At 39.9% G+C, this 57,671-nt stretch carries 37 protein-coding genes (1 of these 37 running past the window's edge); 19 read left to right on the top strand and 18 right to left on the bottom strand.

Going from position 1 to position 57,671, the window contains the following annotated elements; genetic code table 11:
• The 4 genes from ACE1ET_RS11600 to upp form a co-directional block, all read left to right on the top strand.
• Positions 1-578, top strand: partial view of a lactate utilization protein B gene (locus ACE1ET_RS11600; protein WP_375728575.1) — the final stretch only. The gene continues 802 nt to the left of window position 1, outside the view; 578 of the gene's 1,380 nt are visible here — the last part of the coding sequence; its start codon lies off the left edge, out of view; the stop codon is at positions 576-578.
• 117 nt (positions 579-695) lie between these two features.
• Positions 696-1,727: an L-threonine 3-dehydrogenase gene (gene tdh, locus ACE1ET_RS11595; protein ID WP_473774476.1), complete on the top strand. Its 1,032-nt coding sequence runs from the start codon at positions 696-698 to the stop codon at positions 1,725-1,727.
• 14 nt (positions 1,728-1,741) lie between these two features.
• The gene (gene kbl, locus ACE1ET_RS11590; protein WP_375728574.1) at positions 1,742-2,932 is read left to right on the top strand and encodes a glycine C-acetyltransferase; all 1,191 of its coding nucleotides are present in this window, start codon (positions 1,742-1,744) and stop codon (positions 2,930-2,932) included.
• A gap of 129 nt (positions 2,933-3,061) precedes the next feature.
• Positions 3,062-3,715, top strand: a complete 654-nt coding sequence (upp, locus tag ACE1ET_RS11585; RefSeq protein WP_375728573.1) for a uracil phosphoribosyltransferase — start codon at positions 3,062-3,064, stop codon at positions 3,713-3,715.
• Positions 3,716-3,736: 21 nt separating this feature from the next.
• On the opposite strand, the gene ACE1ET_RS11580 is transcribed toward upp, so the two are convergent.
• Positions 3,737-4,360, bottom strand: coding sequence for an archaeosortase/exosortase family protein (locus ACE1ET_RS11580; RefSeq protein ID WP_375728572.1), 624 nt, complete (start codon positions 4,358-4,360; stop codon positions 3,737-3,739).
• A complete protein-coding gene (tsaD, locus tag ACE1ET_RS11575; RefSeq protein WP_375728571.1) occupies positions 4,360-5,382 on the bottom strand; it encodes a tRNA (adenosine(37)-N6)-threonylcarbamoyltransferase complex transferase subunit TsaD in 1,023 nt (340 codons plus the stop codon). The genes ACE1ET_RS11580 and tsaD overlap by 1 nt, the downstream gene beginning before the upstream one ends.
• Before the next feature lie 130 nt (positions 5,383-5,512).
• On the opposite strand from tsaD, the gene ACE1ET_RS11570 reads away from it, so the two are divergent.
• Together ACE1ET_RS11570 and sucD are read left to right on the top strand one after the other, a co-directional pair.
• Positions 5,513-9,889 carry a translocation/assembly module TamB domain-containing protein gene (locus ACE1ET_RS11570; protein WP_375728570.1) on the top strand — a complete coding sequence of 1,459 codons (4,377 nt, stop codon included), beginning with the start codon at positions 5,513-5,515 and terminating at the stop codon, positions 9,887-9,889.
• A gap of 100 nt (positions 9,890-9,989) precedes the next feature.
• On the top strand, positions 9,990-10,865 hold the full coding sequence (gene sucD, locus ACE1ET_RS11565) for a succinate--CoA ligase subunit alpha (protein WP_375728569.1): 876 nt from the start codon (positions 9,990-9,992) through the stop codon (positions 10,863-10,865).
• A gap of 67 nt (positions 10,866-10,932) precedes the next feature.
• Here the strand turns inward: sucD and yedF are convergent, their stop codons facing one another.
• The 6 genes from yedF to ilvD form a co-directional block, all read right to left on the bottom strand.
• Complete coding sequence (gene yedF / locus ACE1ET_RS11560; protein WP_375728568.1) at positions 10,933-11,280, bottom strand: sulfurtransferase-like selenium metabolism protein YedF; 348 nt, start codon at positions 11,278-11,280, stop codon at positions 10,933-10,935.
• A gap of 122 nt (positions 11,281-11,402) precedes the next feature.
• Complete coding sequence (locus tag ACE1ET_RS11555; RefSeq protein ID WP_375728567.1) at positions 11,403-12,209, bottom strand: DUF2971 domain-containing protein; 807 nt, start codon at positions 12,207-12,209, stop codon at positions 11,403-11,405.
• Positions 12,210-12,502: 293 nt separating this feature from the next.
• Positions 12,503-13,978, bottom strand: a complete 1,476-nt coding sequence (gene ilvC / locus ACE1ET_RS11550) for a ketol-acid reductoisomerase (RefSeq protein ID WP_375728566.1) — start codon at positions 13,976-13,978, stop codon at positions 12,503-12,505.
• A 300-nt stretch (positions 13,979-14,278) separates the two neighbouring features.
• Positions 14,279-14,824 (bottom strand): acetolactate synthase small subunit, encoded by a 546-nt coding sequence (ilvN, locus tag ACE1ET_RS11545; protein WP_375728565.1) that lies wholly within the window; start codon positions 14,822-14,824, stop codon positions 14,279-14,281.
• Between the two features lie 27 nt (positions 14,825-14,851).
• A complete protein-coding gene (ilvB, locus tag ACE1ET_RS11540; protein WP_375728564.1) occupies positions 14,852-16,558 on the bottom strand; it encodes a biosynthetic-type acetolactate synthase large subunit in 1,707 nt (568 codons plus the stop codon).
• A gap of 11 nt (positions 16,559-16,569) precedes the next feature.
• Complete coding sequence (gene ilvD, locus ACE1ET_RS11535) at positions 16,570-18,399, bottom strand: dihydroxy-acid dehydratase (RefSeq protein WP_375728563.1); 1,830 nt, start codon at positions 18,397-18,399, stop codon at positions 16,570-16,572.
• Positions 18,400-18,898: 499 nt separating this feature from the next.
• On the opposite strand from ilvD, the gene ACE1ET_RS11530 reads away from it, so the two are divergent.
• Together ACE1ET_RS11530 and ACE1ET_RS11525 are read left to right on the top strand one after the other, a co-directional pair.
• Complete coding sequence (locus ACE1ET_RS11530; RefSeq protein ID WP_375728562.1) at positions 18,899-20,125, top strand: cation:proton antiporter domain-containing protein; 1,227 nt, start codon at positions 18,899-18,901, stop codon at positions 20,123-20,125.
• Positions 20,126-20,180: 55 nt separating this feature from the next.
• Complete coding sequence (locus ACE1ET_RS11525) at positions 20,181-22,454, top strand: trypsin-like peptidase domain-containing protein (protein WP_375728561.1); 2,274 nt, start codon at positions 20,181-20,183, stop codon at positions 22,452-22,454.
• Positions 22,455-22,502: 48 nt separating this feature from the next.
• Here ACE1ET_RS11525 and ACE1ET_RS11520 read toward each other — a convergent pair whose 3' ends face one another.
• From ACE1ET_RS11520 to ACE1ET_RS11480, 9 genes are all read right to left on the bottom strand, one after another.
• A complete protein-coding gene (locus tag ACE1ET_RS11520) occupies positions 22,503-23,735 on the bottom strand; it encodes a nucleoside recognition domain-containing protein (RefSeq protein ID WP_375728560.1) in 1,233 nt (410 codons plus the stop codon).
• A gap of 107 nt (positions 23,736-23,842) precedes the next feature.
• Complete coding sequence (locus ACE1ET_RS11515) at positions 23,843-25,030, bottom strand: DUF4861 family protein (RefSeq protein ID WP_375728559.1); 1,188 nt, start codon at positions 25,028-25,030, stop codon at positions 23,843-23,845.
• An 18-nt stretch (positions 25,031-25,048) separates the two neighbouring features.
• Positions 25,049-25,720 carry a bifunctional 4-hydroxy-2-oxoglutarate aldolase/2-dehydro-3-deoxy-phosphogluconate aldolase gene (locus tag ACE1ET_RS11510; RefSeq protein WP_375728558.1) on the bottom strand — a complete coding sequence of 224 codons (672 nt, stop codon included), beginning with the start codon at positions 25,718-25,720 and terminating at the stop codon, positions 25,049-25,051.
• Between the two features lie 106 nt (positions 25,721-25,826).
• The gene (locus ACE1ET_RS11505) at positions 25,827-26,186 is read right to left on the bottom strand and encodes a four helix bundle protein (protein WP_375728557.1); all 360 of its coding nucleotides are present in this window, start codon (positions 26,184-26,186) and stop codon (positions 25,827-25,829) included.
• Positions 26,187-26,308: 122 nt separating this feature from the next.
• Positions 26,309-27,406 (bottom strand): sugar kinase, encoded by a 1,098-nt coding sequence (locus ACE1ET_RS11500; protein WP_375728556.1) that lies wholly within the window; start codon positions 27,404-27,406, stop codon positions 26,309-26,311.
• A 111-nt stretch (positions 27,407-27,517) separates the two neighbouring features.
• Entirely contained in the window at positions 27,518-28,315 is a 798-nt protein-coding gene (locus ACE1ET_RS11495) for a gluconate 5-dehydrogenase (RefSeq protein WP_375728555.1), read from the bottom strand.
• A gap of 22 nt (positions 28,316-28,337) precedes the next feature.
• The gene (gene kduI, locus ACE1ET_RS11490) at positions 28,338-29,183 is read right to left on the bottom strand and encodes a 5-dehydro-4-deoxy-D-glucuronate isomerase (RefSeq protein WP_375728554.1); all 846 of its coding nucleotides are present in this window, start codon (positions 29,181-29,183) and stop codon (positions 28,338-28,340) included.
• Between the two features lie 20 nt (positions 29,184-29,203).
• Positions 29,204-30,559: an MFS transporter gene (locus ACE1ET_RS11485; RefSeq protein ID WP_375728553.1), complete on the bottom strand. Its 1,356-nt coding sequence runs from the start codon at positions 30,557-30,559 to the stop codon at positions 29,204-29,206.
• A 41-nt stretch (positions 30,560-30,600) separates the two neighbouring features.
• Positions 30,601-31,782 (bottom strand): LacI family DNA-binding transcriptional regulator, encoded by a 1,182-nt coding sequence (locus ACE1ET_RS11480; RefSeq protein ID WP_375728552.1) that lies wholly within the window; start codon positions 31,780-31,782, stop codon positions 30,601-30,603.
• A 118-nt stretch (positions 31,783-31,900) separates the two neighbouring features.
• Between ACE1ET_RS11480 and ACE1ET_RS11475 the strand changes: the two genes are divergently transcribed.
• The 4 genes from ACE1ET_RS11475 to ACE1ET_RS11460 all read left to right on the top strand — a co-directional run bounded on the left by ACE1ET_RS11475 (position 31,901) and on the right by ACE1ET_RS11460 (position 38,626).
• Positions 31,901-35,179: a TonB-dependent receptor gene (locus ACE1ET_RS11475; RefSeq protein WP_375728551.1), complete on the top strand. Its 3,279-nt coding sequence runs from the start codon at positions 31,901-31,903 to the stop codon at positions 35,177-35,179.
• Positions 35,180-35,255: 76 nt separating this feature from the next.
• Positions 35,256-36,461: an alkaline phosphatase family protein gene (locus ACE1ET_RS11470; RefSeq protein WP_375728550.1), complete on the top strand. Its 1,206-nt coding sequence runs from the start codon at positions 35,256-35,258 to the stop codon at positions 36,459-36,461.
• Positions 36,462-36,616: 155 nt separating this feature from the next.
• Complete coding sequence (locus ACE1ET_RS11465; RefSeq protein WP_375728549.1) at positions 36,617-37,306, top strand: DUF5020 family protein; 690 nt, start codon at positions 36,617-36,619, stop codon at positions 37,304-37,306.
• 18 nt (positions 37,307-37,324) lie between these two features.
• Complete coding sequence (locus tag ACE1ET_RS11460) at positions 37,325-38,626, top strand: NCS2 family permease (RefSeq protein WP_375728548.1); 1,302 nt, start codon at positions 37,325-37,327, stop codon at positions 38,624-38,626.
• 122 nt (positions 38,627-38,748) lie between these two features.
• On the opposite strand, the gene ACE1ET_RS11455 is transcribed toward ACE1ET_RS11460, so the two are convergent.
• The gene (locus ACE1ET_RS11455) at positions 38,749-39,660 is read right to left on the bottom strand and encodes a glycoside hydrolase family 16 protein (RefSeq protein ID WP_375728547.1); all 912 of its coding nucleotides are present in this window, start codon (positions 39,658-39,660) and stop codon (positions 38,749-38,751) included.
• A gap of 416 nt (positions 39,661-40,076) precedes the next feature.
• Here ACE1ET_RS11455 and lacZ point away from each other — a divergent pair, with 416 nt between their 5' ends.
• From lacZ to ACE1ET_RS11420, 7 genes are all read left to right on the top strand, one after another.
• Positions 40,077-43,205, top strand: coding sequence for a beta-galactosidase, LacZ type (gene lacZ / locus ACE1ET_RS11450; protein ID WP_375728546.1), 3,129 nt, complete (start codon positions 40,077-40,079; stop codon positions 43,203-43,205).
• A gap of 199 nt (positions 43,206-43,404) precedes the next feature.
• Positions 43,405-47,532: a hybrid sensor histidine kinase/response regulator transcription factor gene (locus ACE1ET_RS11445; protein ID WP_375728545.1), complete on the top strand. Its 4,128-nt coding sequence runs from the start codon at positions 43,405-43,407 to the stop codon at positions 47,530-47,532.
• 202 nt (positions 47,533-47,734) lie between these two features.
• Positions 47,735-48,922 carry a glycoside hydrolase family 43 protein gene (locus tag ACE1ET_RS11440; RefSeq protein WP_375728544.1) on the top strand — a complete coding sequence of 396 codons (1,188 nt, stop codon included), beginning with the start codon at positions 47,735-47,737 and terminating at the stop codon, positions 48,920-48,922.
• A 21-nt stretch (positions 48,923-48,943) separates the two neighbouring features.
• The gene (locus ACE1ET_RS11435; protein ID WP_375728543.1) at positions 48,944-50,095 is read left to right on the top strand and encodes a glycoside hydrolase family 88/105 protein; all 1,152 of its coding nucleotides are present in this window, start codon (positions 48,944-48,946) and stop codon (positions 50,093-50,095) included.
• Positions 50,096-50,134: 39 nt separating this feature from the next.
• Entirely contained in the window at positions 50,135-52,189 is a 2,055-nt protein-coding gene (locus ACE1ET_RS11430) for a glycoside hydrolase family 88 protein (RefSeq protein WP_375728542.1), read from the top strand.
• 82 nt (positions 52,190-52,271) lie between these two features.
• On the top strand, positions 52,272-53,018 hold the full coding sequence (gene truA, locus ACE1ET_RS11425; protein ID WP_375728541.1) for a tRNA pseudouridine(38-40) synthase TruA: 747 nt from the start codon (positions 52,272-52,274) through the stop codon (positions 53,016-53,018).
• Positions 53,019-53,385: 367 nt separating this feature from the next.
• Positions 53,386-57,671, top strand: a 4,286-nt coding sequence (locus ACE1ET_RS11420) for a LamG-like jellyroll fold domain-containing protein (RefSeq protein WP_375728540.1), incomplete at its 3' end; no start/stop codon positions are given.

The raw sequence follows: 57,671 nt of genomic DNA, 5'->3' as shown, positions 1-57,671 counted from the left end.
ACAATTCTATCTTTTCGGGGCCTGCCAAATCTGATGAAGGTGTAGGACCAAAACGTATGGTGATAATTCTGCTGGATAACGGTAGAACGAATATTTTTGAATCCGATGAGCAGAAGGAGGCGCTGGCCTGCATCCGATGTGGTGCCTGTCTGAATGCCTGTCCGGTTTATCGTCTGGTAGGTGGCTATACCTACGATACAACTTACACCGGCCCTATCGGGTCCATTATTTCACCTTTCCTGAATGGTTTTGAGGGTGACAAACATTTAAGCCATGCCTGCTCCCTGTGCGAAAAATGCGGTGAGGTTTGTCCTGTTAAAATTCCGTTGCCCAAATTATTATTATCCAACCGTCGCGATGGAGTTGAAAAAGGTTATGTGGAGACTGGCGAAAAAATAGCTATGAGCGGTTTAAGAATGGTGTTGAAAGACCGCAAAAAAATGGACATGCTGAATGGTTCGTTGAAAAATGCAGGAGGCAAGATGGTTGGTCAACCACTTTGGGGGCCACGACGTGACATGCCTGACTTTTCACAACAATCATTTTCTAAACAGTGGAAGAAAAAGATAAAGGATTAATGGCACCTGTGAAATATTCTTAAATCACTTTGTCTGTTTAATTGATTCATGACAAATCCCATTGTTTCTTTTTTTGAATTCATAGAAATTTAAGTTTGGTTTAAAACTTGGATTTTTATGGCAAAAATGAAGGCTATTGTTAAAGCCAGACCTGAAAGGGGACTGTGGATGGAAGATGTTTCGCTTCCTGAAGTCGGGCATAACGATGTATTGATAAAAATAAAAAAGACTGCTGTTTGTGGTACAGATCTACATATTTACCGCTGGGATGAGTGGGCACAGAAAACCATTAAGCCGCCATTGGTCATTGGCCACGAATATGTAGGGACTGTGGCAGCCATGGGTTCAGAAGTAATCGGTTTGCGAATCGGGGACAGAGTAACAGGCGAAGGGCATATTGCCTGTGGCATTTGCAGAAACTGCCGCAGAGGTCGCCAGCATATTTGTGAGAAAACCATTGGGATTGGTGTAAATACCAATGGTGCATTTGCAGAATACGTCGTAGTGCCGTCCTCCAATGTGCTGAAAATTAATAAAGTGATTCCGGATGAAATTGTGAGCATTATGGACCCGCTGGGCAATGCCACACATACTACACTGAGTTTTCCGATTATTGGTGAAGATGTATTGGTAACCGGTGCCGGTTTGATCGGTAGCATGTGTATTGCCATTGCACGTTTTGCCGGTGCGCGTTATGTGGTTGCCACGGAAACCAATCCTTACCGGATTGAGCTGGCCAAACAGATGGGTGCTAACAAAGTGATAAATCCGCTGAAAGAAAGCCTTGACGATGTAGTTAAAGAGTTTCAGATCAGAGGATTTGATATCGGACTGGAATGTTCCGGATCACCCGATGCCTTTAATGACATGGTGGCACATATGTACAACAGTGGTAAGATATCAATGCTGGGGATTCCACCCTCGCACACGTATGTTGACTGGGACAAAATTATATTCAAAGGTATTACCATTAAAGGTATCTATGGCCGGGAAATGTTTGAAACGTGGTATCATATGGAACAAATGCTGATGTCAGGTCTGGATATTTCACCCATGATTACTCACCGCCTGAAAGCTGATGAATTTGAAAAAGCCTTTGAAATAATGGATGAGGGAAACTGCGGTAAAGTAATTCTGGATTGGGAATAATAAAATTATAAGCTATGTACGAAGATTTCAAAACACATTTACAGGAACAGTTAGACGAAATTACAGAAGCAGGTTTATCTAAGAATGAACGTATAATTACATCGCCGCAGGGTGCTGTAATCCGAACTTTGGACGGGAAGGAAGTTCTGAATTTTTGTGCGAATAACTACCTTGGCTTGTCAAATAATAAAAGGTTAATTAAAGCTGCAAAGCTGGCACTGGATTCGCATGGTTATGGCATGTCTTCGGTTCGGTTTATATGCGGAACCACCGACCTGCATAAGGAACTGGAGCAAAAAATAGCACGGTTCTTTGGTACGGAAGATACAATTTTGTATGCAGCTTGTTTTGATGCCAACGGTGGTGTATTTGAACCGTTATTGACGGAGGACGATGCTATTATTTCCGATAGTCTCAATCATGCTTCTATTATAGATGGTGTGCGGCTTTGTAAAGCTGCCCGTTACCGCTACAATAATGCCGATATGGCTGACCTGGAAAAACAGTTGAAAGAAGCTCAGGCTGACAGATTCAGGATTGTAGTAACTGATGGCGTGTTTAGTATGGACGGAAATGTGTGCCCGCTGGATAAAATTGTAGACCTGGCCAATAAATACGATGCCATGGTTATGGTGGATGAATCGCATTCGGCAGGTGTTGTAGGAGATACAGGACGAGGTGTAACGGAATTGTATAACCTGAAGGGCAAAGTTGAAATTATAACCGGAACACTGGGCAAAGCTTTTGGCGGGGCTATTGGTGGTTTTACAACCGGGAAAAAGGAAATTATTGAAATGCTACGGCAGAAATCCAGACCTTATCTTTTTTCTAATTCGTTGCCACCAATGGTTGTGGCAGCAGGAATTGAGATGTTTGATATGATGGAGGAAACCAATGCATTACAGGATAAGTTACATGACAATACAACGTATTTCATGGAAAAAATGAAGGGTGCAGGTTTCGATATTAAACCAACTGCTTCCGCTATTTGTGCGGTTATGTTGTACGACGCCAAACTTTCATCGGAATTTGCAGATAAATTACTGGATGAAGGAATATATGTGATAGGCTTTTCTTATCCAGTGGTTCCTAAAGGTCAGGCGAGGATTCGCGTGCAGTTGTCCGCAGCTCATGAAAAAGAGCATCTGGATAAAGCAATTAAGGCCTTCGTGAAAATTGGCAAACAATTAAGTGTAATTTCATAATAGTTTTCATTTTAGTCACCGGGTGATTACACGCAAATTCAGAATATTCACCCGGTGACTATATTTAAAATTCTATTTTCAACTCATCGATTTTTTTGCCATCTTTGGGAGGTTTTTAAACAACAGGAAATGCATTTACACGACTTATCAAAAGAAAATTCAATCTTAAATAATTTTATTGCCCAGATCAGGGATGTGTCAGTTCAGAAAGATCCTTTAAGGTTCAGACGAAATATTGAAAGAATTGGTGAACTGATGGCCTTTGAGATCAGTAAAACAATGGATTTTGAAGAAAGCGACGTGAATACGCCGTTAGGTGTGGCACGAATTCCAATGGTTCAGGATAAGATTGTTATTGGAACGATTTTGCGTGCCGGACTACCTTTGCATCAGGGCTTTTTAAGTTATTTTGATTATGCTGAAAATGCTTTCGTATCTGCATACCGAAAATACAAGGATAAGCTGAGTTTTGAAATTGCCATCGAATATATTTCTTCTCCTGACATAACCGGAAAGACACTGATTGTTACTGACCCGATGCTGGCAACTGGTTCATCGCTCGAGCTGGCTTATAATGCATTAAAGACAAAGGGCGAGCCCAAAATACTGCATTTAGCGTGTATCATTGGAAGTCAGGATGGGGTAGACTATATTCAGAAACACCTGCCGTTTGATAATGTGCATTTATGGATTGCAGCTATCGATCCGGAGCTGAATGATAAATCGTATATCGTTCCAGGACTTGGTGATGCCGGCGATCTGGCTTACGGAACAAAATTGTAAATCAGACACAAGACGCAAGTATCAGGAAGCAGGATTGTCCTCCTTTCTCAAAGGAGGTGTCACGTTGAGTCGTGACGGAGGATTTTTCGTAATTCTTTCCACCCAAAGCCACCAAAACAGGAAGAGCCCGCCATAAATGATAACCCTGAAAATGACTTTATGAGTGAAGTCAAACCACTCGATATGGAAACGGGTGACGAGGGTAAGTATCACCAGCCTGAAAACATTAAGAACATACATTCCAAGAATAGAGAGAGGAATGTACCATAGTTTCTTCAACCAGCTTCCGGATGCAAACAGGATCACAAAAACCATCATCAGGTATTGTTTTACACCTGAACATGCCCACACAATCGAAATTCCGGGAGAATTATCAAAATACAATTGCTGGTTATACCTGAAGGTTTCAATCCCTAAAATGTTGTTGATAATATACTGAGTAACAGATGTGAAATGATTCGAAATATAAATAAACGGTTTGGAGACATTCAGTGTAAGAAACGTTATAAAACTGTCGTCATCGGATGCGGAAAATGATACTTTCCATATAATATGAACCAGTATAACAATCAACATAAACCTTAGGATTTCCCTGTAAGGTTTCAGCAGGGCTCTGAACCTGTCGATATGTTGCTTTACACGCATTAATCAATCGTTGTCCTTGAAAACGGGGCAACATCGTACGATGTGAATTCACCGTTCAGATATTTGTAATAACCTGTTATGGCTACCATGGCCGCATTATCTGTTGTATAAGCAAATTTTGGAATAAACAGGTTCCATCCGGCTTTATCTGCCGTTTTTTGTAACGCTGCTCTTAAACCCGAATTAGCCGAAACACCTCCGGCTACAGCAATCTCTTTAACGTTATAATCCATAGCAGCTTTTTTAAGTTTTGCCAAAAGAATATCAATAATGGTTTTTTGAAGCGATGCACACAGATCTTCTATATTATGCTCTATAAAATCCGGATCTTCTTTTATCTGATCCCTTAAAAAGTACAGGAACGAAGTTTTCAGTCCGCTAAAGCTGTAATCGTATCCTTTTATTCTTGGTTTGTTGAATTCAAATTTTTCAGGATCACCTTCTTTCGCAAGTTTGTCAATTACCGGGCCACCTGGATAAGGCAGTCCCATGACTTTAGCGCACTTGTCGAAAGCTTCACCGGCAGCATCATCAATGGTTTGCCCAATGATTTCCATTTTGTAGTGGTTATGAACCAGGATGATCTGCGAATTACCACCGGATACCAGAAGGCAGATAAACGGGAATTTCGGTGCGTTCTCGTCATTATCATCTTCCTTAATAAAGTGAGCCAGCACATGTGCCTGAAGATGGTTGATTTCCATCATGGGAACGTTCAGGCTGCGGGCAAACCCTTTGGCAAAAGATGTGCCTACGAGTAATGAACCTAAAAGGCCGGGGCCACGCGTAAAGGCAATAGCCGTGATATCTTCTTTATGAATGTCAGCTTTTTTTATGGCGCTGTCAACCACCGGAATTATGTTCTGTTGATGTGCTCTGCTGGCAAGTTCAGGAACCACACCTCCATATTGTTCGTGTACCTTCTGATTGGCGATTTCATTCGAAAGGATAACACCGTCCCTGATAACCGCTGCTGATGTGTCATCGCATGAAGATTCAATGCCTAATATAATTGTACTCATTTTTTACGTTATTTAAAGAAATGCACGCTTTTTGTTACCTTAATTGTGCACTTATTTTTTATATTTTTGTATTCGAACAAAAAATGGCTTCAAAGGTATTAAAAATCTCTGGAAAATAGCGGTTATAGTCATGGTTCTGCTGATTGGTATTCCCCTGACAGCATATTTTATGATTAAGCAACATGGTGTGCAAACTATGCTGGTACACAGGATTTTGGGCGATATATCGGAACAGACAGGAAGTGAAATTACCGTTGGAAAGGTTAAGTTCAGCTTCTTCCACGACCTCTCGCTTGAAGATGTCTTTGTTGCCGATCAGAAAAAAGATACGTTGTTTTATGCCCATTTGTTGCAGGCTAATTTCGATTCTCTGAACGTTTTTGATAAAAAGGTTCATATTTCTTCACTTAAATTAAATGAAACAACATGTAGGGTTAAACAGTTTACGAAAGATGATTTTAATTTTTCGTTTTTAATTGACTCTCTTTTTACACAGGATACTTTGCGGAAAGAGAAATGGGATTTTAGGTTGAAGACCCTTGATGTTGAAAATGGTGATCTGGCATTTTACGGGCAACAGGATTACAGGATCAGGGATACAAAATTGCGTGTTGACCTTTTGAATGTCTCTAAAGACTCTATAAACCTTTTGGTGAAAGATCTTGAATTTATTGATACGGCTGGTGTGGTGCTAAACGATTTTAGTACAAAATTCATACTAACCCCCAATAAACTCAGTCTTTCCGGTCTAAAATTGCAGACTGATCATTCGAAAGCGGATGTTGTGACCGCTGAGATAAAAGGAGATAGCGTTCTGCATCATATTATTGATCCTAAAACGGCTGTTACCTTTGATGTGAACGAACTGAGAATTGCATCATCTGATATGCGACGGTTTATTAAAAAGTATCCGGACATTTCTGAAAAGATAAATTTCAGTGGAAAGATAAACGGTTCGTTGGGTGACATCAGGGGGAATGACCTGCTATTGTCTGCCGGTGGAGCCTTTGACTTGCTTTTCAATATTAGTATAACAGGTCTTCCTGATTTTCACAATTCATTCATCTTTGCCGATTTTAACCGCATGTTTATTTCTCCCAAAAATGTTATCCCGGAACTGGAGAAGCATTTGAAAAGGGAGATGCCGTTTAAGAATGAGTTGATAAAATTCGGGCGGCTACTTTATACAGGTTCACTAACCGGTTTCCCCGGAGATTTTGTCGCATTTGGGGAACTGAATTCTGAACTGGGCTCAATTCACGCCGATGTAGCTTTAAAGGATAATGTGAAGCAGGAAAAAATTGAGATAACCGGTAATGTAAATACCGAAGGATTTAATGTTGGAAAACTTCTTGATAAAGAAGATGAGCTTGGTTTTGCAAGCATGAATGTGGAACTTGAGGCCGATGATCCTTACGACGATTATATGTCGATGTTTATAAACGGCGAGATTTCTTCACTGGAGTTTCATGGGTATACCTATTCAAATATCTTCCTGCGCGGTGTATTCGGGAACAAGCATTTTAACGGGGGAGTAAACATTAACGATCCGAATATATCCATGCTTTTTACAGGTAGGATAGATTTCTCGGACGTCATGCCTATCTTTGACTTTGAAGCCGATATTCGTAAAATAGCTCCTTATCAGCTTAAATTGTCCCAAAAATTTAAAAACGGCATCTTAAATACACAGCTAAAAACAAAACTTAAAGGTGACGCACTGGAAAATCTGGAAGGCTATATTGGATTGTATGATCTGAAATACTCCAACAAAAATGGCGATATTACTACTTCGAATGCGACAGTCTTTTTTAACAGGGAATTTGACCACTCATCAATTCAAATCAATTCAGACTGGTTAAACGGACAGATTTCCGGACAATATAAATTTGGTGAGCTTAAAAATTCGTTTGCTGAAATCGTTCACCCATTTCTGCCAACATTGGCTTCTTCCATAAGTGATAAAAAGCAAGTCACAGAGAACCAATTTGATTTTTCATTTACGGTTTCAAGTATTGAAAATATTGCTAATGTTTTTGAACTGCCTTTTTCTATCTCTTCTTCAGGAAATCTGAATGGTCGTATAAATGATGTTGACAATAATTTGAATTTGTCCCTTTCATTTGATAAGGCACGGTTTAAAAAATTCAGCATTGATACTTTGAATTTCGACCTCAAACAAAACAACAATCAGGATATAGAAGCGGTGCTTTCCATGGATAAACTGGACATGAATAATAAATTTCTGGAAAACATACGGTATACGATGATGTCGAAGGGTGACAGCATTGAGAATTCCGTAGTTTGGAAAAATAACAGCAGTACGGTTTATGAAGGAGATCTTAATACCGGGTTTAAGTTAAAGCGCACAGAGGATGACCTTTTACAGTCTACGTTTAATATCCGTCCCTCGCATATGACAATCAGTGATTCACTTTGGACGATTTCGCCCGCCACAGTAGTTATTGATACTACAGGTGCTGATTTTGCTTCGGTTTTTATCAGTAACAACGACCGGTTCCTGGCAGCCAACGGAAAACTCTCAAAGCTTAAATCAGATACCTTTAGCCTTGATGTGGAAGGTTTTGAGCTGGAATATTTTTCACAGTTTTTAAACGCTGAGAATCTGTTGCTACAGGGACGGATAACAGGTCAGTCGTATATCAATGCTGGTTTCGGGACCCCGGTAATAAATTCGGATTTCAGGATAACAGATTTTGTGCTGAATAATATTTATGCCGGCGATATGGACGTAAAGAGCGACTGGGATGAGGTAAACCGGAAGATGAATATCTATGGTGAAAATGTCATCAGTAAAGATCAGCAGTTGGATATTAACGGGGCCTATTTCCCCGCAGATGACTCACTTTATTTAGCAGGAGATATGGAAAACCTGCCGGTTAAATACATACAACCATACCTGGAAACCATCATGCAAAATATGCAGGGATTGGGTTCAGGAAAAATAGCTTTGGAAGGAAATGTTAAACACCTGAAACTGGTAGGGGATGTATACCTTGAAAACGGATCATTTGACGTTGGTTACCTTAATACGCGGTATTTTCTGTCGGATTCCGTTCATTTTGTGGAGGATGCTATTGAGTTCAGGAACATAAAAGTTTATGATGTTTATGGTCATAGTGGAACGTTCAATGGTGAACTTAAGCACAAAACCTTTAAGGATATGTCGTTCGATATGTTCCTTGACTTTAACAATATGCTCGCATTAAATACAACGTCCAAGGATAATGATATTTATTATGGAACCGTTTATGGAACAGGCGTTATGGCAATTTATGGCGAGGGATCGAAAGTGCATATGGATATCAATGCAAGGACTGAAAGCAATTCAGAAATCTTTTTACCATTGACATCGACAGAAGTGGCAGCAGAAAGCGGATTTGTACGGTTTGTTTCTCAAAAAGAGAGTTCTCAACAGGTTGAAAAAGAAGAGGAGAATCTGGATTTGTCAGGATTCTCTTTCAATATGGAAGTGGAAGCAACACCGGATGCAAAGGTGGAACTTATCTTTGATTCCAGAATCGGAGATATTATAAAAGGACAGGGGAGTGGGACGTTGGACTTTAGTTACGATACCAAGTCCGACTTTAAAATGTACGGAGACTATACAGTGACCAGTGGTGAATATCTGTTTACGGCTCAGAATGTCATTAATAAACGATTTGATATTGAACCGGGTGGTGTCATCAAATGGAGTGGTGATCCGTATAATGCGACATTGAACCTCGATGCCTATTACAGAACAAAAGCTTCCCTGTATGATTTATTACAAAGCGGAGCGGTGGATGATGTTAACAGAAGTTTGCGGGTTCCGGTAAATTGTCATATGATGCTGACTGATAATCTTATGAACCCGACGATTAAGTTTGATGTGGTTCTTCCAACGGCAGATCAGGTGACGCAGCAAAGTGTTGCTAACGTTCTGAGTAATGAGAATGAAGTCCAGCGGCAGGTGATTTATCTTTTAATGTTTAACCGTTTTTATTCAATTGAAGGAAATGGCAACTATGGCGCTTCCAACCAGGCTGCGGTAGTTACAGCCAGTGAGTTTGCATCGAATCAGTTAAGTAACATGCTGTCACAGCTAAGCGACGATTTTGACCTGGGAGTTAATTACAGGCCTGCCGATGCTGCATCGTTAACAAAGCAGGAGGTAGAGATGATGTTCAGTACTAAAATGTTTAACGATAAATTGTCGATTAACGGAAACTTTGGTTACCGGGAAACACAGACATCTGCATCGAATTTTGTGGGAGATTTTGATGTGGATTACCGCCTGAACCCCAAAGGTAATTTTAAACTTAAAGCGTATTCCCATACCAATGATAACATCATTTACGAAAACTCTCCAACAACACAGGGATTTGGTTTTGTTTATAAGGAAGAATTCAATAGCTTTGGTGAATTGGTTCAGCATTACAAGAGCCTTCTGAAGAAGAAAGAAGAAAATAACGCCAATACAAATGAAGATACCAGCCGTAAATAATGTCTTGTCACACAACATTTTTACAGCCGTTTTAAACATTTTGCAAAGGCATCTTGTTCTGTAACGTAAACACAATACTTAACCTTAGTTCAAAAAAAAGATGGCAATACTTCTCACTAAAGAATCAAAAGTACTTGTTCAGGGATTCACAGGAAAAGAGGGATCCTTTCATGCCGGTCAAATGATTGAATACGGCACAAATGTGGTAGGTGGTGTAACTCCTGGTAAGGGAGGCACATTGCATATGGACCTGCCTGTTTTTAATACAGTTTCTGAAGCAGTAAAAGCAACAGGGGCTGATGTTTCCGTAATTTTTGTTCCGCCGCCATTTGCTGCCGATGCCATTATGGAAGCTGCTGAGGCCGGAATTAAAACAATTGTAGCCATTACGGAAGGCATTCCGACTCAGGATATGGTTAAGGTTCAGGAATATCTGAAAGAAACTCAAGCCCGTCTGGTTGGTCCGAATTGTCCGGGAATTATTACACCGGGAGCCGGTAAAGTTGGTATTATGCCTGGCTTTATTCATACACCGGGTAAAATTGGTATCGTGTCACGTTCTGGCACATTAACATATGAAGCCGTTTATCAGACAGGGCAGGTTGGTTTAGGCCAGTCATCGTGTATCGGTATAGGTGGTGACCCTATTATAGGATCTTCCACCAAAGATATCGTGGAAATGTTTATGAATGACCCGGAAACGGAGGGTATTATACTTATTGGTGAAATAGGTGGTAGCATGGAGGTTGAGGCTGCCGAATGGATTAAGGAAAACGGAACCAAACCGGTTGTTGGGTTTATTGCAGGTCAGACTGCTCCAAAAGGAAAACGTATGGGACATGCGGGTGCCATTGTGGGTGGTAAAGCCGATACGGCAGAAGCCAAAATGAAAATTATGGCAGATTGTGGCATTCATGTGGTAAAATCACCATCTGACATTGGCCGTACCATGCTGAAAGCATTAGGAAAAAATTAGTATTATTCCGATATAACAAGCGAGGGTTTCATTCAAAACGAAACCCTCGCTTTGTTTTATAAGGATTTTACAGCGTAATAACCTTATCAGCTATTTTTTGCAGCTCAATAATATCCATCATCGTTCCTGCAATGCCAACTTCAATTTTGTCCATTAAGTCATAATGCTTCAGACAGGTTTTACAGGCCATCAGCTTTACCCCTTTTTGTTCCAATGCTTTGGCAACGTCAGTAACAGGAGAACCTTTACAAATTAACTTTACGCCGCTATTGTAAAATACAATAAAACGGGGCAATTCATCTTCTTCATTAATCAACTTAAAATAGTTGGTAATAAGTTGCAGACCCAAGGCTTCATCGCCTGATCCCATGCCATCGTGTGATATCTGAATCAATGTATTTTTAAAGTTTTTCATGTGTGTGAATTTAACAAAATGTTGAGTAAATGTTTGAGGGGCAGCAGTAGAATCTTAGCCACTTGTAAAAAAAGATTTTGCTTTTATATTTATTTTTTTAACTCTATTGTTGTGTAACAATCTTATTTGCAGGGTTTTATGGTTTTTTCACTTAGTAAAAAATTATTTTCGTTGATTATCATTCTTTTGATAGTGATATTATTAAAATCTAAATTGCTTTTCCTTATTTTCTCAATCGCCTCCTCAATTTTTTTATCAGGAACATTACAGCCAAAAATTATTTCTTTAACATATTTACTTTCGTAATTGATGTACTCATGTTCCGATTTTTGATCTTTACATCGTGAAATTGCTCGAATTTCTTTTTCATATTTCCATCTAATTGATTTAGTTGTCAACCAGTATAGAATAATCCGATAAAGATCGGTTGCACCATCAAGTTCTCTCAATTCGGCGAGATATTTAACAGGACACAAAATGAATTTACCATCATATTTATGAGGAAAATTAAATCCAATACAGATACCAGAGTGCTTATCAGCATAGTATGACCACATTAAAACCTCATTATTAACTTCGGAAAAGCATGACAATTTGTATTCCTTCCTTTTCTCTTTTAATATTTCAGCCTGATTACTCTGATTCTTGAACTTTCTTTTTAGTTCTCTTCTTTCCTGTCGTGAAATTTTTACTGATAAATTATTAATTGTCTCTTCAACTAGTTTTTCGTCATAGTTTATTCTTAATAGTTTCTCGTTACAATCAAAAGGGTCATTAAAAGTATTTGGATCAGAAAATTTTAAGGATTGCTTTAGTAATATTTCCTTAAGCGCCACATCAAATACTGCATATTGATAAAAAATCTCAGTTTCTATAACTTTTTTTAAATCATTCGTTATAATATCTTCAATTTCAGACTTAAATATCATGGAGAGCTGTTTTTTAACCTTTCACCAAGCTAGACTTATCTACTCAATTGTTGTTATTTCTGCCTTATATATTATCTTTCTAATTCATCAAGTAATTCTTTACAGAAGGTTCCTTTGGGAACAGGGGCATTTCAACTTTGAGAATCTAAAATTACATTAAATATTTCATGGATAAAACTTTAAAAACACAAAGCGAGGGCTTCGTTTGGAACGAAACCCTCGCTATTTTAGCGTTATAGACAAAAAAACCCGCTTTAAGCGGGTTCTTTGTTATTGTGAATCTGAATAATCTGTTAAACGATTTTCTTCATGGCTGCCATGGCTTCACGCAACTCGGCACCAACAATTTCCACATCGTGGTAACGGATCTCATCGTTAATTTCAATCAGTTCCTTGTTATCGACGTGGGCGTCTTTACCATCGTTAAAGTTCTTTCCGATAACATTGGTGTCAACAGACGACATGAAATCGGCCAGAAGCGGACGGCAGGCATGATCGAAAAGGTAACAACCGTATTCTGCAGTATCAGAAATAATGCGGTTCATCTCGTACAGTTTTTTGCGGGCGATGGTGTTAGCAATAAGAGGCGTTTCGTGCAGCGATTCGTAATAAGCAGATTCAGGTTTGATGCCGGATTCGGTCATGGACTCGAATGCCAGTTCCACACCTGCTTTTACAAAGGCTACCATTAACGTGCCATTATCAAAATATTCCTGTTCCGGGATCGTAACATCAGAAGCCGGAGTTTTTTCAAATTCTGTTTCGGCTGTTGCAGCTCTCCATGTCAACAGGTTTTTATCGCCGTTAGCCCAGTCTTCCATCATGGTGGTAGAGAAGGTGCTGTCCAGAATGTCATCCATATGTTTGATAAACAGCGGACGCATAATCTCTTTCATTTCTTCAGCCAGTTTAAAAGCCTCAACCTTGGCTGGATTTGACAGACGATCCATCATGTTGGTGATCCCACCGAATTTCAACGCTTCAGTTGTTACTTCCCATCCGTACTGGATTAGTTTAGAAGCATATCCTTTGTCAATGCCTTTTTCAACCATTTTGTCGAACATCAGAATGGATCCGGTTTGTAGCAGACCACAAAGAATGGTTTGCTCACCCATTAAGTCTGATTTCACTTCAGCAACAAAAGAAGAGTGCAGAACACCGGCTTTATGACCACCTGTTCCGGCGCAATATGCTTTGGCAATTTCCATACCGTCGCCATTCGGGTCGTTTTCGCGGTGAACCGCAATTAATGTAGGAACACCAAAGCCACGGAGGTATTCGTTACGAACCTCAGAACCCGGAGATTTAGGTGCTACCATTATTACTGTAATGTCTTCACGGATCTTCATTCCTTCTTCCACGATGTTGAAACCGTGAGAGTAAGAAAGACATGAATTCTTTTTCATTAACGGAACAACAGCTTCAATTACATTGGTGTGCTGTTTGTCCGGTGTTAAGTTGATCACTAAATCAGCAGTGGGGATCAGTTCTTCATAAGTGCCAACTTTGAAATTATTTTCAGTAGCATTTTGATAGGATGCACGTTTTTCATCAATTGCTGACTGGCGCAGTGCATAACTTACGTCCAGACCGCTGTCGCGTAAATTAAGTCCCTGGTTTAAACCCTGTGCACCACAACCAACGATAACGATTTTTTTCCCTTTTAAATAATCCACACCTCCGTCGAATTCGGCGCTGTCCATAAAGTCGCATTTGCCTAACTCCTGTACTTTCAGACGAAAAGGAAGTGAGCTAAAATAATTTGCCATGTTTATTTATTTATTATATCCTGTTTAAAATCAAATTTTTTAGACGGCTGCAAAGATAGTCAATTTTACCCAAAATATGAGCTTTGTCATGTTAGAATCAAGTATCATGTATCACGTATCAGGATTTCTTAATTTGATTAAATCCTCTATTCCTGACCGAAGCGTCAGGAACACCTCCTTTTTGCTTCGATATGTTCCAGCATTGTTTCGGGACTACTTAGCAACCTAAAGGAGAACATGTGACTTTTACATGTTAAGATCAAGTCTTATGTCTTGTGTCTTGATTCTTGTATCTTGATACTAATTTGACAGTTTATCTAAAATTGCATCCCTTTCTCTGAGAAACTCTGAAAGTCTTTCGATAGAAGAACGTGTAATAGCTATTCGTCCGGAGCGAATAAACTGCATTACACCAAACTGGTTCAGCTGGTCGAAAAATTCCTGTGTCTCTGATTTGTGGCCTGTCTTTTCAATAACCGTAAAATCGTGAGTTACCTCAAGAATGCGGGCATTATATTTTCGGATCAACCCTTCAATAAGATCTGTTTTCATCAATTCTTCAGTTGGAACTTTATATAAGGCCACTTCCTGGAAGATCATCTCATCGTTGGTATGATAAAATGCTTTCAGAACCTCAACCTGTTTTTCAATTTGTGTTACCACTTTTTTAACGGTATCTTCGGTTACTTCAATTACAATGGTAAACTTACTGATGCCTTTTATGGCAGATTCCGAAACGGTAAGACTTTCGATATTGATTTTTCTGCGCGTAAAAATAATGGTGATCCGGTTTAGCAAACCAATGTTATTTTCAGTAAAAGCAGATATGATATATTCCTGTTTCATGATTTTCTTTTTTTGTGTTGTTACTCCTTATTTTTTTGGTACTTCAAGAAGAATCTCTGATACAGATGCTCCGGTTGGAACCATCGGGAATACATTGTCTTCTTTTTCAATCATAACCTCAAGCAGGTAAGGACCTTTGTGATCTATCATTTTCTGAATCTCTTCCTCAAGATTTTTGCGTTCGGTCACCCTTACAGAAGGAACACCAAACCCGTCGCCCAGTTTAATGAAATCAGGGTTGTTGAGGTTCGTAAATGAGTAGCGTTTTTCGAAAAACAGCTGTTGCCACTGGCGTACCATTCCTAAAAAGTTATTGTTCAGGATCACAACTTTTACAGGAAGTTTTTCCTGTGCTATGGTTCCCATTTCCTGCATGGTCATCTGGAATCCGCCATCACCGCAAACGGCAAAAACTTCGCGGTCAGGAGTACCGAATTTTGCGCCAATGGCAGCCGGAAGGCCGAATCCCATGGTTCCTAGACCACCTGATGTTACGGCACTTCTGGATTTGGTATATTTAAAATAGCGGCTGGCTATCATCTGGTGCTGACCAACATCGGTAACCAAAACAGAGTTGTTATCGGTTTTTTCAGCAAGGATACGGGCAACCTCTCCCATGGTCAATCCAGGTTTTTTAGGATGGATATCATTCTCAATGACTTTTTTGAGTTCGATATCGTAACAATCTTTAAATTCCTGTAACCATGCATCATGATGGTTTGGCTTAACCGCATACGTAAGGAAACGGAGTGCCTTTTTGGCATCACCCAAAATTGCCACCTCAGTTTTTACGTTTTTGTCAATCTCTGCCGGATCAATCTCGATGTGTATCACCTTGGCCTGCTTGGCATAACGGCTCACATCGCCGGTAACGCGGTCATCGAAACGCATTCCCACAGCAATCAATACATCACACTCGTTGGTTTTAATGTTTGGACCGTAATTGCCATGCATTCCCAGCATACCAACATTCAACGGATGATCAGTAGGCAGTGCACTGGTTCCCAGTAACGTCCATGCAGAAGGAATTCCTGTTTTTTCAATAAATTCCTTAAGCTCACGTTCTCCGTGCGATAAAATAACTCCCTGTCCAAAAAGCAGAAGTGGTTTACGTGCTTTATTAATTAGCTCGGCTGCTTCGTCAATTTTGGTCGGATCAATTTCATATTCCGGAATGTAGCTTCTGATCTTTTTGGTTTTAGTATATGAGAAGTCCAGTTCTTTAAACTGTGCATCTTTGGTTATATCAACTAAAACCGGACCCGGACGTCCTGTTCTGGCAATATAAAATGCCTTGGCCAGAACCTCAGGAATTTCTTCAGTTTTAGTGATCTGGTAATTCCATTTTGTGACCGGCATAGAAATACCCACAACGTCAGACTCCTGGAATGCATCAGTACCTAAAAGTGGTGATGCAACCTGACCGGTAATGCAGACGAGCGGAGTTGAATCGATGTTTGCATCAGCAAGTCCTGTCACGAGGTTTGTGGCACCCGGACCTGAAGTGGCAAAACATACACCGACATTTCCGGTGACCCTGGCATAACCCTGTGCAGCGTGAATAGCACCCTGCTCATGTCTGGTTAAAACGTGTTTTACTTTGTCTCTGTAGTCGTAAAGGGCATCGTAAATGGGCATAATTGCACCACCCGGATAACCAAAGATCAACTCTACCTTTTCTTCAATCAAAGAGCGAATAACTGCTTCTGAGCCTGAAATTCTTTCTGTTGCCATATCTATTGCGTTTATTCTATGATTCTAACTGCGCCTTTGTCGGCACTTGTAACAAATTTTGAATATGCTTTTAATGCATTGGATACTTCACGATCCCTGTTGCGGGCAGTGAATGCATCCTTGCCATATTTTTCTTCTTCTTTTCTTCTCTCTGCTAATTCCACATCGCTGAGTTTTACCTGTAGCAAACGTTTTGAAACACTAATCTCGATGATGTCGCCATCTTTTACAAGACCAATATTGCCTCCTGCGCCTGCTTCCGGTGAAATATGTCCGATAGACAGACCGGATGTTCCTCCTGAGAATCGTCCATCTGTAATCAGGGCACATTCTTTGCCCAGATGGCGTGATTTAATATAGGACGTAGGATAGAGCATTTCCTGCATTCCCGGACCTCCTTTCGGACCTTCGTAGGTGATCACTACCACATCGCCGGCTTTGACCTCTCCGCCTAAAATACCATCCACAGCAGCATCCTGAGAGGTATAAACCTTAGCTGTTCCTGAAAAATCAAACAAATCCTCATCGATACCGGCAGTCTTCAAAACACATCCATCCTGTGCAATGTTTCCGAAAAGCACAACTAATCCACCCTCTTTGGAGTAGGCATGTTCAATATCCCTGATGCAGCCACGTTCACGGTTGCTGTCGTGCTGACGGTAATATTTTTCCTGTGAACCCATTTCCTTGCTGCGGACACCAGCCGGAGCACTAAGGAATACCTGTTTGGCTTCTTCGCTGGCAGTATCGCGCATGATGTCCCACTGATTAATGGCTTCTTTCAATGATAAACCGTCAGCTCTTGAAACGCCTGTTTCCAGTAAGCCGCCTCGTTCCAGTTCGCCGAGTATCCCGATAATACCACCGGCACGGTTTACATCTTCAATATGATAATTTGAGTTGGGAGCCACTTTACTCAGAACCGGAATTTTGCGCGACAGTTCATCAATGTCTTTCATAGTGAAATTTACACCGGCTTCATGCGCAATTGCCAGAATATGCAGTACTGTATTAGTTGAACCACCCATGGCAATATCCAGTGTCATAGCGTTCATAAATGCATCTCTTGTTGCAATGGAGCGGGGCAGAACCGATTCATCACCGTCGCGGTAGTATTTCCATACATTTTCAACGATAATATCGGCTGCTTTTTCAAACAATCTAGTTCTGTTTTTATGGGTTGCCACAATGGTTCCGTTTCCTGGTAGTGCCAGACCGATGGCTTCATTCAGGCAGTTCATAGAGTTGGCCGTAAACATACCGGAGCATGATCCGCAGGTAGGGCAGGCATTCTGTTCTACTGCCCTTACGGTTTCATCATCTATACTATCATCGGCTCCCATCACAATGGCATCAACAAGGTCCCACTGTTTTCCAAGTGCATTACCGGCTTCCATAGGTCCTCCTGATACAAATACCGTTGGAATATTAAGCCTCATGGCAGCAATCAGCATTCCCGGAGTAATCTTGTCACAGTTGCTTATGCAGACCATGGCATCCACCTTGTGTGCGTTACACATATATTCCACACTGTCGGCAATCAGGTCGCGCGATGGTAAGGAGTATAACATCCCTCCATGTCCCATGGCAATACCGTCGTCGATAGCAATCGTATTAAATTCGGCTGCAAAACAACCTTTTTCTTCAATTAAACCTTTAATGTGCTGTCCTATATGCTGAAGGTGAACGTGACCAGGAACCATCTGTGTAAAGGAATTTACGATGGCAATAATCGGCTTGCCGATCTGCTCTTCCTTCATTCCGTTTGCTCTCCATAAACTTCTGGCTCCTGCCATTTTTCTACCCTGTGTGACGGTGTCACTTCTAAGTGGTGTCTTCATATTCATCAATCTTTTCTGTATCTCCCTTAACATTAAAAAAGCCTTTCTCTGTTTGAAGTGAGAAAGGCCTTAGAATATCCTTGTTTAATTACGTACCGTTCTCATTTCATTCTGTATCCAATTAGAATGACCACCACGACGAGGCTAAGAACTGTATGTAATTTTGATATCATCAATTTCAAATTTTGATTGACAAATGTACACCTTATATTGATACCTGCAAAAAAATATTAGTAAAAATGCCCTGAAAAATTCAATTTAGAATAAAAACAGGGGTGAAATGTTATAATTCCTAAGATTTCGCAGAATTTAGGATATTGTTTTTTCGAAATTAATGTTTTTAAATTGGAATCTCCTACGGTTATTATTGAACAAATATTAACATTATGAGAATTTTCTTGTTTAAGTAGTTGAATAAAAAGATTGAGAATTTTGGGAAATATTCAACCAATGTTAAATAATTTAAACTGTTTGAATACATTTGTCGTAAATATTTGAAATGGAATTTAATTCATATACGCTGATCATAGGGGCATCCATTATACTGGTGATCTCTTATTTTTTTAACCTGTTATCATCTAAGACACGTATTCCCAGTGTTTTAATGTTGATTATATTGGGTATGCTTTTACGTGAAGGATTGCATATGGCAGGTTACAATAAAATTAACTGGATGCCGGTACTGGAGGTTCTGGGAATTGTCGGGTTGATTCTGATTGTTCTTGAGGCATCAATTGATTTAAAACTTACGCGTAAAAAGACAAAGATGATTATGACGTCTTTTACGGTAGCGTTTATATCTTTTGTGGTCAATACGTTTTTGATTGCATTTATTGTGCAGGCATTCATTCCACATATTGAGTATATTATATCCCTGGTGTATGCTATGCCGTTTTCAATTATAAGCAGTGCTATCGTATTGCCCAGTGTGGCCCATCTGGCCGAGGACAAAAAAGAGTTTCTGATTTACGAAAGCACCTTTTCAGATATTCTCGGTATTATGGCATTTTATCTTCTGATTGAGAATATCGGTGAGACTAATTCAGCCATGATTGGAATAGAAGTTACAGGAAATATCCTGGTTACTATTATTATATCAGTGGTAGTAGCATATGCATTATTAATAGGATTACAAAAAATTAAGAAGAATATAAAGTTAACCCTGTTGATTGCTATTTTGCTTTTGCTGTATTCGGTGGGGAAAATGTTCCATATTTCATCGTTACTGATCATTCTTATGTTTGGTCTGGCGTTGGCGAATCCACAGATCTTTTTTCGCAGGTTCTTTAAAAAACATTATAACCCGGAACGATGCTCTATCATATTAAATGATTTTAAATTTCTGACGGCAGAAACTGCTTTTGTGGTCAGAACATTTTTCTTCGTCATATTTGGTGCATCGCTGGCTGTTACCAGTTTATTTCATGCCCAGGTCATAGTGCTAAGTCTTATTAGTCTGGTTGTAATTTATGGATCGAGATGGATACAGTTTTATTTTGTAGATAGAAAAGATATGTATCCACAGGTATTTCTTGCTCCCAGGGGCCTGATTTCAGTACTTCTGTTTTTTGCCATTCCTAAAGAATTGAAACTACCGGATTTTGAAGCTGGCATACTTTTATTTATTATACTGTTCTCCAATATTATCATGGCTTTTTCGTTAGTAAAAGGAGATAAAAAGGATAAAGGGGCTGAGCTGCCTGCATCAACAGAGTCTGAGCACTGATTATGGATAAAAAGCAGAGAAATAAAATTTTCTATATTTGTACAAAATAATTTGGATGAGGACCTTTCCCTTGGTGATATTACTCTCTCTTGTTGCGCTTTGCAGTACGGCACAAATCAGTCATGGCGGAAAGCCGGTAGGAATTTCTGCGATGGGAATGAAGAGATTATCATTTGATGAGGTAAAAATGCCCGAAATCAGAAGCGCTTTAAAATCGCAAAGTTTTGATGCTGATAAAATCCACTTAAAAACCTTAAAGTTTGCTGAAAGCTTTCCTGTAGATCTGACACCGGATAACTCGGGAGTGTGGAGCACACTAAGTGATGGTTCTAAAGTATGGCGCTTACTTGTTTCGTCAGAGGGCGCCAAATCTTTAAATATCATATTCAGTAAATATCATATTCCTTCAGGAGCTCAATTGTTTATTTATAATCCTGAAATGACCCAGATTTTGGGAAGTTTTACATCTGCCAACAATAAAGCAAGTGGAATTTTACCGGTGATGCCATTGGATGGAGACAAGCTCATTGTAGAATACATCGAACCTGCTAATGTGGCTTTCGGAGGTGAACTGGAGATCGGCACTATTAATCACGATTTTATGGGAATAAATGATATTTTAAAGGATATTCCCATTGGTAATTTTGGTAGCAGCCAGGCCTGCGAGGTGAATCTGAGTTGTGAAAATGGCTGGGATCAGCAATCGCAGAGTGTTGTTAAAATGATTATCGACGGTAATGAGTTGTGTTCCGGATCATTGATCAATAATACAGCAGAAGACGGTACTCCATACGTTCTTACTGCTGCACACTGTTATACAGATCATAGCTTTAATGCGTACGGTACCATTTTTATATTTAATTACCAGGTGCCCAATTGCTACAACACGATTGAAGGAAGCCGTGAGCAAACCGTTGCAGGCGGATATATGAGGGCATATTCCGAGCAGGAAGAGTTTAAAAATTCTGATTATGCACTGGTTGAAATGAGTGTGATTCCTCCAGCCGCATACAGGGCGTATTACAGTGGATGGGATGCTTCAGTAACTTCAGTGACTGATGTTGTTGCAATACATCATCCTAATGGTGATGTAAAAAAAATATCGCGTGACGAAGATGCTGTTGGGATCACATCACTTATTGTAAACAATTATTATTATAAAACCTATTCCCACTGGTGGATTAAGGATTGGGAATCAGGAGTGACTGAAGGTGGATCATCCGGTTGTCCACTGTTTAATCAGGAAGGGTATATTATTGGAGCTTTGAGTGCTGGTCAGGCAAGTTGTACCAATATGATCAATGATTTCTTTTTTTGTCTGAGTAAAGTATGGACATCACATTCGGATCAGACGAAAACCTTGAAATACTGGCTCGATCCTTTAAATTCCGGTTCACTGAAACTGGATGGTTATATTCCGGAAGAATTGGATACAGTAGAGCGCATAAGTAATGTAAAAAAGGGAGAAGATATTAACGTTGTCAGCCTGGGCTCAAATGGATACCTTGGCGGATTTAATAAAGCAGGCATAACAAAATATGCAGAACACTACCAGTTGACAGAAGGCTATGAAGGGCAGGTTCTGGGGCTTTATTTCGTGCCACAACTGGGATCAGCATCATCGGCGTCCAGTATTAACTTCAAAGTATGGGAGGGTGGTGCGCAACCCGGAAATGAATTGTGGAGTAAACAGGTTTATATAAAAGAATGGCTCAGAACACAGAAAATTGATGGAACGGTTAGCAAATTTGGTAACACTGGAGGATATTATACAAAGGCATATTACAACGATAAAGAAAACTTTATAGAAATTGATGAGAATGTTGAAACTGGTAACGATTTTTATGCGGGGTATGAAATAGTGTCAAACGGTCCGGTTGATACATTTGCACTATACCAGGTTGTTGATCGTGGCGGGAGTGGTGAAAATACTGCATGGTTTTATCAGAATGATGCATGGAATACGTTCCCAAATTATTCAGGATCACCTGTGAATAGCAGCCTGTATGTGGATGCCGTGGTAAGGATTTATAAAAATCCGAGCGATACCTTTATTCCCACAAACAATAAAAAAATTGTAAAGTTTATTGAACCCTCGCCGGCTATAGGTGATTATTTTACATTGCATTTTACGGATCCTCTTTCAGAAGATGCTGTACTTTCTGTGTATACGCTAAATGGTACCAAGATTGACGAAAAGAATATGCCTTCCGGTTCTTCTTCATATGACGAAACCTTTGCAACCAAGGCAAGTGGGATTTATATACTAAGAATTATTTATCAGAGTAAAACTGAAGTTTACCGCGTTGTTAATCTCTCAAATTTTTAGAAACAAGATTCAAGATATAAGATAATTTTTAGTCTTGATTCTAATAAATTAATGAAAAAACAGGTAGGCCAGCAATATCGAAGCTACAATACCTACAAAATCGGCAATTAAACCACAGGTAACGGCATATCTTGTATTTTTTATGCCCACTGATCCAAAGTAAACGGCAATAATATAAAATGTGGTGTCGGTTGCACCCTGAACGGTTGACGCTACTCTTCCAACAAATGAATCTGCTCCGTACGTCGTCATGGCATCCACCATCATACCGCGTGCGCCGCTTCCGCTTAATGGTTTCATAAAAGCTGTTGGAAGTGCTTCCACAAAATCAGTATTGATTCCCAAAAGATGAAATCCGGCAGCAATAAAACTGATGAGTTCATCCATTGCACCCGATGCTCTGAAAACGCCAATAGCTACCAGAATTGCCACTAAATATGGAATTATTTTTATGGCTATTTTAAAACCATCCTTTGCGCCATCAATAAACGCATCATATACATTTATTTTTCGTATGGCTGCCATTCCTATAAACAAAATGATCACTGAAAACAGGATAATGTTGGCAGTAAGACTCGAGACAACCTTGATTTGCTCTTCATCCAGGTTCATGAATAAAATAATCATTCCGGCAACCAAAACAGTCAATCCTCCCAAATAGGATAGTATCACCTTATTAAACAGATTTATTTTCTGGTAAATGGCAACGCTTACCAGTCCTGCTAACGTTGAGAAAAATGTAGCAAGTAAAATTGGGAGAAATATATCTGTTGGATTTACTGCTCCCAACTGTGCCCGGTAAACCATTACACTGATCGGCAGGATGGTGAGCCCTGAGGTATTCAGTACCAGGAACATGATCATTGGATTGCTGGCAACTTTTTTATTCGGATTGGTTTCCTGCATTTGGTTCATGGCCTGTAATCCGATAGGCGTAGCAGCGTTATCGAGGCCAAGCATATTAGCTGCAACATTCATGACGATAGAACCGTACGCCGGATGGCCTTTGGGGAGATCAGGAAAAATTTTCTGAAAAAACGGGCCGATTAGTTTTGCGAATCCGTTAATAGCTCCGGCTTTTTCCCCAATTTTCATCAGCCCCATCCATAAGGTAAGCACACCAGTTAATCCCAGGGAAATTGTAAAACCTGTTTCGGCACTGTCGAATGTGGCTTTCATCATTTCGGGGAAAACATCAAGGTCGCCAAAAAAAATCAATCTGATGAGAGCGACAATGAATGCAATTACGAAAAAGGCTATCCAGATGTAATTAAGTACCATATTACATGACGGTTTTAGCAAATGTAGCTAAAATCGTGTATAATTCATGACATAAAAAAAGCAATGACTGTCATAGCCACTGCTTTTTTTTATTTAACCTTAATATTCTATTTAATTGTTACTTCAAGTGGCTTTGTAATCTGAACCGCAAAATCGTTCAGATACTTTTCCCACTCCTCAGTTGATGCAAATTGTTTGCTTTCTTTCCAGAAGAATCCTGCATAGTAAATTATTTTGCCATCTATAGGTTTCATGTGGAATAGTAGATGGCTTTTTTCGGGCTGATTTACAATGTATTCCTCGTATCCGGTTACATATTTCGGATCAACCACAACCGCATTATTTAATTCTGAACCAAAATATGCTTTGTCATCAAAATTGAACCAGGCTGCATTTTCATCGGCACTGATCTTTTTTTTCTTTTCATGCAGTGTTATTCCGACAGTAATGGCATCCGTTCCTTCTACGGTCACTTCAAAACGCGTCAGGTTCGAACCTTTATCAATCGAAATATACTTTGTTTCAGTCACCGTGTCGTTGCCTGCGGCATACGGCGCATATTCCAGTTTAAAATCGCCCCGAAGAATGCCGTCTTCGATCTTATGCCATTTAATATAGTTTTTAGCGGCGTACATTTTACCGGTTTTTTCATCAAAAACCATTGTGCCACCTGAGCCACGACTACTGCCAACATGGTAGTTATCCAGCCCTTCGCCGGTGTCTTCATGGTATGTTCCACCTTCAGATGGTTTTTTGTACCATTTGTTGATAATGGGATAATCCACCTTTTTGAGCCAACAGTCCACACCGCTTGACAGAGTTCCTCCCGGATCGCCCGCTTCAGTGAGACGCTGCGCTTCAGGACCATAAACCCTGAAAGCCACACGGTCATTCTCCCACGCGTAATCGTCTATGCGCTCAGGCACAAATCGTGAATAACATACAATCTCTTCGTCCGGTGCAGCTTCACCCGGTTTTAAGTTTCTGAGCAAAAATTCAGCAGATGAATTTGCGGCTATTTCAGGCTGAAACAACGCTACAGTTGCCGTATCAGAATCTTTCCCTTTACTCAGCTGAACCGGAAAAAATAATCCGTTCCCAAGGTTTTCTGCGACCAAGGTCCCGGAAAGATCAAGGCTGTGTTTTTGGAGTGCACCTAAAGGAACAGAAACGATTTCATGAGTGCGTTCAACCTTGGTTGAATTGTTTACAATTACCGTAACTCCGCTTTCCTTGGTACACGAACCAAGAAGTACAACAATTATGGATGCGTAGATTAAATTTTTGATGCGCATGGCAATCGGATTATAACGTTATTTTTTAAGATCGTGTACAACTTTCATTGCAGCTTTTACTTTTGCAGTTACTTCGTCGTACTTTTCATTTTTAATGACATCAGCAGGGAAAAGCTTTGATCCTAATCCAACACAGGACACACCTGCATCAAACCAGGCTTTCAGATTTTCAGGATCAGTTGATACACCACCGGAAGGCATGATCTTAGTCCATGGACATGGCGCTTTAATTGATTTTACAAATGAAGGGCCACCAACCTCAGAGCCAGGGAAAATCTTTACAATTTCCACACCCAGTTCTTCAGCAAGATTGATTTCGGATAATGTGCCACAACCAGGCATCCATGCAATCTTACGGCGGTTACAAACTTTAGCTATATCAGGATTCAGTGATGGGGAAACGATAAAGTTAACCCCAAGCTGAATGTACAGCGATGCTGTTCCAGGATCAACCACAGAACCTACACCCATAACCATTTCAGGGCAATTTTCGGCAACCCATTTATTCACTTCAGAAAATACTTCGTGTGCATAATCACCGCGATTGGTGAATTCAAAAACACGGGCACCACCATCGTAGCAAGCTTTAATGACTTTTTTTACGATTTCGGCGTCTTTGTTATAATATAAAGGTACCAATCCGGTTTCAACTACCGTGTTCAGTACATGCATTCTGTCAAATCTGGCCATAATAATCAATTTTAAAATTAAAAGGTAAAAGGCAAAAGCTGTTTTTAGAACAAAGGCAAAATTGAAAAGTAAAAAGTCAAAAACATTTTTACAATTTATCTTTATCTTAAATATTTGCTTTTGAATTTACCACGATTCTTCCTAATATTTTTTTTAATTGTTCTGATTCATCTTGTAAATAACGTAACTCTTCTTTAAGCTCTCCTTCAAAAGAAATTGTTGCATCAATTATACGAAGCCAGTAACTACTTTCCCGCATCTCTTTAAGCGAAATTTCAGTTTTGTAAATAAAATCAGCTTTTGAAGAGCCTGCCTGGGCTTCCTCATAATTGGCACCGGGAGAAGTACATGATTTTGAAAGTTGATATCGAATATTATTGTATTCCGGTTCTCCTGGCAGGTTTCCCAAAAATAATATATTCCTTACAGCAAAATTAAAGAGACGTTCAGCCAAATCATTTTTCATGATGCGCTTTATTTTATCATTAAATTATATAAAAAACACATATTTGTAAAATTGAATTCTCTACGTCTTTTTTAACTTTCTCCTTTTGACTTTTTCCTTTACCGTTCCCCCTTTTGCCTTGTTTATCGGTCCACTCTTGCACTTCCACCACCGATAATCTTTTCTACCTCCGATAAGGTTGCCATGGTAGTATCGCCGGGTGTTGTCATTGCCAGGGCGCCGTGAGCAGCACCGTATTCTACCGCTTTAGCACCATCGTTGAATTCAAGGAAGCCATAAATCAGTCCGGAGGCAAAGCTGTCTCCGCCACCGACACGGTCCATAATTTCCAGGTCTTCGCGGTGTTGTGCTTCATGGATTTCCCCGTCGGCATAGCAAATAGCTCCCCATGAATTTACAGTGGCTGATTTTACTGTACGCAAGGTTGTTGCAATAACCTTGAAGTTAGGATATTCCTTCACTGCATTTTTAATCATGGATTTGTATCCACCCAGATCCAGTTCTTTCAGTTCGTCATCGTTTCCGGCAACCTCAAGTCCCAGACAGGCTGTAAAGTCTTCTTCGTTACCAATCATCACATCCACATATTTCGCAATTTCCTTGTTGACCTCCTGAGCTTTGGCTTCGCCACCAATGGCTTTCCATAATGACGGACGGTAGTTCAGGTCGTAGGAAACGATAGTTCCGTATTTCTTGGCTATTTTAACGGCTTCGATCACTGTTTCTGCAGCCGTTTCCGATAACGCAGCAAAAATTCCACCGGTGTGAATCCAGCGAACACCTAAGGTTCCAAAGATATATTCCCAGTCAATATCGCCCGGTTTTAGTTGAGAAGCAGCCGTATTGCCACGATCCGATACTCCTTTGGCTCCACGAATACCGAAGCCACGTTCGGTAAAGTTTAACCCGTTGCGAACGGTTCTGCCACAACCATCATAATCCACCCATTTTACAAACTGGGTATCCAGTCCTCCCTGAAGCATGAAATCTTCAATTAGCGCTCCTACTTCATTGTCAGCCAATGCCGTTATTATGGCAGTCCTTTTCCCAAAGCATTTTTTCAGTCCGCGTGACACATTATATTCTCCGCCACCTTCCCAGGCGCGAAATTGTCTGGTCGTTCTGATTCTGCCTTCTCCCGGATCAAGGCGTAACATTACCTCACCCAAGGAAATGCAATCGTAGGTACACTCCGATGCTGGTTTAACCTGTAAAGTCATCTTTTAAAATCTATTTCGTTTTGTTGTTTTGATTGTAGTTGGTGAAAAGCATTAAATACCAACATGTCTTAGTTTTGCCAGACACGTTGGTATTAATGGTTTTTTCTGAATTTAGATGTCGTTTTCTCCTTTTACGTAACCAAAGTTGGCAAGGATTCCACCGTCAACGTAAAGCACGTGTCCGTTAACAAAATCACTGGCTTTGGATGCCAGGAATAAAGCGGCATGCCCTACATCTTCCGGTTCACCCCAACGGCCCGCCGGAGTCCGGGTCATAACCAAGTCGTTAAACGGATGGTTGCCCTCGCGAATGGCCGCAGTCTGAGATGTTGCGATATAACCAGGACCAATGCCGTTGATCTGAACATTGTATTTAGCCCACTCGCAGGTCATGTTCGCTGTTAACAGTTTCAAACCTCCTTTTGCTGCTGCATACGCAGATACAGAGTTACGTCCGTAAACGCTCATCATGGAACACATGTTAATGATTTTCCCAAAACGGCGTTCTATCATTCCCGGTGCAACACGTTTGGCAACAATAAGTGGTGCCACCAAATCGATATCGATTACCTGCTGGAAATCTTTTATCGGCATGTCCAGTATCGGAATGCGCTTAATGATACCTGCATTGTTAACCAGGATATCAACCGGACCAACATTCTTTTCTATTTCTGTGATTCCTTTATCTACATCTTCTTCGCTGGTAACATCAAAATTTAATGTGTACACATCAAGGCCTTCTTTGGCATATTCTGCTTTACAGGCCTCAAGTTTATCGTCAAAGATGTCATTTACGCAAATTTTGGCACCGGCTTTTCCCAGTGTCGTGGCTACTGCCATTCCAATCCCATGGGTTCCACCTGTAACAAGTGCAACTTTGCCGGTTAAATCAAATAATTCCTGAATCATCTTTATTTTTATTTTTTGGTTCTTATCTCAAATCAGAAGGTTGTTGGGTGTCCATATCTCCGTAATCGAGATTTTCACCACCCATACCCCAGATGAATGTATATTTGGCTGTACCGGCACCTGCATGGATAGACCACGTTGGTGAAATAACAGCCTGCTCATTGTGCATAAAAATGTGTCTTGTTTCCTGCGGTTCACCCATAAAGTGTACCACAGCCTGATCTTCAGGGACCTCAAAGTAGAAGTATGCTTCCATACGTCTTGTGTGCGTGTGGGCCGGCATAGTATTCCAGACACTACCTTCCTTAAACTCGGTCATTCCCATTTGTAACTGACAGGTATCCACCACACCGTTGACAAGCAGCTTATTAATTTTCCGTGCATTGGACGAATTTAAATCGCCCAGTTCAACAGTTATCGCATCTTTCAGTGTTACCTTTTTGTTTGGGTATGCTTTGTGAGCCGGGGCAGAGTTGAAATACAGTTTGGCTGGTTTTGCAGCATCTGCAGATGCAAATACAACTTTGGTTGTACCTCTTCCGAGATACAATGCTTCTCTGTAGTCCAGCTCAATCACTTCTTCATCGACAGTTATTTTAGCTTTACCACCGATATTGATAATACCCAGTTCACGTCTTTCGAGGAAATAGGTTGCCTTTAAAGGATCAATTGCATCAAGACTTAATGGTTTTGTTACAGGATAAGCACCGCCAACAATAATTCGGTCGTAATCGGTGTATACCATGTTAATCATGTCCTGTTCAAAAATTGTCTCAACCAGAAATTCTTTACGCAATCTTTGTGTATCATACAATTTTGCGTCGCTCGGGTGAGACGCGTAACGAATTTCATATTTAATATGACTCATAATATAATTTATTTTTGTGTTTAAGCTTCTGTTTTTACCAGATTAAGATTTTCATCCATTGGTGTCATCTTAGGCATTAATAAGTGTACGAAACCTAATAAAATAAGGTAAGCTGAACCTGCAATAAGGAATGCCCAGAAATAACCTGCATTACCGGAAGCATCCAGAACTTCTCCAAGTGCAAGGTCGCCAACAATACCTGCAACTGCACCAATCATACCACCAATACCTGTTACTGAACCAACAGCTTTTTTGGGGAATACATCGGATACCAGTGTGAAAATATTCGCTGACCAGGCCTGGTGTCCTGCAGCTCCAATACCAATCAGTACCACCGCTAACCATTTACTTTCGGTTATAGCAACGTAAGCTACTGGAAGGATAATCAATGCACATATTAATAATGTCATTTTACGTGCCTTATTGATTGACCAGCCCTGACGCATGAATTTACCGGATAGCCATCCACCGAAAATACTACCGCCATCCGCCAGCAGATACATAATCATGAATGGGATACCTATATTGTGAATATCGACTTCAAATTTATCCGCCAAAAATTTTGCTCCCCAGAAAAGGTAAAACCACCATACAGCATCTGTAATCTTTGCTGTGGCAAATGCCCAGGTTTGGCGCTTTGGAAGCACTTTTGCCCAGGATAGTTTTTCCTTACTTTCCACAACAGAATCACTGTTGATGTATTCCAATTCTTCTTTGCCAAGTTTTGGGTGTTCTTCAGGTTTCTGATAGGTTTTAATCCATAAGAATACCCAAAAAGCACTTAAGGCACCGGTTATTAAAAATGGATATTGCCAATGCATAAAATTACCCTGACCTCGGTCACCTCCGGTCCACCATACAACAGCACCAATCACAAAAGGGGCTGCGATGGCACCAATACTGGTTGCTGCATTATAAATGCCGGTTGCAAAAGCCCTGTCTTTTTTGGGAAACCATTCGGCAACAGTTTTTTGTGCTGCAGGGAAGTGGCCTGATTCACCAAATCCAAGTCCAAAACGTGCGATGGCGAACAGTGCCACACTGCTTAATGTGAAACCAAGAAAAGTAACTTCACTCACTACAGTTGCATGCAACATCCCAAAAATACTCCATATTCCAATTGCAAGCATGTACCCTTTTTTGGTTCCCAAACGGTCAATGATTCCACCCATACTTAACATACCGATTGCATAAGCAATTTTAAATGCAACCATAATATGTGCATAATCCGTATTTGTCCAATGGAACCATTCCATAAGATCAGGAGCCATAATACCAATAATACTTCGGTCGAAGTAGTTGACCGTGGTAGCATAAATCAACATGGCCAGGATTCTAAACCTGTACTTGCCAATACTTTTTGTTACTGCTGTCATGATAAAGTTTTAATATTAATAATTTAGTTAGTTAGTTATAATTATTGTTTTAAATACTTCAGATTCTCTTTCATGATGATATCAATGGTGCTGTAATTAATCTTTTCTATATTGTTTCCAGCACCTAAATGTCTGAATAATGACATAACACCATTATAGCCCTGCTCTTCCGGTTTCTGACTGATTAAAAAATCGATAACCCCTTTATTAAGGTACTTCAGATTTTCATCTATCAGGTCGTATCCGATCAAAATTGTATTATTTATTTCAAGGTCATCAAACAATTTTGCAACCTGATATACCCTTGAGCCGGAAACGAAAATTCCTGCCAGATTGTCCACCTGCTTAATACATTTCTGCAATGTATCTTTCAATTCTGTGGGGTGGAGGAGGTCAACTTCCCTTGAGATGATCCTGATGTTTTTTAATCCGTAGTTGTCAAAATAACTCAAAAATCCCTTTTCCCGCTTTAAAATATGGTGAGAAATCACCTTGTTGTTTGCCAGTTTCAATACAAGTACGGTTGAATTATCCGAAATGCCGTAATTGATAAGCTTTCCTGAAACAAAGCCGCTTTGCCAGGCATCCTGTCCGAAATAGGCCAGTGGATTACCGGAATCAATATTGACATCAAAAAATACATACGGTATTTCTAATTCATCCAGCAAAATGGTAAACTGCATGGCCGCTTCACGGAATACAGGATTGAAAAGAACTCCGTCCGGATTGTTTTTCAGTACTTCATCACGTGCTTCGAAAAACGATTTTTCGTTTGCATCGTTAAAGGTATAAATATCTACCGCAAAATTGTAATCTTTTAACTCATCTTCAGCTCTTTTAATGCCGGCAATGGGTTTTGACCAGTATGGATTACCTGCATTTCCGGCTGGCAGAAGCACCGCAATGCGAAATAATTTTTTTGATGCAAGGGATTTGGCTAAAAGATTCGGTGTATAATTGAGTTCCTCTATAATAGAAAGGATTTTAACACGGGTTTCTTCTTTTACTTCGCCTCTGTTATGCAACACACGATCTACCGTGCCGACAGATGTGCCGGCCTTTCTGGCGATATCCTTGATGCGGATTTTTTGTTTGGAATCCATGGATGAAACTGATTTTTCGTGCACGTGCACGGCAAATGTACGAAACTTTTTAAGAATTGTTCGTGTGCGCGCACGATTATTTTTGTGTTGATATAAAAATATTTTATCGTCTAAGTCCATTTTTTAATAAAAATGAAAAGTTTTGGACACATATATTTATTATTAAATATGTAGGTTCGTACCCGTAATTATTTAAATTTGATCTTTATAATCATAATTATTAATCAAACACTCAAAAATGAAAAAGCTATTATTTTCTATTTTAATGGTTTTTATAACCGGAGTTACTGTGTTTTCACAGGTTACAACATCAGGAATGAATGGTATTGTAGAAACAGATCAGGGAGAGCCTTTACCCGGGGCAGCCGTGATTGCCATTCATGAACCTTCGGGGACACAATACGGTACTATCACCAACGCTGATGGCCGTTTTACACTTCAGGGGATGAGGCCAGGCGGACCTTACAAGGTTGAGGTTTCATTCATAGGGTATTCCAAAGGTGTTTACACTGATATCAGGTTGTACCTTGGTGAATCTTTTGTTTTAAACGTTACGCTCACCGAAAGTGCTGTTGATATGGGGGAAGTCATGATAGTGGGTACAAAAGCATCGGCTTTCAAAACCAGTAAAACAGGAGCGTCAACCAATATTTCCAACGATCAGATGAATCTGATGCCGACCATTAACAGAAGTGTGTCCGACATTGCACGGCTCTCACCTTTTACCAACGGCATGAGTATTGCCGGTGGCGATGGCCGTTCCACTAACTTTACAGTTGACGGAGCCAACTTCAACAATAACTTTGGACTCAGTTCAAACCTGCCTGGTGGAGGTAATCCGATCTCTCTGGATGCTATCGAAGAAGTTCAGGTAGTTATTGCACCGTTCGATGTTCGTCAGACCAACTTTATCGGTGGTGGTATCAATGCAATTACCAAGTCAGGAACGAATTCATTTAAAGGTTCGGCTTACACCTATTTGACCAATCAGAATATGAGAGGTAATAAAATAGGTAGTGTTGATTTTGGTGAACGCGATGAAGAATCGACACATATATATGGTGTAAGCTTAGGTGGTCCGATCATTAAGAATAAATTATTCTTTTTTGTAAACGGTGAATATGAATTACGTCCGGGACAGGTGGTAACCTGGAGACCTTCGGATAATGGTGTTGCAAATACAGATCTGATGCTTTCACGTACCAGCGTTTCCGATATGGAGCTGGTGAGGCAACACCTGATTGACAATTATGGATATGATCCCGGATCATACAGTGATTATCCTGCTGATGAGAGCAACAGAAAACTACTTGCCCGCATCGACTGGAACATCAATACAGCTAATAAACTGAGTGTGCGTTATAACTACACAAAGAATCAGGCATGGAATCCTACAAACGGTAATTCAACAGACGGTGGATTCAGAAACCGCTCCATGGATCGTATTTCGCAATACTCTATGGCTTTCTCAAATTCAATCTATTCCATGGATAACATTGTGAACTCGTTCTCACTTGATTTAAACAGCCGCATTTCGGATCGGTTTTCAAATCAGTTCCTGGCGACGTATACCAAAATTCAGGATATAAGGGGATCCAATTCTTCCAAGTTCCCGTTTATTGATATTATGAACGGAGTTACTACAGATGGCAGACAAATTCTTGAACCTTATATGTCTGCCGGTTATGAGCTGTTTACCTGGAATAATGGTGTGAATAATAACATCTTTAATATTATTGATAACGCTACTTTCTATTTGGGAAGTCATAAGATCACTGGTGGTGTAAGTTTTGAACACCAGATGGCAAATAATTCCTATATGAGAAACGGAACAGGTTATTACAGGTACGCCAGTATTGAAGATTTCCTGAATCAGGCTGCTCCACGGGACTTTGCGCTGACTTATGGTTATGACGGAGAGCAAAATCCGGCTGCTGAAGTTGCTTTTAATCAGTTTGGTATCTATGGACAGGATGAATGGAACGTTACGCCGGAATTAAAACTTACATATGGTATCAGGGCAGATTATCTGAAGTATGTGGATAATATAATCCGAAACAATGCTATTTATGAACTTAGCTTTGGCGGTAAAAAAATCGATACCGGAGAATGGCCAACTGCCAATGTACAGCTTTCTCCAAGGGTTGGTTTTACATATGATATATTGGGAGACCAGACCATGAAGCTACGTGGAGGTACCGGTATTTTCGCCGGCAGACTGCCATTGGTATTCTTTACCAATATGCCAACCAACTCGGGTATGGTGCAGGGTAGTTATGCCGCAGTCACCAGGTATGATGCATCAGATGGAACAATAACCAGTGTGGATCCGGCTTTGGCATCCCTTGCCGGTCCAATGATAACTGATGTGGATGAAATGATCAGCAGGCTCGGACTTCCTACCACAATTACACCAGAGCAGGGTGTGTTACCAAGAGACATTAATAGTATTGATCCTGATTTTAAAATGCCACAGGTATGGAAATCTTCACTGGCTCTGGATTATAATGTTCCTGTATCGTTTCCAATGACAGTGACATTGGAAGGAATATATACCAAAAATATTAATGGCGTAATGTTGAAAAATTATAATCTTCAGGAGCCGGATAATACATGGCAGAGATTCAACGGACCGGACAACAGATACATCTATCCGGATGACATAACCTATACGTCAAAAAGTGCATATGTATTGACCAATAACAGTGAAGGTTGGGGAGCAATTGGTAACATAACTGTTAAGGCTGAACCGGTTGAAAATTTAAATATTATGGCGGCCTATACTTACACTGAATCCAAGGAGATTTCAGGAATGCCTGGAAGTAATGCTGCTTCAGCTTACAATGGTTTAATCGAAATTAACGGTCCTCATTTACCTGATGTTCAGCGTTCGCAGTATGTGGTGCCGGAAAAAGCCATCGCATCGGTTTCATATAGAATCCCTTACCTGAACGATCATATGGCAACCACCATTAACCTGTTCTACTCAGGTTATTCACACAATGGTTACAGCTTTACCTATTCAAACGATATGAATGGTGATGGTTATTCAACAGATCTGATTTACATTCCAAAAGAAAGGGGTGAAATTCAGTTTGTCAGTCAGGCTGATGAAAATGCATTCTTTAATTTCGTTGATCAGGATAAATATCTGAAAGCACATCAGGGTGAATATGCTGAAGCTTATGCAGCAAGAGCCCCATGGACGCACCGTTTTGATTTGCGTTTAGCACAGGATTTTAGTATCAAGGCTGGTAGCAGAACACATACCTTACAGTTTACCTTTGACTTCCTTAACTTTGGTAACCTGATAAATAGTGAATGGGGCGTAACTAAAAACATGTTCTCAGCAAATAATGGTCAGATCCTGACTTACGAGGGCGTGGATGCTAATAATGTTCCAAGTTTCTCTATGGCAAAAGATGCTGATGGAAATTATCTGACAGAAACATATTCAACCTACTATAACTACAACGAATGTTGGCAGTTACAGGTTGGTTTGCGTTATATCTTCTGATCTGAATAAAACTTTGTTTAACAGTTTAAAGAGGCTGGCCTTGTCGGTCAGCTTCTTTTTTTTAATTTTATACACCATGAGAGTTTTTGTTCTATTTATTGCAGTTTTCGTTTTAACAGCTTCATGCAAGCCGGTTAAACAACCAGTAAAAACCAAATATGTGGTAGTGTTGTCTATGGATGGGTTTAGATGGGATTACACTTCAAGAACTTCTACGCCTGCATTCGACGAACTTGCAGCAGATGGAGTGAAAGCTGAATACATGGTACCTTCGTTTCCAACCAAGACCTTCCCAAACCATTACACGCTTGCCACGGGTTTGTATCCGGGAGAGCATGGTATTGTGGCAAATTCATTCTATAACGATTCCCTGAAAAAGTCGTATTCCCTGGGAAATCGTTCAGCGGTTCAGGATGCTGATTTTTATGGTGGTGAGCCCATTTGGGTGACTGCTGAAAAGCATGGTATAAAAGCGGCAACATGTTTCTGGCCGGGAAGTGAAGCGCCTATTAAAGGTGTGCGTCCTTCTTACTGGCTGAAATATGATGGCAGCCTTACTTACCAGTCAAGATTGGATACGGTGGCTTACTGGTTAACACTTCCATATAACCAACGTCCGCATCTCGTAATGTTTTACGTGGATGAGCCGGATCATACTGCACATAGTTTCGGACCGGACAGCAAAGAGGTCACGGAAGAAATTTCATCGCTTGACAATTACCTTGCAGCTGTCCAGAAAAAACTATTCTCACTGGATATTGCCGATTCCATAGATTTTATTTTGTTGTCGGATCATGGTATGGCAAAGGTGAATATGGACAAATCCTACGATCTGTCTCAATTATTGCCGGCTGCCTGGGTTGCCCATCAATCCACTTCAAATCCTCTGGCTCTTATTGATCCGGCACCGGGATTCGCCGATTCTGTTGTTGCTACCCTGAATAAGGTGAAAGGGATCAGAGCCTGGCTAAAAAAGGAAGTGCCCGCAAAATATCATTATAATTCGCATCCTGCCATTCCCGGAGTTGTGGCCTTAGCTGACAGCTCTTATACATTGTACTGGAAAAAATATACACTTGCAGCAGATCACGGATATGATCCCGATACAAACAGTGATATGCGTACCATATTTTATGCCAAAGGTTCAGACTTTAAGAAAGATTTTATTAACAAGCCGTTTTCGAACCGGATGATTTACCCGTTGATAACTAAACTGCTTGGAATCCCAACTGAAAAATCGCTGGAGGCCCTGAAAAAAGAGCATGTTGAAGTGACAAAGTAAACCTTGCATAAATACTGGAATTTAGGTTGTTAACACGGCTTATATTCTCTTGTTGAAAACATATTGAAAAATTGCTGTAGCGGTTTGTTCTTCAAAATTTAACAACTGTTAATTTTGGTTTCTTTTTTAACACATTTAACTTAAATTTTTAAGAGATGAAGAACAAACTATTACTTGCATTGATGCTTGTTTTTGCATCAGCCACTTTTGCTCAGAATGTTCAGTTGCATTATGATTTTGAACGTGAACATTTTACATCAACCGTTGAAATGTTTAAACCTGACAACTGGGGAAACACTTTCTTCTTTATTGATATGGACTATAATGGGCCATCAAGTGGAGTCAGTTTGGCCTATTGGGAGATTGCACGTGAACTCAAATTCTGGGATGCTCCTATTTCGGCACATATTGAATTCGATGGAGGATTAATTTCAGGTGTAGGTTCTATTGGTAACGCATACCTTGCAGGTCCGTCATATTCTTATAATGCAAGTGATTTTAGTTACGGAATTACTCTTATGGCACTGTATAAATATATTGCACTTACTCCAACAGACAAGCCACATAATTTTCAGTTAACTGCCGTTTGGTACTGGAATATGTTTAACAATAAACTCACTTTTTCAGGATTTGCAGATTTCTGGAAAGAAGATCATACCGTATCTCTCGATGGATTTGTTGAAGATTTTCAAAGTTCATCATATATATTCCTTTCTGAACCGCAGATTTGGTATAATGCAACTAAGAATTTCTCTGTTGGTAGTGAAATAGAACTATCAAACGATTTTGGTGGCATCCCCGGATTTAAAGTTCGTCCAACCGTGGCCTGTAAATGGACATTCTAATTTCAATAAACAATCGCTATGTTAGATAAGTATTTTAAGCTTAAAGAAAATAAAACCAATGTACGAACCGAAGTTGTAGCTGGTATAACCACCTTTATGACAATGGCGTATATTCTGGCAGTAAACCCTCTCATTCTTGGTGATACCGGGATGGATAAAGGGGCTGTATTTACCGCAACAGCTATTTCAGCCGCTGTTGCCACAATCGTAATGGCACTTTTAGCAAAATTGCCTTTTGCTCTGGCTCCAGGAATGGGATTAAATGCCTTTTTTACTTATACTGTATGCTTCGGAATGGGGCACAGTTGGGAATTTGCGTTAACGGCTGTTTTTCTTGAAGGTATTATTTTTATCCTGTTGACTGCTTTTAATATCCGGGAACTTATTATAAAAGCGATACCCAACAATGTAAAACATGCCATATCGGTTGGTATCGGTTTGTTTATTGCTTTTATTGGGCTAAAGAATGCCGGAATTATTGTGAGCAATGAAGCAACTTTTGTAAGCCTGGGAAGTATTATGGATTTCAAGGCCAGCGGTGCACCTTTTGTAGCGCTGATCACAATTATCATCACCGGTGCTTTGCTCGCATTGCGTGTTAAAGGGGCATTGTTAATCGGTATTCTGATTGGCACAATTCTTGGTTTTCCGTTTGGTATAACACACCTTCCGGAAACATTTGATGTGACTCCTCCTTCTGTAGCTCCGGTATTTGCGAAATTCCAGTGGTCACACATATTTACAATGGATATGCTTCTGGTACTCTTTACCTTCCTTTTTGTTGATATGTTTGATACGGTAGGTACCCTGATTGGTGTATCCACAAAAGCAAACATGCTGGATAAGGAGGGACGTATTCCACGTGTAAAACAAGCGCTTTTTGCGGACTCCATCGGAACTGCATTCGGTGCTTTAATGGGAACATCTACGGTAACAACCTATGTTGAAAGTGCATCGGGTGTGGCTGAGGGTGGCCGGACCGGTTTGACTGCATTAACAACAGGTGTTTTGTTTTTACTGGCCCTGTTTCTGTCGCCACTGTTTCTGATGGTCCCTGCGGCTGCCACTGCTCCGGCACTTGTACTGGTTGGTGCAATGATGATGACACCGATTGCCAAGATCAACCTGGAAGATTATACCGAAATGATCCCGGTATTTTTAACCATTATCATGATGCCGTTAACATTTTCAATTGCAGAAGGTATTGTATTTGGTATGTTATCGTATGTACTTATTAAACTGATATCCGGTAAGGTAAAGGACATTACTCCGGTTATGTATATTCTTGCCGTTTTATTTGTACTGAAGTTCTTTATTTAGGCTATAGTCCGTCGATATATGTCAAAGGCCGTCCGGAAGGATGGCCTTTGTTATTTCTGACGAATTATACTGTTCTGAAGGTTATTGATGCTGTAAAATGTCTGCTTTTTATGTTTTACGGCTTACTGATAAACCCTTACATAATCAACTTTAAAAGTAATCGGAAAGAGGTCCGCATTTGGTTCACCACCATTTGAACCAATAGCCAGGTTCAGCAGAATATAATGAGTATTACCTTCTCTGAAAGGATTAAAGCCATCATTGTTTCTTGTTTTATCCAGTGGAATTTCATTGAGCAATTCATTATCCAGGTACAGTTTTATAACTTCCTGATCCCATTTCATTCCCCAGACATGAAATTTATTTACCCAATCCGGATCATTATCTGTAAAATGAGACAAAGGTAAACGTTGTGAGTCCCAGCTTACACCTCTGCCGTTTTCTCCGCCCCATGCTGCATTAGCCAGTATTGTTGGCTGGTCATTCACACGGTAAAATTCCATAATATCTATCTCTCCACATTCGGGCCAGTGCTTCTCTTTCCCAAGGGTCCAGATAGCTGGCCATGATCCTTTAGCTGTATCTATCTTAGCCCTGATCTCAAAATATCCATAACTGCTCCATTCCTGCAATCCTCTTGAAATAAGACAGGATGAGCTGAATTCTGCATACGGCCTCTGTTTACGCCAATCTCTGGAATTCGCATTAAAATGCGTATTGGGAATGGAATCTTTTTTACCTGTAATAACCAGTACCCCGTCCTTGCAAATGGCATTTTCAGGTTGGTACCACTGTAATTCGTTATTTCTGACAAATCCATATTCATAGGTCCAGTTTTCGGGGTTAGGCCGGCCATCTTCATTAAACTCATCATGCCAGACCAGATGCATGTCAAATATCATTTCAGGTACCTGACTTTTTGGTTGCATGCTACCGTTAACCTGAGCTTTTGATTTTATAATAAATATAAAAAGGAATAATATCACGGGAATTAAAAAGCGTAAATTCGGTTTTACCGGTAAAGTATCTTTCATATTTTGTATCATTTTAAATTAAACGTATGATTACTTAATGCTTTGTGATGCTGCTTCAAAACAAATTTCGTTGTTTTAAGTGTTATAAAATAGCATAAACTTTAAAAATGATAGCAAAGATCTCAAACCGATCTTTTAAAAAGTAGCAATTGCATCTTATCATAAGGTTTTCTTTGGCAATTATGGAATATGTATTTTAAGACGCGGAAAGGTTAATCCTGTTAATCAGAATACCAAACCCTAATGTGATTATTGAAATAGTTACATAAAAAATCAAATTATTTTCTCATATGTCAGAGGTGTTTCATTATTTTCGCAACATGAATAAGTGGGATTCAACTATTTCAGAACTGATTTCAGCCTGAGAAAGTTGCTTATGCATGCTAATAGAAATAAAACACTAAAAACAGAATAATATGATTAAAAAACCAATGACCTTTCTGCTGCTGTTTTGCGGATTGTTTATTGCAGTTTCATCATCTGCTAAGAGTCCCGACTGGGAAAATCCACAGATTTTTGGAATAAATAAAGAGGTGCCGAGAGCAACTTCAATGACTTATCCAACAGAGGAGTTGGCACTGGCCGATAATTACAGTGCGTCTCCTTACTACCAGTTATTGAGTGGCACCTGGAAATTCAACTGGGCCCCGAACCCATCGCAACGTCCAGCCGATTTTTATAAAACGGATTACGACGTATCGTGCTGGGATGATATTCAGGTTCCTTCCAACTGGGAACTGAAAGGTTATGGTATTCCGATTTATACCAATATTACCTATCCTTTTCCGAAGAGACCACCCCATATTCCACACGGGGACAATCCGGTAGGATCATACAAACGGAATTTTACCGTTCCTTCTAATTGGGATGGACGACGGGTGTATTTGCATTTTAAAGCCGGAACATCCGGGATGTATGTTTGGGTCAACGGAGAAAAAGTTGGCTACAGCCAGGTGACGAAATCACCTGTTGAATTTGATATTACCAAGTATGTAAAAAAAGGTGATAATCAGCTTGCGGTTGAAGTGTACCGGTGGACAGACGGTTGTTACCTTGAAGATCAGGATTTCTGGCGTTTGAGTGGTATTGACAGGGACGTTTTTTTGTATTCTACAGCTCAGGCCAGGATACAGGACTTTTTTGTAAAACCCGATCTCGACGATAAATACCGGGATGGTGAGATAAGTACTGATATTACCTTAAAGAATTTTGGCAAGGAAGATTTAAAGGGTATTGTGGCATTTACTTTATTTGATGCAAATGGCAACCGGGTTCTGGGGAAAGCAAAAGGTGTTGAAATTCCTGCATCCGGTGAATCCGTTGTGAATATTGACGGAAAAATAAAAGATCCTAAACTCTGGAGCGCAGAAACACCAGATTTGTATACGGTGGTTCTTACACTTCTTGATTCAAAAAAGAATATAATAGAATCGACCAGCACGAAAACGGGATTCAGAAAAGTGGAACTGATAGACGGTCAGTTGAGGGTTAACGGTAAATACATTGTAGTGAAGGGCGTAAACCTTCATGAGCACAACGATGTGACCGGCCATTATGTAACGCCTGAAACGATAATGAAGGACCTGAAGCAGATGAAGCGTCATAATATCAATGCCATTCGTACAAGTCACTATCCGCATTCCCCGGAACTTTATGCCTTGTGCGATAAATATGGAATGTATGTGGTAGATGAAGCTAATATTGAAACGCATGCAATGGGAGCAGAATTCCAGTCATGGTTTGATAAAAGCAAGCATCCTGCATATTTACCGGAGTGGGAAGCAGCCCACATGGACAGAATTAAACGTCTGGTTGAACGCGATAAAAACCATCCCTCAGTTATCATCTGGAGTATGGGAAATGAATGTGGTAACGGACCGGTTTTTTATAAAGCCTACGACTGGATAAAAGGTCGTGACAATACCCGTTTGGTTCAGTTTGAACAGGCAGGACAAAATAAGAACACAGACATAGTTTGTCCAATGTATCCTTCAATCAGGAATATGAAGGAATATGCGGATCGCCCCTCTGTTGACCGTCCCTTTATCATGTGTGAATATGCCCATGCCATGGGGAACAGTACCGGTAATTTTAAGGAATACTGGGATATTATCAACAATTCGCCAAATATGCAGGGCGGTTTTATCTGGGACTGGGTTGATCAGGGTTTACTGACTCAAAACGATGACGGCGAAAGATTCTGGGGTTACGGTGGGGATCTCCTAAGCGGCCATCTGCATAACGATCAGAACTTTTGTCTGAATGGTGTTGTAAATCCTGACAGAACACCGCATCCGGGATTGAATGAGGTGAAGAAAGTTTATCAGAATATCAGGTTCATTCCGGTGAAACCGCTTGAAGGCGTTCTTAAAGTTAAAAACGAATACAATTATACTTCGTTAAATAAATTCAACTTTAAATGGGTGTTGCTGGAAAACGGAAAAGAAATTGCCAGCGATAAATTTAATGTGGATGCTGATCCTGAAACAACTCAACAAATAACTCTGAACCTGCCCGGAATTAAACCTGAAGCAGGAAAAGAATATGCATTGAATTTGTACGCTTATAAGAAAGATGCTTCGGAAATGATTCCGGCGGGATTCGAACTTGCTGACGATCAGTTTGAACTCAATAAGGATGCGTGGTTTAAAGCTGTGAACTACGAGGCCGCTTCAGGAAAACCGGCAATGAAAGATGAGAATGGTAAGATTATTGTTTCGGGAGATAATTTTGTGGTCACCTTTAATAAAGAAACCGGTGAAATGATCGGCTTTGTTTCACATGGAAAGGAACTGATTGCTGCTGCTCCACGTCCTAACTTCTGGCGCGCTCCGGTGGATAATGACTTTGGTAATCATATGCCTGAGAAACTGGCTGTATGGAAGAAGGCCGGTAAAGAAGCGATGCTCAAAAATTTCTCGGTTGAAGAAGGTAATGACGTTGTAACTGTAAAAACCGCGTATGATCTTAAGGATATAGTTGCTGATTATTCCGTGGATTACACTATTAATAGCGCAGGAGAAGTAAAAGTAGACGTGTCATATAAAACTGATGCGGAATTGCCTGAAATGCCTCGGTTTGGAATGGCAATGGTTGTTTCTCCGGGTTTTGAGGATTATGTATATTACGGACGCGGACCATGGGAAAACTATGCCGACCGTAATTATTCATCGCATCTGGGAGAATATACGAGCAAGGTTCAGGATCAGTACTTTGCTTACATCCGGCCACAGGAAAACGGTAATAAAACTGATGTGCGATGGTTGTCGCTGACTGATAATTTTGGTGATGGTATTGTCGTAAAGGGTATTCAACCATTGAGTGTTACGGCTTTGCATAATCCTGTTGAAGATTTTGATCCGGGAAGATGGAAAGCACAGCGTCACACAACAGATATTAAGCCGCATAAGGAAATCTACCTGTATGTAGATCTTGCACAGCGTGGTGTAGGTGGTGATGACAGTTGGGGGCGTTTGCCGCATGATCAATACAGACTGCAGAATAATATGTATACATATAGTTATATTCTAAGCCAGGCGAGATAAGATCTGAAAGAATTTTAAATGAGGTGCACAGGTTTTTTTAACTGGTGCACCTTTTTTATTTGAGTAAAACCAATTGTATTCCAACAGCTTCTTGTAATCAAAAATGATTTGTGTAAATTTGTCCGGTAGGTATACGTAGAAAATATTGAATTTGGTCTAACTCCTGCTATTCAACTGATCTAAAATTAAACAACTTAAAATGCAACGACTGATATCTGCCTTGGTTATTGTATCATTTTATTTAACAGGTTCTTTTGCTCAGAAAATACTTGATTTTAATAAGCTGACTATTGATGACGGGTTTACGAGCAGCCGGGCCAATGTAATTCTTCAGGATAAAAAGGGGTTTATCTGGTTTGGGACATGGAATGGTCTAAACAGATATGACGGATATGAAACGGAGATTTTTAAACCAAAATATCACGACTCAACCACAATAAGCAACCGTGAGGTAACTGCACTACTGGAGGATCACGTTGGGAATATCTGGATTGGGACAACCTCGGGGTTAAACTGTTATAATCCGCAGTATAATTCGATGAAACGTTATTCTTTTCAGTATCGGATTTTGGCTTTGTATCAGGATGAGGATAAAAAAATATGGGTTGGAACCAATGGGGGTGGTTTATATCTGCTTGATCCAGAGACAGGTGAAAAGGAGCATTTTCTCGGGGCAGATGTAATTAGTGATATTTATGAAGATTCACGGCACATTTTCTGGATTGCCACTTATCAGGGATTGCTCAATTTTGATCGTTCCAGCAAAAGTTATGTTCGTTTTTTGCCAGAAAGGAATAATCCAAATTCCTTAAACAATAATACAGTTACTCAGATTGTGGAGTCGGAAGATCATAATTTATGGATCGGTACATGGGGAGGTGGACTGAATAAAATGGTTTACAATGAAAACCAGGACAGCATTAAATTTTATGCTTACAATAATTATTCGGGAAACAGATCACTTTCGGCTAACGTAATATATCAGCTTTATTACGATAATTATGGAAATTTATGGGCAGGCACATGGTCTGATGGCTTATATCTTCTTGAACGTGGGGAGCAGGGAAAGACACCGGATAAAGCCTTATTCCATTCATTTAAACATGATCCTGCCAACTCATTCAGCATCTCAGGAAATAATATAACGGCTTTATTTGTTGATCGCTCCGGTATTTTATGGGTAGGTGCGGCGAATATAGACAGAGCCAGTATAATAAAGAATGGTTTTACACGGTATAAAACCTCCAGGCTGGTTAACGGTAATGTCCAAGAGAACACTGTTCGTACTTTAATGGATGTTGATGGAAAGCTATTAGTGGGTACTTCCAATGACTTGCAGATTTATGATTTTGTATCAGACAGATATGCGATACATAAAAGCATAAGCAGACCTGTGTATTCATTCAGAAACATGTTCTTCGGTTCATCTTCAATACTTGATATAGCTCAGGATGAGCAGGGAATATGGGTTGGAACTGACGATGCAGGATTAATATTGTATCCGGGTAAAAGTGCCTTGCTGAATAAAAGCCCCCGTTTTATCTTTTTAAATTCTTCAACAACACCGCGTTTACCTGGCAATAAAATTGGAAATGTGGTTGCTTCCAGAAAGTATCCGGGCGTGCTGTGGGTTGGAACTGCTCAAAGCGGGATGGCTAAACTTTTGTATTCGAACAAGAAAAAAGAGACGGTTATCTGGACCAGTGGGAGCTATAGTAATTCCTTGTCAGATAATAATGTCAGGGCAGTTCTTGAAGATAAGGACGGCATTGTGTGGATTGGAACTCAGAATGGTTTAAACAGATTAGATCCTGAAACCGGATTTATAGAAAAATATCATTATTCATTCAGTGATACAGGGTCAATAAACGATAACGTTATTAATGTACTGTTTGAAGACTCCTTTGATAATCTATGGATAGGAACAAATTCAGGGCTGAATAAGAAGGTTGAGTATGTGGCAAAAAACGGTAAAAGACAAATCTATTTCAAAGGATATCCAACGATGAATCATTTGGATGATGAAATTATCTCGAATATTGAAGAAGATGATGAAGGAAATCTTTGGTTGGGCCTCTATCAGGGTGTGATAAAGTTTAATATTCTAAAGGATACCTTTGTTAAAGGTTATTTTTCGAAGGATTATCAAAGGATAATAATTAACCGGAATACATGTATAAAAAACAATTCAGGAGAACTGATATATGGTGGTGCAAATGGTTTTATGACCATGAAAACGGATAGTATTTTGCCTTCTTCAGTGCCACCACGGGTTGAGTTTACAAATATATTTGTGTTCAACAACGATCTGGGAAATAAAGAAACAGCAGAAAAATATGGTGTGGATCAAACGATACCTTTTGTTAAAACCTTAGACCTTTCCTATAAGGATAAAATTTTAAGGGTGGAGTTTTCTGCAATGGATTTTAAAAGCCCCAAAAAGAATACATATTCGTATATACTGGAAGGTTTTGATGAAATGTGGAACGATGCAGGAACAAGGAACTCTGCAACCTATACCAATATAAGTCCGGGAGAATATACATTTAAGGTCAGGGCAACGAACAGCGATGGTATTGAAAGCAGTGAACCGGCTGAATTAAAGGTGATTGTTGCTTCACCATGGTGGAATACAACTTTTGCATATATTGTTTTCGGGTTGTTGTTGATAGGGCTGCTCTATTTCTTTAAACAATATTCCATCATTGAAGTAAGGCAGAAAGGCAAAATTATGCTGGAACATTTACAGTTCGAAAAGGAGCATGAACTAAATGAGGTGAAGTCACGGTTCTTTACAAATATTACACACGAATTCCGAACACCCTTAACGCTCATTCAGGGACCTGCTGAGGAGCTTGTTAAGAATACAGAACTGCCACCTAATGCAATAAAACAGGCCACTTTGATTCAGCGTAATGCACAAAGATTATTGAGACTTGTCAATCAGCTGATGGAATTCAGAAAGGTTGAGCAGGAGAAAATGGAAGTTTATTTTCAGAAGACAAATGTGAACGAGATTATTAACGATCTGTTCGAGTCATTTAAAAGTATGGCTGATTCCAAGAATATTAATCTTAAGCTTGAGGTTCCTGCTTCGGTCATTTATGCTGATGTTGATATTGATAAATTTGAAAAAGTACTTTACAACCTTGTTTCTAATGCATTTAAATACTCTGAGGATGGAGGCATTATAACTCTGAGGGTTTTTGTGGAAGAAACATCCGTTTCAGAAAAATCTCTGATATTGGAGGTGGAAGATACAGGCATTGGAATTGAGCAGAAATACCAGGAAAAAGTCTTTGAGAAATTCTTTCAGGCAAACAGTAAACAGACGCAAAGTACGGGTGGTATAGGCCTGTTTTTATCGAAAGCTTTTGTTGAATTGCATGGAGGAAATATTGAACTGGATAGTGAGCCGGGTAAGGGAAGTTGTTTCAGAGTTATTCTCCCTGATTCTCATGGCGTCGAAGATATGCAATCAAATGATTTGGGAATCTCTGAGGTGTCTGCAGAAGAAGTTGAACAGGATGAAGTTACCGATAATATAAGTCATACATCTTTTACGCAACCGAAAGTTTTGGTTGTAGAAGACGACGGGGAATTGAATGAGTTTATTGTTTCCGGTCTGGAAGATGAGTTTGAGGTCGTTGGCGTTTATAATGGAAGAGAAGGCTTTGATTCGGCAAAGAAGAATGAACCTGATTTAATTATTTCAGATATAATGATGCCGGAATTGGACGGAATTGAGATGATGAAGGCTTTACGCAAGGATTTTTCAACTTCGCATATTCCAGTAGTATTTTTAACTGCAAAAACAATGCGGGAGGATGAAATACTTGGATTGAAGCTGGGGGCGGTTGATTATATACATAAACCTTTTAATCTGATTTCTCTGAGGCTAAAGATTCAGAATATTCTGGAAAACAGACAACGGATAAGGGACAAAATAAAAGCCGATCAACTTCTTGAACCGGAGGAGATTGAGCTGACCTCATTGGATGACAAATTTCTTAAAGAGGCCGTTGAGGCTGTCAATGATAATATTGATGATACCTCATTCGATGTTGAAAAATTCAGCATGGTGATCGGTGTCAGTCCTAATAAGGTTTATCGGAAAATTAAAGCTTTAACCGGACAAACCGCCAAGGAATTTATCCGTAATCAAAGGCTTAAAGCCGCAGCTAAAATGCTGTTGCAAAACAAAAGATCTATCTCCGAAATTATATACATGGTTGGCTTTTCAAGTCCTTCGTATTTTACCCGCTGCTTTAGAGAGTATTATGGTTGCACCCCAAAAGAGTATATAGAAAAAGGGGGTGATGTTTAAATTTTTAGCCGGTTCCCTAATTATTAATATTATTCATGGATTGATACATCGTTTTATCAATTTTGTGATAGTGTATGTTGTGTTTTTGATATAGCATTAATTTTTATAGGTTTATTTTTGGTACAGGTTAAGTGCGGCCGAAACAGACCAGAGGATTTGTGCCGGTTATTAATTATGGATCACTAATATAACAGGAGCTACTATGATACTAACCCGAATGCTAAAAAAATATACCAAATATTTGTTTTTTGCGATGGCAGTTGCCACAATGGCGTTAAGTTCATGTAATGTGAAATCAGCAAATGGAAAAGTTACAGGTTCTAATCATGAATTTCAACCCGGAGAGTTATGGTTTGATACGGATAGTGTACACATTAATGCTCATGGTGGAGGTGTCCTGGTTTATGATAACCGCTATTATTGGTTTGGTGAACACAAAACACAGGGGCGAAGGGGAAATACTTCACTGCAGGGTATAAGATGTTATTCATCGGATGATCTGTATAACTGGAGGAACGAGGGTATTGCACTGGCAACAGTTGATGAACCCGGTCATGATATTGAGCCGGGAAGTGTAATGGAGCGCCCAAAGGTGATTTACAATGCATCCACAAAAAAGTTTGTTATGTGGTTTCATCTCGAATTAAAAGGGAAGGGCTATTCCGCAGCACGAACTGCTGTAGCCACATGTGATAAGGTTACGGGGCCATATACGTACATCAGATCATACCGTGTAAATCCCGGAATTTGGCCCATTGAATTTACGGATGAACAGAAAAATGCAACATATAGAAGCGATCTGGAATGGTGGACTCCGGATTGGACTGAAGCTGCTAAGAATGGATTGATGGTTTCACGTGATTTTGAACCCGGACAAATGGCTCGTGATATGACCTTATTTGTAGATGATGACGGAAAAGCATATCACATTCATGCATCAGAGGAAAATCTGACTTTGCATATTGCCGAACTAACACCTGATTATACCGGTTTTACAGGTAAATGGACGCGGGTTTTTCCCATGGGGCATAATGAGGCTCCGGCAATTTTCAAACATCAGGGGAAATATTATATGATCACATCAGGTTGTACCGGATGGGACCCGAATGCTGCACGTTCGGCTGTTGCAGAATCAATTTGGGGACCATGGCAGTCGCTTGGAAATCCTTGTGTGGGTGAAGACTCAGATCTTACATTTCACTCTCAAAGTACCTTTGTTTTACCTGTTCCGGGTAAAGAAGATGCGTATATTTTTATGGCGGACCGCTGGAGACCAAGAAATCCGGTAGATGGGAGATATATTTGGTTGCCGCTTGAATTTGATAATGGCAAGCCGGTTTTGAAGTGGTATGATAAATGGGATCTGACCTTTTTTGATCAAAAGAAATAAATATAAACGGGAAATAGATTGATGATGAATTGGATGACTGTAAAAAGGATTACTGTTTTGTTACTGTTTTCAGGATTAGTATTGTCTTGCAAAAGTGAAGAGTTTGATTTGCCTTCGAAAGAGGAGGTTAAAACAGTAATTATTAAAGTTAACGACAACTGGCAAAAAAAGCATCCTGAACATGGCAGGGCATTTTGGGATAACGCAGCATATCATACGGGAAATATAGCAGCATATGAGATCACGGGAATCGACAGGTATCTGGATTATTCCGAGGCCTGGGCAGTGAAAAATGACTGGAAAGGTGCAACATCTGATGATAAGGCTGCATGGAAATACCACTATGGTGAAACAAATGATCATGTTCTGTTCGGGGATTGGCAGATTTGTTTTCAGACTTATATTGATCTTTTTAACTTAACGGAACCAAAAGATTCATCAAAAATTGCCAGGGCACGGGAAGTGATGGAATACGAAATGAGTACGGACAGAAACGATTACTGGTGGTGGGCTGATGGCTTATATATGGTAATGCCTGTAATGACAAAACTTTATAATGTTACAGGAAATGAACAGTACCTGGACAAGCTTTATGAATACTTTAAATATGCGCAAAGCATTATGTACGATGATGAAACAGGATTGTTTTACCGGGATGCCAAATATGTATATCCCAGACATAAAACACTAAACGGCAAAAAGGATTTCTGGGCGAGGGGTGATGGCTGGGTGTTTGCAGGTCTTGCCAAAATAATTCAGGATATGCCGGATGCTTATGTGCACAAGACTGAGTTCATCAAGATTTATAAACGTATGGCAGCAACGCTTATTGCAGCTCAGCAACCGGAGGGTTACTGGACAAGGAGTATTCTTGATCCGGAACATGCACCGGGACCTGAAACAAGCGGGACTGCCTTTTATACGTTTGCCTTGTTTTGGGGTATGAATCATGGAATTCTGTCTGATGATGATTATCTGCCTGCCGCATTAAATGCATGGAAATATTTAACAACCACAGCCATTGATGAAAACGGCCGTGTTGGATACGTTCAACCCATCGGAGAACGTGCAATTCCAGGACAGATTGTCAATGAAAATTCAACATCTAATTTTGGTGTAGGAGCAGTTTTGCTGGCTGCATCTGAGGTTTACCGGTTTGTGAATAATAAGTGACACCGAATTTTGTAAAAAGTATCTCTTGAAATGACTCATATGAAATTTATTGCCGTTTTATTAGTATTTTTCTTCGCATTACCGTTACGGTTTTCAGCCCAGAATAAACTGCCGGAAAAGTCTGAAGTTATAGCCGTTCTTAAAAAAGTTAATAATAACTGGATGTCAACTCATAAGGATCCGGGCGACCGCGAATGGGCAAATTCAGTTTATTTTACCGGAGATCTGGATTTTTATAAGCTCTACCCAAAACACGATTATCTGGATTATGCTTTAACCTGGGCAAATAATCATAACTGGCAGCTAAGTGGCGGTACAACTACCGTAAATGCTGATCAGCAGTGTGCCGGTCAGTCTTATATTGAATTATATAATATTGATGGTTCGACTGATGAGAGTAAAATTGAAGCAATAGATGCTGCTATGACACGTATGGTCAACAGAGATATATATGATTCATGGTGGTGGATTGATGCCTTGTATATGGCAATGCCGGGTTTTGCAAAACTTGGAAACCTGCATAATGATACAGCATATTTTGAGCAAATGTATAAGCTTTATACAAATACAAAAGTGACCAGGAATCTTTATAATTCCAGTGAAGGGCTATGGTATCGGGATGAATCATTTTTGCCGGATCAGAAATTGACACCCAATGGTGAGGATATTTACTGGTCGCGGGGAAACGGTTGGGTATTTGCAGCTCATGTCAGGATATTACAACTTTTACCTTCTGATGAAAATCACAGGGATGAATATTTGGAAACGTTTACAGAAATGGCTCAGGCTTTAGTGCCGAGGCAACGGGATGATGGTTTTTGGAATCCCAGTCTGGATGATCCGGATGATTTTGGCGGACCCGAGACCAGCGGCACCTGTTTTTTTACCTATGGTCTGGCATGGGGCATCAATGCCGGAATTCTGGATAGTGCGATTTACTACCCTGTGGTTCAAAAAGCATGGGAGGGATTAGTAACAGTTGCACTACACGATGATGGTTACGTTGGCTATATTCAGGGTGTCGGATCCCAGCCTTCATCATCCCAGCCTGTAACATATAATTCAACTGCTGATTTTGGCGTGGGCGCTTTTCTAATGGCTGGCACTGAAGTAGCAAAGTTAGCTGTGGGTGTGATGCCACAACCTTCTGAATTTTATCTCGATTCCCTCGTGGTTGTGGATAATTCAGAAATACAGGTGTTCTTTAACAAAAGTGTGGATGTGGTTAGTGCCACAGATCCTGAAAATTATTCAGTGACGGGAAATATTCAGATAAATAATATTACTGCCGGAGATAATGATAGCAGTGTAATACTTAATGTCACAGGATTGGAGCCGGGAAGCTATACCCTGCTTGTAGAGGATGTTTTGAGTGCAGATCACAACACTCTGGAAGTAGGCGAATTTCTTAATTTCGTATATAGCGGTGAGGTGAAAATAGTGGATTACAGCAATTATCAGCCAAATACAAGTAATGTGCCTGAAAACACTCTGGATTTCAATTTTAGTACACGTTGGTCATCAGAAGGGACCGATGAATGGATTATATATGATTTGGGAGAATTGAAAAATATTGAATCAGTTGACATTGCATTCTATAATGGGAATATTCGTAAAACTTTTTTTGCCATTGAGGTGTCTTCTGATGGTATAAATTTTACAGAAGTTTTTAATGGTGAATCCAACGGTATGACCCCGGATTATGAATTTGAAAATTTTGATTTTGAAGATGTTGACGCAAGATACGTTAAATATCATGGTTTTGGCAACAGCAGCAATTTATGGAACAGCCTTACGGAAGTAAAGATTAATTATTCCGATTTAATTTCCGGTATTGACATGCCTGAGTTTCATGCTTCAGGCGTTAAACTCTATCCGAATCCTTTGGTGGGATCACAGTTTTATATTGAATCCCGGTATAAAACGCAGAATAATTACGTTGAAGTATTTGACGTAGCCGGCAAACTGGTGCTGCTTGAAAAGAATGTTAAACAGGAAGAAGACAGGCTTTGTGTTCAGAATATAAAACTGCAGCCTGGTGTTTATACTGTACAACTCAATCGTAAATCCAGTGCAAGACTTTTGATAAAGTGATAAGTAATTATACGATTTGTATTACTTTTAACCCTCTGACTTATCCGGAGGGTTTTATGTATATGGATTTTAACAGGTATAATTGAAACGGCGTTATTTTTTTAAAATCAGTTTTAAAGGTACTGCTTTCCATGGTTGGCAAAAGCAACATGGAGTGCAAAGTGTACAGGAGACAATAGAGATGGCATTGTCAAATGTACTTAAAAAGGAAGTGCATATTGCAGGTTGCGGGAGGACAGATGCCGGAGTTCATGCGTCGCAGTATTATTTTCACCTTGATTTTAATGAAGAATTACAACCTGATTTTTTGTTTGTGATCAATAAAGAATTGCCTGAAGATATTTCAGTCCATAAAATATTTGAAGTGGAAAGGAATTTACATGCACAGTTCAGTGCCATTCAAAGAACATACACCTATAAAATTCATACGGCTAAAAATCCTTTTTTATGTGAACTGAGCGCGTATTATCCGCTCGAAAATTTCAATGTTAGTGTAGTTCGAAAGGCAGTTAAATGTTTAACCGGAATGTTGAATTTTAAAGCTTTTTGTATCACTCCGGCAAAACATTCTAATACTGTATGTACAATTTACAGTGCATCGTTTACTGAAGATCCGGCGCTGAACGCATACGTATTCCGGATTTCTGCTGATCACTTTCTACGGGGTATGATCAGGATAATTGTGGGTAAACTTATTGAAATAGGATCAGGCAGAATGACTGTAGCTGAGTTTGAACACCACCTTAATACCGGAGAACGGTTTAAATTTATGAATCAGGCCTATCCTCAGGGATTGTATTTGTCTGAAATAGGGTATGAATCTGAATAATTTTATCGATGAAAAACTAACAAAACCGGAAATTATTGGGTAGTAATCTTACGCTATTTTTATAAATTTTTACATTTTCTTATTGAATTTTAAAATCCTTTCTGTATTTTTAGTGACTGTATGTGAAAAACAAAAAGTGAATTTTTACTCTTAGTGCTAACTAAATTTATTAAGTATGAAAAAACTTTACACGCTTAATATGCTTGTGCATATATTATTCCAATGTTTTTATTTAGAAAATTAATTCCAGGTAATGGGTTTAATGCTTGTTTATTTAGTCAATGCGCTTTGACTAATTTGAAGAAAATCCAAATTATTTAATATTATACAAATCAATTAATTTAATGCTAAAATTAAACTATTTATTATGAGACGTTTAAACACATTTTTATTGGTTTTGGGTCTTTTTGTCTTAACAGGCATGAGTGCACAAAATCTTTTGTTAAACGGTGATTTTGAATCGTGGGACGATGTCAACACACCAACCAGTTGGCCGAAGGCTGAGAATGTATCTCAGGAAGCCGATGCAGATAGTATTCATGGAGGTACGTATTCTGCAAAGCAACTTGGAGGTACGAATGATCTTGGACAGGGAATATCAGATATTATTCCCGGCAGATCTTACAAAATCACAATGTGGTACCAGGTTACCGATGGTGATGGTACAGATGCCAGGATATGGTCATATTGGCTTAGTAATGGCAGTAACTTAACTGATAATGCAGATGAACTTAGAGGTCCTAACAACAGCTATTTTGATAATAACGGTGGTGTATGGTCGTCATACTCTACTACAGTAGTTGCACCTGCAACTGCAGATAGTTTCTATTTTGAAGTCAGAACTTATTCAGGAGCGGTTGTTAATTATGATGATTTTTCTTTTGAGTTATTATCAGCGAGTGCACCTGTAATTGCTGATGTTACAGTTGATCCTGTATCTGTTACGTCTTCAGATGATGTAACCGTTAGTGCTACCGTTACCGATGATGGAACAGTGGCAAATGTGGGACTGGTTTGGGGATTAACTTCAGGCTCAACCGATAATCAGGTGGTTATGAGCAATGGAGGTTCAGGCGATGTCTATACAGGTACAATACCTGCACAGGCGGATGGAGCAACCGTATATTTTACTGTCGGAGCTATGGATAACGATAGTGAAACTTCTTCTTCGGCAGAAATGACCTATGTTGTAAGAGATCCATCAATGGCTGCTTTACCTTACACACAAACTTTTGATGCTGATCTTGGCGACTTTTATGCTTACAGCGTATCCGGTGATACCAAGGATTGGTACTATGCAAGCGGTTATGCTGCAGCTAACGGCTTTAACTCGGGTGATGAAGAGATCGACTACCTTATTTCCCCGGCATTTGATCTGACAGGAACCATGGATGAGGTTATCTCATTTAAAACATGGCGTAAATATGGTGTTGATGATGATGCTGATAATTATCTGAAATTATACTATTCAACTGATTACGCTGGATTGGGTGATCCATCAACTGCGACATGGACAGAAGTATCCGGAACAACTTTCCCTACAACTGCTGAGGCAGAAACATGGACGAAATCAGAGGATGTTGATGTTTCAATGGCAGAGGGAGATAATGTACACTTTGCATTTGTTTATAAATATCAGGCTGGAAACTATGTTCAATGGGAAGTTGACAGTGTGGTCATCAAGGAAAAAGGTGTATTAAATGACGAAGCTGCGGCTGTAAATTGGGTATTTGATCTGGGTACAGCTGATCAGAAAGCAACATATACCGATTCTACATTATGGGATCCTGAAGAAGTTACTGTTGGAAGTAATTTTAGTTACAATGGAACTGAAGGATGGAGAGGAACGAACGGAGAATATGTGCTTCCAACATTCACCAGGGTTGCGTCAGCATCAAAAAGTTACGACAACCCAAGTGCAGATAATATGGTATCTTTTGTTATCAATCCAAAGGCTGATTTAACCTTTAAACCAACCAATATCTCATTTGATTGTGCACGATTTGGAACAGATGGTGGTAAATTCAATCTTTACTGGTTGTCGCCGGATGGAACACAAACAGCGTTTGGTCCTGTTGACTTCCAGGGAAACAGATCGACAAAAGTTGATGATTATACCCATATTGATATTGATGTTTCAGGATTAAATTTCCCTGCAGGCATGGGTAGTTGTGCATTGCAAATAAACATAACTGAATTAGATGCAGGAAAAAGCGTTGGTTTTGCCAATATACAGATTGACGGATTGTTAAGTGGAAAATTATTCGTTCCATCGGCTGTCTTAATGCATTCATATACATTTGATGTAGCTGATACTGTAATAGATGTTGTAGGTGATGTTGATGGAATGATTAATGGTACTCCGACCATTGAGGACGGCGTATTTATCTCAGCGACCAACGGTGATTTTATCTCTTTTGATGGTGCCGCCCTTGCACTTAACACTTATAGTGCGATTACAACAGAAGCTTATGTGCGTGCCGGTGCAGGAACCAATCCAAGCTGGACAGTCTTCGCCTATTTTGGTGGAAATGCAGGTGCAAATGCATACCTCTTAACCATCGCAAGAGATGATAATGTAAGCCGTACAGAATATGTTGGTGGTGGCATAGTAAACGGACCTGAACTCGAAGATGGTAAACTGCATCATCTGGTAAGTATACTTGGTCCGGATACCATCTCATATTATATAGATGGCGATCTGGTAGGAAAAGTTCAGAATACTAAGTCCATATCAGATATGAGTACGGAAAATGCATGGTTATGTAAAGGCGGATGGCCTGATGCTACATGGAATGGTTCAATTTATGAATACAATATTTATGAAGGTGAACTTGATCCTCAGACTATCTCGGATAATGCTTATGCATTCCTAAGTCCTTCTGATGCACGTTTGGCTGAACTATCGTCGGCAGATGGGGAATTAATTCCAACTTATGATTCATTTAGATCCACTTATGTTCTTTCAGTAGCAGAAGGAACAACGAATGTAAATATAGCTGCTGTTCCTATGACAGCTGGTGCTACTGTAACAGGTGCCGGTGATGTGACAATTGAAGGAGCTGTTGACACTATAGAAATAAAGGTTGTATCTGTAGATAAAACGGATTCTATGATTTACACAGTTTATACAATGGTTTTAAATCCGGATTGCTATACACCACTTTATCCGTCACTGGAAAATCTGGTACAGGATCCTGAATTAACAGATATAAACTTATGGGGAGGCTGGGGAGCCAGAAGTATTTATTATGGTCCCGAAGCATATTGTGGAGCTAGTTGTGCATTGCTCGAAGCACCGGATAAAGGATGTAAAGCAGCACTTGATATTGCCAACTTTAAATGGAAGCCAAATACTACATATCAATTGCATGTAATGGTTAAAACAATTGACGGAAGTATTGGATTTCTTGCAAGTTCAGCTGATCCTAACTTTGGATTCTCAGTTGATACCAAAGGTGAATGGATGTTGGTTGATACAACCTTTACGACCGGACCTAATGCAGGAACAAACTTTTATAGTTTCAATACCTGCGATTTCGGTTCTAATTGTACTGCTGCCTACATCGATAATTATGAATTGTATGAATTACCACCATACACACTGGCTTTGGTAACAAAATCTACATCTGCATATGATGTTGCAGTTGCAGATTCTATTATAGCTCAGGGAGACTATCTGGTAACTACTTATATTCCTGATGGAGGTGACGGCGTAATTACTATGGATGATGCAACTGCTTTAAGTGATTACGATGTTGTTATCATAGGGCGTAATATCGGCAGTGATAAAGTTGGTGCAGCGAAAGATGCATGGGATGAAGTTACTGCACCGGTGCTGTGTATGAATATGTATGGTATCAGGTCTAATAGTGGTAGAGCATTCTGGACACCAACTCAGGTTGCCAATAACATAACAGCGAACGCAGATACTGTGTTGAAAGCACAGATAGTTAAGCCGACAGATGCTGTGTTTGACGGTATCACAGAAACGACTATTGATTACTGGAATGGCATGTTCAGTATATTTGCTCCGGACACAGAAGGTGATGATGCCGGTAACGGTGAGTTGTTGATGACATCAACAATTAATGAGCCTTTATTTATACGTTGGGAAAAGAATGTTGAGTTCTATCCTGGCGCCGGTCATTCTCCAAAAGGAGATCGTACTTATCTGGGTAACGGTAATGATAATACAGAAGTTGTTTACTTTGGTTTCACTGAAGTAGGAAAAACAATTTTCTTTAATGAGTTAGAGAGAATGGCATCAGGTGAACCTGTCGTTATTCCAAGAGTTAAGAAAGTAGCTTATGTACAGAAATCTGGTAAAACAGTAGTAGCCACAGCAGCCGATCCGTACAATGATCCGATTGTGGAAATGCTGAATGCAGATGATAACTTTGAAGTAACCGTTATTCAGCTGGGAGCAGATGACACAACAGATCTTGGTGGATACGATGTAGTGTTAGCACAGGAAACCTTTGGTTCAGGAGATGCTGTATGGAAACCAGGTAAGGTACTTGGACTTGCCAGTATCGAGGTTCCGTTTGTATATAATAAAGTATATGCATTGAAAGATGGTAAAGCTTTCAGTGGAGGAGCCACAGGAGGCGTAGCAGAAGTAGCAGATTCTCCGTATCTGGTAGTTGATCC

This window comes from Quyinboa mangrovi, assembly GCF_042219825.1.
GTDB lineage: Bacteria > Bacteroidota > Bacteroidia > Bacteroidales > UBA5342 > JBHJHP01.
This window is presented reverse-complemented; position numbering and strand designations above follow the sequence as displayed.

Bases quoted from the DNA above. Each gene is read 5' to 3' on its own strand.
- tdh (WP_473774476.1), top strand. From the start codon at position 696: ATGGCAAAAATGAAGGCTATTGTTAAAGCCAGACCTGAAAGGGGACTG.
- kbl (WP_375728574.1), top strand. From the start codon at position 1,742: ATGTACGAAGATTTCAAAACACATTTACAGGAACAGTTAGACGAAATT.
- upp (WP_375728573.1), top strand. From the start codon at position 3,062: ATGCATTTACACGACTTATCAAAAGAAAATTCAATCTTAAATAATTTT.
- ACE1ET_RS11580 (WP_375728572.1), bottom strand. From the start codon at position 4,360: ATGCGTGTAAAGCAACATATCGACAGGTTCAGAGCCCTGCTGAAACCT.
- tsaD (WP_375728571.1), bottom strand. From the start codon at position 5,382: ATGAGTACAATTATATTAGGCATTGAATCTTCATGCGATGACACATCA.
- ACE1ET_RS11570 (WP_375728570.1), top strand. From the start codon at position 5,513: ATGGTTCTGCTGATTGGTATTCCCCTGACAGCATATTTTATGATTAAG.
- sucD (WP_375728569.1), top strand. From the start codon at position 9,990: ATGGCAATACTTCTCACTAAAGAATCAAAAGTACTTGTTCAGGGATTC.
- yedF (WP_375728568.1), bottom strand. From the start codon at position 11,280: ATGAAAAACTTTAAAAATACATTGATTCAGATATCACACGATGGCATG.
- ACE1ET_RS11555 (WP_375728567.1), bottom strand. From the start codon at position 12,209: ATGATATTTAAGTCTGAAATTGAAGATATTATAACGAATGATTTAAAA.
- ilvC (WP_375728566.1), bottom strand. From the start codon at position 13,978: ATGGCAAATTATTTTAGCTCACTTCCTTTTCGTCTGAAAGTACAGGAG.
- ilvN (WP_375728565.1), bottom strand. From the start codon at position 14,824: ATGAAACAGGAATATATCATATCTGCTTTTACTGAAAATAACATTGGT.
- ilvB (WP_375728564.1), bottom strand. From the start codon at position 16,558: ATGGCAACAGAAAGAATTTCAGGCTCAGAAGCAGTTATTCGCTCTTTG.
- ilvD (WP_375728563.1), bottom strand. From the start codon at position 18,399: ATGAAGACACCACTTAGAAGTGACACCGTCACACAGGGTAGAAAAATG.
- ACE1ET_RS11530 (WP_375728562.1), top strand. From the start codon at position 18,899: ATGGAATTTAATTCATATACGCTGATCATAGGGGCATCCATTATACTG.
- ACE1ET_RS11525 (WP_375728561.1), top strand. From the start codon at position 20,181: ATGAGGACCTTTCCCTTGGTGATATTACTCTCTCTTGTTGCGCTTTGC.
- ACE1ET_RS11520 (WP_375728560.1), bottom strand. From the start codon at position 23,735: ATGGTACTTAATTACATCTGGATAGCCTTTTTCGTAATTGCATTCATT.
- ACE1ET_RS11515 (WP_375728559.1), bottom strand. From the start codon at position 25,030: ATGCGCATCAAAAATTTAATCTACGCATCCATAATTGTTGTACTTCTT.
- ACE1ET_RS11510 (WP_375728558.1), bottom strand. From the start codon at position 25,720: ATGGCCAGATTTGACAGAATGCATGTACTGAACACGGTAGTTGAAACC.
- ACE1ET_RS11505 (WP_375728557.1), bottom strand. From the start codon at position 26,186: ATGAAAAATGATTTGGCTGAACGTCTCTTTAATTTTGCTGTAAGGAAT.
- ACE1ET_RS11500 (WP_375728556.1), bottom strand. From the start codon at position 27,406: ATGACTTTACAGGTTAAACCAGCATCGGAGTGTACCTACGATTGCATT.
- ACE1ET_RS11495 (WP_375728555.1), bottom strand. From the start codon at position 28,315: ATGATTCAGGAATTATTTGATTTAACCGGCAAAGTTGCACTTGTTACA.
- kduI (WP_375728554.1), bottom strand. From the start codon at position 29,183: ATGAGTCATATTAAATATGAAATTCGTTACGCGTCTCACCCGAGCGAC.
- ACE1ET_RS11485 (WP_375728553.1), bottom strand. From the start codon at position 30,559: ATGACAGCAGTAACAAAAAGTATTGGCAAGTACAGGTTTAGAATCCTG.
- ACE1ET_RS11480 (WP_375728552.1), bottom strand. From the start codon at position 31,782: ATGGACTTAGACGATAAAATATTTTTATATCAACACAAAAATAATCGT.
- ACE1ET_RS11475 (WP_375728551.1), top strand. From the start codon at position 31,901: ATGAAAAAGCTATTATTTTCTATTTTAATGGTTTTTATAACCGGAGTT.
- ACE1ET_RS11470 (WP_375728550.1), top strand. From the start codon at position 35,256: ATGAGAGTTTTTGTTCTATTTATTGCAGTTTTCGTTTTAACAGCTTCA.
- ACE1ET_RS11465 (WP_375728549.1), top strand. From the start codon at position 36,617: ATGAAGAACAAACTATTACTTGCATTGATGCTTGTTTTTGCATCAGCC.
- ACE1ET_RS11460 (WP_375728548.1), top strand. From the start codon at position 37,325: ATGTTAGATAAGTATTTTAAGCTTAAAGAAAATAAAACCAATGTACGA.
- ACE1ET_RS11455 (WP_375728547.1), bottom strand. From the start codon at position 39,660: ATGAAAGATACTTTACCGGTAAAACCGAATTTACGCTTTTTAATTCCC.
- lacZ (WP_375728546.1), top strand. From the start codon at position 40,077: ATGATTAAAAAACCAATGACCTTTCTGCTGCTGTTTTGCGGATTGTTT.
- ACE1ET_RS11445 (WP_375728545.1), top strand. From the start codon at position 43,405: ATGCAACGACTGATATCTGCCTTGGTTATTGTATCATTTTATTTAACA.
- ACE1ET_RS11440 (WP_375728544.1), top strand. From the start codon at position 47,735: ATGATACTAACCCGAATGCTAAAAAAATATACCAAATATTTGTTTTTT.
- ACE1ET_RS11435 (WP_375728543.1), top strand. From the start codon at position 48,944: ATGATGAATTGGATGACTGTAAAAAGGATTACTGTTTTGTTACTGTTT.
- ACE1ET_RS11430 (WP_375728542.1), top strand. From the start codon at position 50,135: ATGAAATTTATTGCCGTTTTATTAGTATTTTTCTTCGCATTACCGTTA.